Origin of the sequence: Novosphingobium naphthalenivorans NBRC 102051 (assembly GCF_001590985.1) — a bacterium.
Lineage (GTDB): Bacteria > Pseudomonadota > Alphaproteobacteria > Sphingomonadales > Sphingomonadaceae > Novosphingobium > Novosphingobium naphthalenivorans.
In genome coordinates this window covers 1-55,474 of sequence record NZ_BCTX01000017.1, presented here as the reverse complement: position 1 = coordinate 55,474, position 55,474 = coordinate 1, and the positions used below count along the sequence as shown (strand labels likewise).

54 protein-coding genes and 1 tRNA gene (1 of these 55 cut by a window edge) are annotated in these 55,474 nt (G+C 64.4%); 26 read left to right on the top strand and 29 right to left on the bottom strand.

All coding sequences use genetic code 11. The annotated features are described in order from the left end of the window. Positions 1-1,694: the 5' portion of a hydantoinase B/oxoprolinase family protein gene (locus tag NN5_RS07720; RefSeq protein WP_067733582.1), read on the bottom strand. The gene continues 1,903 nt to the left of window position 1, outside the view; the window shows 1,694 of its 3,597 coding nt (coding positions 1-1,694); the start codon lies at positions 1,692-1,694; its stop codon lies beyond the left edge, outside the window. Positions 1,695-1,889: 195 nt separating this feature from the next. On the opposite strand from NN5_RS07720, the gene NN5_RS07715 reads away from it, so the two are divergent. Beyond that, positions 1,890-2,576: a pentapeptide repeat-containing protein gene (locus tag NN5_RS07715; protein WP_067733581.1), complete on the top strand. Its 687-nt coding sequence runs from the start codon at positions 1,890-1,892 to the stop codon at positions 2,574-2,576. Between the two features lie 27 nt (positions 2,577-2,603). On the opposite strand, the gene NN5_RS07710 is transcribed toward NN5_RS07715, so the two are convergent. Both NN5_RS07710 and NN5_RS07705 read right to left on the bottom strand, forming a co-directional pair. Continuing rightward, on the bottom strand, positions 2,604-3,830 hold the full coding sequence (locus NN5_RS07710; protein ID WP_067733608.1) for a M20 metallopeptidase family protein: 1,227 nt from the start codon (positions 3,828-3,830) through the stop codon (positions 2,604-2,606). Between the two features lie 20 nt (positions 3,831-3,850). Further along, entirely contained in the window at positions 3,851-5,212 is a 1,362-nt protein-coding gene (locus NN5_RS07705) for a lipopolysaccharide biosynthesis protein (RefSeq protein WP_067733579.1), read from the bottom strand. Positions 5,213-5,364: 152 nt separating this feature from the next. Between NN5_RS07705 and NN5_RS07700 the strand changes: the two genes are divergently transcribed. Genes NN5_RS07700 through NN5_RS07685 form a run of 4 tightly spaced genes read left to right on the top strand, consistent with a single transcriptional unit; the run spans position 5,365 to position 8,880 of the window. Next, positions 5,365-6,123, top strand: a complete 759-nt coding sequence (locus NN5_RS07700; RefSeq protein WP_084384805.1) for a phosphocholine cytidylyltransferase family protein — start codon at positions 5,365-5,367, stop codon at positions 6,121-6,123. Between the two features lie 10 nt (positions 6,124-6,133). Continuing rightward, the gene (locus NN5_RS07695) at positions 6,134-7,411 is read left to right on the top strand and encodes an MFS transporter (protein ID WP_067733576.1); all 1,278 of its coding nucleotides are present in this window, start codon (positions 6,134-6,136) and stop codon (positions 7,409-7,411) included. A 15-nt stretch (positions 7,412-7,426) separates the two neighbouring features. Continuing rightward, entirely contained in the window at positions 7,427-8,230 is an 804-nt protein-coding gene (locus NN5_RS07690) for a TlpA disulfide reductase family protein (RefSeq protein WP_084384804.1), read from the top strand. Next, a complete protein-coding gene (locus NN5_RS07685) occupies positions 8,227-8,880 on the top strand; it encodes a DsbA family protein (RefSeq protein ID WP_067733573.1) in 654 nt (217 codons plus the stop codon). Before NN5_RS07690 ends, NN5_RS07685 begins: the two co-directional genes overlap by 4 nt. A 1-nt stretch (position 8,881) precedes the next feature. Here NN5_RS07685 and NN5_RS07680 read toward each other — a convergent pair whose 3' ends face one another. Next, on the bottom strand, positions 8,882-9,310 hold the full coding sequence (locus tag NN5_RS07680; RefSeq protein WP_067733572.1) for an HIT family protein: 429 nt from the start codon (positions 9,308-9,310) through the stop codon (positions 8,882-8,884). Positions 9,311-9,341: 31 nt separating this feature from the next. After that, entirely contained in the window at positions 9,342-10,490 is a 1,149-nt protein-coding gene (locus tag NN5_RS07675) for a CDP-alcohol phosphatidyltransferase family protein (RefSeq protein WP_067733570.1), read from the bottom strand. A 159-nt stretch (positions 10,491-10,649) separates the two neighbouring features. On the opposite strand from NN5_RS07675, the gene NN5_RS07670 reads away from it, so the two are divergent. The 4 genes from NN5_RS07670 to NN5_RS07655 all read left to right on the top strand — a co-directional run bounded on the left by NN5_RS07670 (position 10,650) and on the right by NN5_RS07655 (position 14,543). Next, positions 10,650-11,702: a diacylglycerol kinase family protein gene (locus NN5_RS07670; protein ID WP_067733568.1), complete on the top strand. Its 1,053-nt coding sequence runs from the start codon at positions 10,650-10,652 to the stop codon at positions 11,700-11,702. 63 nt (positions 11,703-11,765) lie between these two features. Continuing rightward, a complete protein-coding gene (locus NN5_RS07665; RefSeq protein ID WP_373280329.1) occupies positions 11,766-12,713 on the top strand; it encodes a hypothetical protein in 948 nt (315 codons plus the stop codon). Further along, positions 12,710-13,501 carry a nucleotidyltransferase family protein gene (locus NN5_RS07660; RefSeq protein ID WP_373280328.1) on the top strand — a complete coding sequence of 264 codons (792 nt, stop codon included), beginning with the start codon at positions 12,710-12,712 and terminating at the stop codon, positions 13,499-13,501. The genes NN5_RS07665 and NN5_RS07660 overlap by 4 nt, the downstream gene beginning before the upstream one ends. 115 nt (positions 13,502-13,616) lie before the next feature. Then, on the top strand, positions 13,617-14,543 hold the full coding sequence (locus NN5_RS07655; protein WP_067733566.1) for a carbon-nitrogen hydrolase family protein: 927 nt from the start codon (positions 13,617-13,619) through the stop codon (positions 14,541-14,543). Positions 14,544-14,610: 67 nt separating this feature from the next. On the opposite strand, the gene NN5_RS07650 is transcribed toward NN5_RS07655, so the two are convergent. Then, complete coding sequence (locus tag NN5_RS07650) at positions 14,611-15,150, bottom strand: DUF2141 domain-containing protein (RefSeq protein ID WP_067733564.1); 540 nt, start codon at positions 15,148-15,150, stop codon at positions 14,611-14,613. A 310-nt stretch (positions 15,151-15,460) separates the two neighbouring features. Here NN5_RS07650 and rpe point away from each other — a divergent pair, with 310 nt between their 5' ends. The 5 genes from rpe (at position 15,461) to NN5_RS07625 (ending at position 20,524) form a co-directional block, all read left to right on the top strand. Beyond that, positions 15,461-16,123 carry a ribulose-phosphate 3-epimerase gene (gene rpe, locus NN5_RS07645; RefSeq protein ID WP_067733562.1) on the top strand — a complete coding sequence of 221 codons (663 nt, stop codon included), beginning with the start codon at positions 15,461-15,463 and terminating at the stop codon, positions 16,121-16,123. A gap of 99 nt (positions 16,124-16,222) precedes the next feature. Further along, positions 16,223-17,995: a heparinase II/III family protein gene (locus NN5_RS07640; protein WP_245656329.1), complete on the top strand. Its 1,773-nt coding sequence runs from the start codon at positions 16,223-16,225 to the stop codon at positions 17,993-17,995. A gap of 116 nt (positions 17,996-18,111) precedes the next feature. After that, entirely contained in the window at positions 18,112-19,704 is a 1,593-nt protein-coding gene (purH, locus tag NN5_RS07635; protein ID WP_067733558.1) for a bifunctional phosphoribosylaminoimidazolecarboxamide formyltransferase/IMP cyclohydrolase, read from the top strand. Positions 19,705-19,866: 162 nt separating this feature from the next. Next, on the top strand, positions 19,867-20,016 hold the full coding sequence (locus tag NN5_RS07630) for a hypothetical protein (protein WP_174523881.1): 150 nt from the start codon (positions 19,867-19,869) through the stop codon (positions 20,014-20,016). Between the two features lie 37 nt (positions 20,017-20,053). Continuing rightward, complete coding sequence (locus NN5_RS07625; RefSeq protein WP_084384803.1) at positions 20,054-20,524, top strand: Fur family transcriptional regulator; 471 nt, start codon at positions 20,054-20,056, stop codon at positions 20,522-20,524. Between the two features lie 7 nt (positions 20,525-20,531). Here the strand turns inward: NN5_RS07625 and NN5_RS07620 are convergent, their stop codons facing one another. Then, the gene (locus NN5_RS07620) at positions 20,532-21,005 is read right to left on the bottom strand and encodes a GNAT family N-acetyltransferase (protein WP_067733601.1); all 474 of its coding nucleotides are present in this window, start codon (positions 21,003-21,005) and stop codon (positions 20,532-20,534) included. 175 nt (positions 21,006-21,180) lie between these two features. Between NN5_RS07620 and dxs the strand changes: the two genes are divergently transcribed. After that, positions 21,181-23,103, top strand: coding sequence for a 1-deoxy-D-xylulose-5-phosphate synthase (gene dxs / locus NN5_RS07615; protein WP_067733554.1), 1,923 nt, complete (start codon positions 21,181-21,183; stop codon positions 23,101-23,103). Here the strand turns inward: dxs and NN5_RS07610 are convergent. The 6 genes from NN5_RS07610 to NN5_RS07585 all read right to left on the bottom strand — a co-directional run bounded on the left by NN5_RS07610 (position 23,100) and on the right by NN5_RS07585 (position 29,181). Beyond that, complete coding sequence (locus tag NN5_RS07610; RefSeq protein ID WP_067733552.1) at positions 23,100-23,690, bottom strand: PIN domain-containing protein; 591 nt, start codon at positions 23,688-23,690, stop codon at positions 23,100-23,102. The genes dxs and NN5_RS07610 overlap by 4 nt on opposite strands. A gap of 13 nt (positions 23,691-23,703) precedes the next feature. Continuing rightward, positions 23,704-24,156, bottom strand: a complete 453-nt coding sequence (locus tag NN5_RS07605) for a helix-turn-helix domain-containing protein (RefSeq protein WP_067733549.1) — start codon at positions 24,154-24,156, stop codon at positions 23,704-23,706. 116 nt (positions 24,157-24,272) lie between these two features. Continuing rightward, entirely contained in the window at positions 24,273-24,755 is a 483-nt protein-coding gene (locus NN5_RS07600) for a GNAT family N-acetyltransferase (RefSeq protein ID WP_067733547.1), read from the bottom strand. Between the two features lie 41 nt (positions 24,756-24,796). Beyond that, entirely contained in the window at positions 24,797-26,110 is a 1,314-nt protein-coding gene (locus tag NN5_RS07595) for an amidohydrolase family protein (RefSeq protein ID WP_067733545.1), read from the bottom strand. Then, complete coding sequence (locus tag NN5_RS07590) at positions 26,107-27,438, bottom strand: amidohydrolase (RefSeq protein ID WP_373280330.1); 1,332 nt, start codon at positions 27,436-27,438, stop codon at positions 26,107-26,109. Before NN5_RS07590 ends, NN5_RS07595 begins: the two co-directional genes overlap by 4 nt. Before the next feature lie 90 nt (positions 27,439-27,528). Beyond that, entirely contained in the window at positions 27,529-29,181 is a 1,653-nt protein-coding gene (locus NN5_RS07585; RefSeq protein WP_067733541.1) for a peptide MFS transporter, read from the bottom strand. Positions 29,182-29,439: 258 nt separating this feature from the next. Here NN5_RS07585 and NN5_RS07580 point away from each other — a divergent pair, with 258 nt between their 5' ends. The 3 genes from NN5_RS07580 to NN5_RS07570 all read left to right on the top strand — a co-directional run bounded on the left by NN5_RS07580 (position 29,440) and on the right by NN5_RS07570 (position 31,300). Next, positions 29,440-29,721: an integration host factor subunit beta gene (locus tag NN5_RS07580; RefSeq protein ID WP_067733539.1), complete on the top strand. Its 282-nt coding sequence runs from the start codon at positions 29,440-29,442 to the stop codon at positions 29,719-29,721. Between the two features lie 95 nt (positions 29,722-29,816). After that, positions 29,817-29,901: transfer RNA gene (locus tag NN5_RS07575), tRNA-Leu, on the top strand. A 166-nt stretch (positions 29,902-30,067) separates the two neighbouring features. Continuing rightward, positions 30,068-31,300 (top strand): tyrosine-type recombinase/integrase, encoded by a 1,233-nt coding sequence (locus NN5_RS07570; protein WP_067733537.1) that lies wholly within the window; start codon positions 30,068-30,070, stop codon positions 31,298-31,300. A 311-nt stretch (positions 31,301-31,611) separates the two neighbouring features. Here the strand turns inward: NN5_RS07570 and NN5_RS25030 are convergent, their stop codons facing one another. Further along, on the bottom strand, positions 31,612-31,836 hold the full coding sequence (locus tag NN5_RS25030) for a helix-turn-helix domain-containing protein (RefSeq protein ID WP_084384802.1): 225 nt from the start codon (positions 31,834-31,836) through the stop codon (positions 31,612-31,614). Positions 31,837-32,072: 236 nt separating this feature from the next. Between NN5_RS25030 and NN5_RS25725 the strand changes: the two genes are divergently transcribed. Further along, the gene (locus NN5_RS25725) at positions 32,073-32,684 is read left to right on the top strand and encodes a hypothetical protein (RefSeq protein WP_169800966.1); all 612 of its coding nucleotides are present in this window, start codon (positions 32,073-32,075) and stop codon (positions 32,682-32,684) included. Positions 32,685-32,728: 44 nt separating this feature from the next. On the opposite strand, the gene NN5_RS07565 is transcribed toward NN5_RS25725, so the two are convergent. From NN5_RS07565 to NN5_RS25025, 3 genes are read right to left on the bottom strand one after another with little or no spacing between them, the layout of a single operon-like run. Beyond that, complete coding sequence (locus tag NN5_RS07565) at positions 32,729-33,856, bottom strand: DNA cytosine methyltransferase (RefSeq protein WP_245656327.1); 1,128 nt, start codon at positions 33,854-33,856, stop codon at positions 32,729-32,731. A gap of 28 nt (positions 33,857-33,884) precedes the next feature. Next, complete coding sequence (locus tag NN5_RS07560) at positions 33,885-34,295, bottom strand: very short patch repair endonuclease (protein ID WP_067733533.1); 411 nt, start codon at positions 34,293-34,295, stop codon at positions 33,885-33,887. Beyond that, positions 34,292-34,462: a ribbon-helix-helix protein, CopG family gene (locus NN5_RS25025; protein ID WP_084384801.1), complete on the bottom strand. Its 171-nt coding sequence runs from the start codon at positions 34,460-34,462 to the stop codon at positions 34,292-34,294. The genes NN5_RS07560 and NN5_RS25025 overlap by 4 nt, the downstream gene beginning before the upstream one ends. A gap of 139 nt (positions 34,463-34,601) precedes the next feature. On the opposite strand from NN5_RS25025, the gene NN5_RS07555 reads away from it, so the two are divergent. Beyond that, on the top strand, positions 34,602-36,983 hold the full coding sequence (locus NN5_RS07555) for a hypothetical protein (RefSeq protein ID WP_067733532.1): 2,382 nt from the start codon (positions 34,602-34,604) through the stop codon (positions 36,981-36,983). Between the two features lie 73 nt (positions 36,984-37,056). Here the strand turns inward: NN5_RS07555 and NN5_RS25020 are convergent, their stop codons facing one another. From NN5_RS25020 to NN5_RS25720, 4 genes are all read right to left on the bottom strand, one after another. Next, on the bottom strand, positions 37,057-38,559 hold the full coding sequence (locus NN5_RS25020; protein ID WP_169800965.1) for a YfjI family protein: 1,503 nt from the start codon (positions 38,557-38,559) through the stop codon (positions 37,057-37,059). Further along, positions 38,552-39,523: a DUF7146 domain-containing protein gene (locus tag NN5_RS07540; protein WP_067733527.1), complete on the bottom strand. Its 972-nt coding sequence runs from the start codon at positions 39,521-39,523 to the stop codon at positions 38,552-38,554. Before NN5_RS07540 ends, NN5_RS25020 begins: the two co-directional genes overlap by 8 nt. Further along, the gene (locus tag NN5_RS07535) at positions 39,520-39,687 is read right to left on the bottom strand and encodes a helix-turn-helix domain-containing protein (RefSeq protein WP_245656325.1); all 168 of its coding nucleotides are present in this window, start codon (positions 39,685-39,687) and stop codon (positions 39,520-39,522) included. The genes NN5_RS07540 and NN5_RS07535 overlap by 4 nt, the downstream gene beginning before the upstream one ends. A gap of 110 nt (positions 39,688-39,797) precedes the next feature. Beyond that, a complete protein-coding gene (locus NN5_RS25720) occupies positions 39,798-40,547 on the bottom strand; it encodes a hypothetical protein (protein WP_157081054.1) in 750 nt (249 codons plus the stop codon). A gap of 152 nt (positions 40,548-40,699) precedes the next feature. On the opposite strand from NN5_RS25720, the gene NN5_RS25715 reads away from it, so the two are divergent. Beyond that, entirely contained in the window at positions 40,700-41,029 is a 330-nt protein-coding gene (locus NN5_RS25715) for a hypothetical protein (protein ID WP_157081053.1), read from the top strand. On the opposite strand, the gene msrB is transcribed toward NN5_RS25715, so the two are convergent. From msrB to NN5_RS07520, 3 genes are all read right to left on the bottom strand, one after another. Then, a complete protein-coding gene (msrB, locus tag NN5_RS07530; protein WP_067733525.1) occupies positions 40,987-41,493 on the bottom strand; it encodes a peptide-methionine (R)-S-oxide reductase MsrB in 507 nt (168 codons plus the stop codon). The genes NN5_RS25715 and msrB overlap by 43 nt on opposite strands. A 93-nt stretch (positions 41,494-41,586) precedes the next feature. Further along, positions 41,587-42,870: an ABC transporter permease gene (locus tag NN5_RS07525; protein ID WP_067733523.1), complete on the bottom strand. Its 1,284-nt coding sequence runs from the start codon at positions 42,868-42,870 to the stop codon at positions 41,587-41,589. Next, positions 42,867-43,901 (bottom strand): ABC transporter ATP-binding protein, encoded by a 1,035-nt coding sequence (locus NN5_RS07520; RefSeq protein WP_067733521.1) that lies wholly within the window; start codon positions 43,899-43,901, stop codon positions 42,867-42,869. Before NN5_RS07520 ends, NN5_RS07525 begins: the two co-directional genes overlap by 4 nt. Between NN5_RS07520 and queG the strand changes: the two genes are divergently transcribed. Continuing rightward, positions 43,900-45,057, top strand: a complete 1,158-nt coding sequence (queG, locus tag NN5_RS07515) for a tRNA epoxyqueuosine(34) reductase QueG (protein WP_084384799.1) — start codon at positions 43,900-43,902, stop codon at positions 45,055-45,057. The genes NN5_RS07520 and queG overlap by 2 nt on opposite strands. 79 nt (positions 45,058-45,136) lie before the next feature. Here the strand turns inward: queG and NN5_RS07510 are convergent, their stop codons facing one another. From NN5_RS07510 to NN5_RS07495, 4 genes are all read right to left on the bottom strand, one after another. Then, positions 45,137-46,363, bottom strand: coding sequence for an NAD(P)/FAD-dependent oxidoreductase (locus tag NN5_RS07510; protein WP_067733519.1), 1,227 nt, complete (start codon positions 46,361-46,363; stop codon positions 45,137-45,139). Between the two features lie 75 nt (positions 46,364-46,438). Next, complete coding sequence (locus NN5_RS07505; protein ID WP_067733517.1) at positions 46,439-47,431, bottom strand: LLM class flavin-dependent oxidoreductase; 993 nt, start codon at positions 47,429-47,431, stop codon at positions 46,439-46,441. After that, the gene (locus NN5_RS07500; protein WP_067733515.1) at positions 47,428-48,303 is read right to left on the bottom strand and encodes a tetratricopeptide repeat protein; all 876 of its coding nucleotides are present in this window, start codon (positions 48,301-48,303) and stop codon (positions 47,428-47,430) included. Before NN5_RS07500 ends, NN5_RS07505 begins: the two co-directional genes overlap by 4 nt. Before the next feature lie 16 nt (positions 48,304-48,319). Beyond that, on the bottom strand, positions 48,320-49,087 hold the full coding sequence (locus tag NN5_RS07495) for an alpha/beta hydrolase (RefSeq protein ID WP_067733514.1): 768 nt from the start codon (positions 49,085-49,087) through the stop codon (positions 48,320-48,322). A gap of 98 nt (positions 49,088-49,185) precedes the next feature. Between NN5_RS07495 and NN5_RS07490 the strand changes: the two genes are divergently transcribed. Further along, on the top strand, positions 49,186-50,523 hold the full coding sequence (locus NN5_RS07490; protein WP_067733512.1) for an ArnT family glycosyltransferase: 1,338 nt from the start codon (positions 49,186-49,188) through the stop codon (positions 50,521-50,523). Between the two features lie 89 nt (positions 50,524-50,612). Here the strand turns inward: NN5_RS07490 and NN5_RS25710 are convergent, their stop codons facing one another. After that, on the bottom strand, positions 50,613-51,041 hold the full coding sequence (locus NN5_RS25710) for a hypothetical protein (protein WP_157081052.1): 429 nt from the start codon (positions 51,039-51,041) through the stop codon (positions 50,613-50,615). Positions 51,042-51,701: 660 nt separating this feature from the next. Here NN5_RS25710 and thrS point away from each other — a divergent pair. The 3 genes from thrS to NN5_RS07470 all read left to right on the top strand — a co-directional run bounded on the left by thrS (position 51,702) and on the right by NN5_RS07470 (position 55,166). Continuing rightward, complete coding sequence (thrS, locus tag NN5_RS07480) at positions 51,702-53,699, top strand: threonine--tRNA ligase (protein WP_067733508.1); 1,998 nt, start codon at positions 51,702-51,704, stop codon at positions 53,697-53,699. A 124-nt stretch (positions 53,700-53,823) separates the two neighbouring features. Further along, a complete protein-coding gene (locus NN5_RS07475) occupies positions 53,824-54,495 on the top strand; it encodes a spermine/spermidine synthase domain-containing protein (RefSeq protein ID WP_067733506.1) in 672 nt (223 codons plus the stop codon). A gap of 68 nt (positions 54,496-54,563) precedes the next feature. Continuing rightward, on the top strand, positions 54,564-55,166 hold the full coding sequence (locus NN5_RS07470; protein ID WP_067733504.1) for a cation diffusion facilitator family transporter: 603 nt from the start codon (positions 54,564-54,566) through the stop codon (positions 55,164-55,166). Positions 55,167-55,474 lie beyond the last annotated feature (308 nt).

The window sequence follows — 55,474 nt, the reverse complement described above, 5'->3', positions numbered from 1 at the left end:
CGGAAGCCCTCGCGCATCTCTTCCAGTGACCCCACCGGCACTTCGACAGCATTGCCGCTGCCTTTCGGGCGGATCGCCAAAGTGGCCTCGGTGCGGATCGCGCCAGCGGCCAGACCTTGTGCTTCCAGCCCGGCCCGCGCCGCCGCGCCGAGAGCGGCCACGGCCGCTTCGATCGCCGCCATGCCGTCCGCATCGAGCGGCACGGCCAGTGTCTGCTGCTGGAGCAGCCGCCGGTCCGCCAGCCCCATGCCATAGGCCGAGAGCACCGAGGCCAGCGGATGGCACAGTACTGTCGTCACTCCCAGCGCATCGGCGACCTTGCAGGCATGTTGCCCGCCCGCCCCGCCGAACGTGACCAGCGCAGCGCGGGTGACGTCATGGCCCCGGCGCAGCGAGACGGTCTTGATCGCATTGGCCATGTTGGCGACGGCGATTTCGAGGAAACCCTCGGCGGCTTCCTCGCGCGACAGGGCGCGGCCCGTGCTTTCGCGCACATCGGCCAGCACCGCATCCATCCGCTCGCACGCGGCATCGAGCGAAAGCGGCTCGTCGCCCGCCGGGCCGAAGACATGCGGGAAATGCGCCGGGCGCAGCTTGCCCAGCAGCAGGTTGCAGTCGGTCACGGCCAGCGGCCCGCCGCGCCGGTAGCAGGCGGGGCCGGGCACCGCGCCGGCGCTTTCCGGACCGACAAGGAAGCGCGCGCCATCGAACCGGCAGATCGAACCGCCGCCCGCCGCCACCGTCTCGATCCGCATCATCGGCGTGCGCACCCGCGTTCCGGCCACCCGTGTCTCGCTGTCGCGCTCGTACTGCCCGGCGTAGTGCGACACATCGGTGGAGGTGCCGCCCATGTCGAAGCCGATCACATGATCGAACCCGGCCTCCTTCGCCACGGCCGCCATGCCGACAATGCCGCCCGCCGGACCGGAGAGGATCGCGTCCTTGCCGCGAAACGCCGCGCCGGTGGTCAGCCCCCCGTTCGACTGCATGTAGAGCGCATCGACATGCGGCCCCAGCCCGGCTTCCAGCCCGGAAACATAGCGGTGCAGCACGGGCGAGAGGTGCGCGTCGACCACCGTGGTATCCCCGCGCGCGATCAGCTTGATGAGCGGGGCGACTTCGTGGCTGACCGAAACCTGGGTGAAGCCCACCTCACGCGCGATCTGCGCCAGCCGCGCCTCGTGGGCGGTGTAGCGATAGCCATGCATCAGCACCACCGCGACCGCGCGCAGGCCGCGCTCGAAGGCCTGCCGCAGCCCTTCCCGCGCCGCCGTCTCGTCGAGCGGGACATGCACCGTGCCGTCCGCCCCCAGCCGCTCGGCCACTTCCAGCACTTCGGCATGGAGCGGCTCGGGCAGCACGATATGGCGCGCGAAAATGTCGGGCCGCTCCTGCGTGCCGATGCGCAGCGCATCGCCGAAACCCCGGGTGATCGCCAGCAGCACCGGCTCACCCTTGCCTTCGAGCAGGGCATTGGTGGCGACGGTCGTGCCCAGCCGCAGTTCGGCGGGTGGAAGATCCCCGCCCCGCACGCCGGTCAACCGGCGCATCGCCTCGACCGCCGCGTCATCGTAGCGGCCGGGGTCTTCGCTCAAGAGCTTGAGCCGCTCGAACCGACCATCGGGCGCCCGCGCCACGATGTCCGTGAAAGTGCCGCCGCGGTCGACCCAGAATTGCCAGCGCTGATCCGTCATAGGCCGCCCTCATGCCAAGAGCGCGAGGCCATGCCTAGGGGCACGGAGGCCTTTCCGCCGGCTTTAGTTGGTAGAGCGGCGATAGAGCACCCGAGAGCACAACCGGCATCGGCGATGCAGGAAAATCGCAGGGCTCTTCATGCAGGGGAAGCGCAAGGGCTGGTTCGCGTCGTGATCGGCCGCTAACAGCAGGCCATGAACGACCTGCCTTCCCGTCGCACGGTGCGTGATCAGACGCTGACGCGGCGCGATCTGGAGATGATGCTGGCATCTCCCCAGACCCTGATCGACTGCTGCCTCGATGAAGCGGACCTGTCAGAGCTCGATTTGTCCCGCTGGCAATTCGAACGATGCAGCCTGCGGCATACGGATCTCAGCCGCGCAAGGCTGGAAGGCACCCACTGGCAATCCTGCCGCGGCGCCTTCGCCAGCTTCATGGCCAGCGACCTGACCGAAGCCGTCTTCATCGCCAGCGATTTCAACAATGCGTCGTTCCGGCGTGCCGGCCTCCAGTCGGTGAAATTCACCCGGTGCAAACTGACCGGGGCCAATCTGTGCGAGATAAAGGGGCTTGGCCTGGAGTTCGAGGAAACGCTGCTCGTCAATGCCAGCCTGATAGGCCACTCATTCCGCAAGGCGGACCTGACCCGGATCGATTTTTCCCAGGCCGACCTTCGCAAATGCGACTTCCGGCAAACCGCCTTCACGGCGTGCAGCCTGCGCGAGGCGAATATGGAGGGAGCGCGGTTTGCCGGTGCCGACTTGCGCGGCGCCGACCTTGGGGGCGTGCGCCTGGTCGACGCCAGCCTTTTCCGCGGCACGATAATATCGCGCGAGCAGGCAGGCCAGCTTTTGGGCGAACTTGGCCTTATCGTGCAATAAGCCGGCGCGAAAAACGGCCAGGACAGATCAGCCCCAGCCGCGCTCCAGGAACGCGGTGGCCAGCCCCGCCAGATAGGCAGAGCCCTGCGGCATCACGCTTTCATCGACCATCATCCGGGTCGAGTGGATGCCGCAGCAGTGCTGCCAGTCGTCGCCTGCGTGGCTGACGCCCAGGAAGAACATCGCGCCCGGCACCTTTTCCAGCACATAGGCAAAATCCTCCGCACCCATGATCGGATCGGCAAGGCGCAGGAAGGCCTGCGCGCCGAACAAGTCCCGCGCCACCTGCTCGCCGAAATCGACCGCGCCTGTATCGCACATCGTGACTGGAAAACCTTCGAGGATCGTCACTTCGGCGCTCAGCCCATGGGCGCCGGCAATGCCTGCCGCCAGCACCGGCAGTTCTTCCTTGAGCCGCGCCCGGCTTGCCGCCGAGAGCGTACGCATGGTGCCGGTCATCCGTGCGGCATCGGGCACCACGTTGTGCGCGGTGCCGACCTCGATCTTAGAGATCGAGACGACCACCGGATCGAACACGCTGTAGCGGCGCGCCACCATCGTCTGGATCGCGCTCACGATCTCGCAGGCGACCGGCACCGGGTCGAGCGTGTCGTGCGGCATCGAGGCATGACCGCCGCGCCCCGTCACAGTGATGTCCAGCTGGTCCGCCGCCGCCAGCAGCGCCCCGGCGCGCCCGCCGACAAGGCCGTGCGGAGCATTGGGCATGACATGCAGGGCAAAGGCCGCATCGGGCAGCGGGCGGGTGCAGCCCTCACCGCCCAGCAAGCCGTCTTCCAGCATGAAGCGGGCGCCGTGATAGCCCTCCTCTCCCGGCTGGAACATGAAGCGGACCTCGCCCTTGAGGCTCCCTGCCTGCCGCGTGAGAATCTCCGCCGCGCCCACCAGCATCGCGGTGTGGGCATCGTGCCCGCAGGCGTGCATCGTGCCCGGAACTTGCGAGGCGAACGGCAGGCCGGTTTCCTCCGGCATCGGCAGCGCGTCCATGTCGCCGCGCAGAAGCACGCACCGGCCCTCTCCCCCGCCGCCTTTCAGTGTGGCGACAAGGCCCGTGGTGGACGGCCCTTCCTGCCATTCGAGCGGCAGATGGGCGAGCGCCGCGCGCACCTTGTCACGCGTCTTGGGCGTGTGCAGCCCGATTTCGGGCTCGGCATGGATGGCCCGGCGCAGCGCGACAATGCGGCCGGACAGGGACGCGGCTTCGGCGAGCAAAGCCTTCGGGAGAGTCTGGGACATGCCGGCCATGATAGACAGGCTCAGGCGTCTGTCGAGCCGGGTTCCTCGACAAGCGGGACGATCTCTTCGTGCTCGATCTTTTCCAGCGTGCGCCAGGCCATCACACCCATAGCGAGATACGAGACGGCCCCCGCCAGCGCCACGGCCCAGGCCGCGCCGCTCGGGCCGATGGGGATGAACAGCACCAGCCCCACGCCGAGCGCGGCCACCGCCAGCAAGCGCGCGGTCAGCGAAAGCCGGGCCCGCCCGGTCGAATGGAGCACCGGCTCGAAAGCCACGCTGGCAAGGTCGAAGCTGGCAGCAATGGCCAGCGGCACTAGGATCGCCGCGCCGCCTTCGAAGGCCGCGCCGCCGATCAGCGCGAGAAGCTGCTTGCCCGCCACCAGCGCCACGCCGACCACGGCCAGCCCGGCCAGCCCGGCGATCAGGCTGGTCTGCTGCGCCAGCTTGCGGAACTCGGCCGCTTCCGAGGACACGCGCACGCGCGCCACTTCGGCATAGACCGAGCGGGTCAGCAGCGTGGAAAGCTTGCTCATCGCCTGCGATAGCTGCGAGGCGAGGCGGTAGAGGCCCGCCGCGCGGGTGCCGACCCAGCCGCCGACGACCAGCAGCGGCCCGTTCTTTATTGTCGCATCGATGGTGGCGCCGGCATACGTGATCCAGAAGAAATGGCCGACGCCGGGGTTCTCCTTGAGCGCGAGGCGCCACTTGCCGAAGTTCGCGAGGCGGACCGCCTGCGGGCACAAGCGCCGGGCCATGACCCAGTAGAGCACGGATTCGAGAATATCGATCGCCGCCCAGGCGAACAGGAAACGGCCGACCGTCGGCCCGGTCATCCAGATCACGACAGCGGCGATCAGGCGCCCGGTCGGCACCACCGCCTCGACATAGACCGCCATGTCGAAACGGTGCAGCGCGCGCACGATCCCGGTCGGCGCCGAAACCAGCGCCCAGAGCGAGGCACAGCTGAACCAGAAGGCGATGTCGATATAGTTGGGATTGAGATCCAGCACATGGGCAAAGCCATAGATGACCACGGCCGCCAGTGCGCAACCGGCCAGCGCGCCGGCCGCATCGAGCACACCGCACAGCATCCCCAGCCGGCCGAACTTGTCCCAGTCCTTCGCGTGGACATGCTCGCTGCCGTAGCGCACGACGACGCGCCAGGTCTGGAAGCCGGCAATGGCGATCAGAGCCTGCGCCGTGCCGAAGATCAGCGAGAAGTGGCCGAAGTCCTTCAGCCCCAGCGTGCGCGTGAGAATCGCCAGGTAGAGCAGCCCGCAGACTGCGCCGAATCCCTTGCCGCCGAGCAGCCAGGCCGTGTTCTGAAGTATCCGCCCCAGGGGAGAAACATTCTCAAGGCGGTCGCGTTTTGCGGACATCGCGGTGCATTTGGACGAGGGAACCGGCAGTTGCAAGGATTGAGGCGATGCCTTTGCGGCAAAACGAGTGGCGACATGGCCCGGACCTTTCCCTTTCCCGCGGCAACGGCTAGAGGGCGCGGTTTCCCCCCAACGACACGTAAACCCGGATCATGATCGAACACGCCATCCTTCTCAGCGCCGGCCAGGGCTCGCGCCTGCTCCCCCTCACCGCCGAACGACCGAAATGCCTCATCGACTTTTCCGGCAAGTCCCTGATCGAATGGCAGGTGGAAATGCTGGCGCGCGGCGGCGTGAAGCGGATCGACGTCGTCACCGGCTTCATGACCGACATGCTTGAGGATCACCTCAAGGCGATTCGCGATCCCCGCGTCGAAATCACCGTGCGCTTCAATCCCTTCTACAAGGTGGCCGACAATCTCGGCTCGTGCTGGATCGCGCGCGAGGCGATGCGCGGCGATTTCCTGATCCTCAACGGCGACACGCTCATCTCCGAGGAGATCGTGCGCAAGGTGCAGCAAGGCGGTGCGGACGCGCAGGGCAATCCCTGGCCCATCGCCGTCACCGTCGACGTCAAGCCGGACGGCTACGACAGCGACGACATGAAAGTCGAGCGCGAGGCCGGTGGCCGCCTCGTCCACATCGGCAAGACGCTGACCGCGCAGCAGTCGAACGCCGAATCGATCGGCTTCCTCGCCTTCCGCGGCGAAGGGGCGGACCTGTTCCGCGAAACCGTGCGGCAGGCGATGCGCACGCCCGAAGGCGTGCAGCACTGGTATCTCAAGGTCATCGATTCGATCGCCCCCACCGGCAAGGTCGGCACCGTCTCGATCGAGGGGCTGGACTGGGCCGAAGTCGATTTCCTCAACGATATCGAGATCGCGACGAAGCTGACCGACACCTGGGCATGAAGCCGGTGACATGACGTCCGGGACAGGCCAGCAAGCGACAGCACGGGGGACAGCGCGGGCGGCCTGGACCGCCGCTTGGACCGCCTTCGTCATCGGCTCCAGCTTCTTCCTGTTCGAATTCGTCGCCCGCATCGAGCCCAGCCTCGATACGGCCACGATCGCGGCCTTCTTCGGCCTGACGAAGTCCGGGTTCGGCACGCTTTCCAGCCTGTTCTTCTGGATCTATGCGCCGATGCAGATCGTCGTCGGGCTGGTGCTGGACCGCTTCGGCGCCCGCAGGTTCATTGTCGGCGGAAGCCTGATCTGCGCAGCAGGCGTGCTCCTGTTCGCGGCGACCAACGTGGTCGGCGTGGCTGCGGCCGGCCGGGTGCTGACCGGATTCGGCGCCTCCTTCGCCTTCGTCTCGGCGCTCTGGCTGGTGAACCACTGGTTCGCGCCCGAGCGCTTCGCGATGCTGTCCGGCGCGGTCAACGCCACGGGCATGGTCGGTGCCGCGATCGGCGCCGTGCTGCTTTCGGACCTTGTCGAAACGGCGGGCTGGCGGCTCGTCTTCACGGCGTCCGGTCTTGTCGGGCTGGGCATTTTCGCAGCGGCCGCCCTGTTCCTGCGCGAGCCACAGTCCCCCGCCAGCGAAGCCGGTACGGGGCCGGTCGAAGATGTCCGGCAAAGCCTTGCGGCAGTGATGGGCAATGGCCGCATCTGGGCCATCGCCGTTACCGGAATGCTCTTCTACATGCCGGTCAATGTCTATGCCGGGCTCTGGGGCACCAGCGAACTGGTGGCCGATCACCACCGTTCGCAGATCGCCGCCGAAACGATCGTCTCGATGGTGTTCTGGGGCATGGCGCTGGGCAGCGTGTTCGGGGGCTGGCTTTCGGACCGGCTGGGCCACCGCAAGTATCTCGTGCTGGGCGGGGCGATACTGACGGGGCTGGCCTACCTCGCCGTGCTCTACCTGCCGCTCCCCGCCTTTGCCGAAGGCGCGCTGCTGCTCGCGGCCGGTTTCTTCGGCGGCTTCCAGATGCTGACCTTCGCCATGGCCAAGGAAGGCATGGCGAACGATCTGACCGGCACGGCCGTCGCCTTCGTCAACATGATCGGCATTGCCGGCGCGCTGATCTTCCAGCCGCTGGTGGGCTATCTGGCCGATGCAGCCGGCGGCAATTTCGCGCTGGCGCTGGCAACCGTGCCGGCCTGCACGGCCCTTGCCGCCCTGATCGTGCTGTTCGTGCCCGAATACCGGCACCCGGATCACATCTCGCCGAAACGCACGCCAGGCGCCGAATAGGACCCGCAGCACTCCATGTCCTCGATTCCCCTCGGCCCGCTAATGCTCGCAAGCGAAAGGCTGGCGGCGATCGTCTGTATCGCCGCGTTCCTCTTCCTGGCCGGGCGCATTGCCCGGCGGACGCAGACGCGTGCGGACACCGTGGCCTGGCGTGCCCTGCTGACCGGCGCCGTGGCGGCGCGCGCAGCCTATGTCCTGCTCCATTTCGACGCCTACCGGGCCGAGCCCTCATCGGTCTTCGCGATCTGGCAGGGCGGCTTTGCGCTCTGGCCGGGGCTTGCGGCGGCGCTTGCCGTAATCGCTCTCATGCTGCGCCGCTCGCGCGCGACACTGGCGCTCGGCGGCACGGCGGTCGCGCTGACGCTCATCATGACCCTTGCCGTGCCGATGCTGCGCCCGGCCCCGCGCCCGCTCCCGGCAGGACTGACACTGACCACGCTGGACGGCCGCGCCGTCGCGCTCGACAGCCTGCGCGGCAAGCCTTTCGTGCTCAATGTCTGGGCCACCTGGTGCGGCCCCTGCCGCCGCGAAATGCCGATGGTGACGGATGTTGCGCGCAATGCCGCCATGCCGGTGTTCCTCGCCAATGCCGGGGAAGACACCGCCACGATCCGGCGCTACCTTTCCGAACAGGGCCTTCCGGCCGATCGCGTACTCACCGACCCCGCGCATGAGGCGATTCCCGCCCTTGAGACGCAGGCCCTGCCCACCACCTTGTTCATCGACAGTTCGGGCACGATCGTGTCCAGCCAGGTCGGCGAAATGTCCCGCGCCGGACTGACGGCGCAGATCGAATCCCTGGAAAGGACCCAGCCATGACGTTCCCCGCCCTGCGCGCCTTCCTGATCGCGGGCCTTGGCCTGGCGGCAACGCTGATGCCCGCCGCGGCCTCGGCGCAAAAGCCCGGGAACGAAGCCCAATCGGCGCAGGCCCGGCAATTGCGCGCGCAGATCCGCACCGACCCGCTGGCGCCCACGGCCGGGGCCCGGAACGGCGATGTCACGGTCGTGATCTTCTCTGACTACCAGTGCCCCTATTGCCGCCGGTTCAACGCCACGCTCGACGCGCTGATCGCGGCCGATCCCAAAGTGCGCGTCGTCTATCGCGACTGGCCGCTGCAGGGGCCCGGCTCGATGCTGGCCGCGCGCGCCGCGATTGCCGCGCAATACCAGAACAAGCACGCCGCCTTCCACGCCGCGCTGATGAAAGTGCCGGTGCGGCTCGACGAGCCGACGATCCGGGAGGCAGCCCGCATGGCCCGCGTCGACTGGAACCGGCTGCAGAACGACATGAAAACGCACAAGGCCGAGATCGATGCCCTGCTCGTGCGCAATTTCCGCTATGCGAACATGATGGGGCTGGAAGGGACGCCCGGCCTGATGATCGGCGCCTACCTGATACCGGGCCTCGTCGACCTCGCCACGCTGCAACAGACCGTGGCGCGGGTCCGCAAGGACGGCGGGGAGTGACTTAAGCGAAGGAACTCTTCAGCCAGGCTACCAATGCGGCCAGATCCTCGCCCTCCAGCGCCACGGCATGGCCGAGATCGGGAACCTTGGGCCAGCCCACGTCGACGAATTCGCGCCCCTGCCATTCGCGCGCGCCTTCGTAGCGCGGAATGACGTGGAAGTGGACATTGGGGTCCACCATCATCAGCATCAGGTAGTTGAGTTTCGCATAGTCCACCGCCTTGCCCAGCGCGCGCTCGATCGCGGTCGTGACCTGCTTGAGCTCGGCATGGGCTTCGGCGGACAGGTCCGAAAAAGCCGTCGCATCGGACTTCGCCGCCAGCACCAGCGAACCGAGCGTCGGCTGCGCCGGGCGGGCAAGGACCACCCAATGCGCGAATTCGGCCACCAGCGTGGCCGGGTATCCGAATTTCTCCATGGTCACGTTCATGCGCCTATCCTTTGCTCAGGTTTCGGAATTCTCAGGCTTCCGACAGCCACGAAGTGATCGTACCGCCGCGTGACCGCACGATCCATGCCTGCACCAGCCGCACGGCGTGGACCAGGCACGACAGCGCCGTCCACCAGGCCACCGCGATCAGGCCCAGATCGGGCCGCGCGAACAGCATCGCGGCGAACAGGATCACCATGTTCGGATTGCGCCGCGCGGTAATCAGGCGGAACCGGCTGTCGAACTTGCGCCAGACGTGGATGTGCATCATCCCGTTCTGGCGCATGAACACACCCTCGATCACGCGCTGGACCACATAGCCGCCCTGGATCGCACCCTGCACCCACCAGAACGTGGCGGTGTCGTAGCCCAGCCCCCAGAACGCAAGGCCCGTCGCCCAGAAATACCACCAGAACGGCGGATGGACGAGGTCCATGCCATGGTCGAAGATATTGCCCCAGTGCGAGGACGTGATCGTGCAGCGGGCAAGCTTGCCGTCCACGGTATCGAGCACCATGAACACCAGGCCGGTCGCCATGCCCGCCCAGTAATGGCCATAGGCGAACAGCACGGTCGCGATCACGCAGAACACCGCGCCCACAGCCGTCACCATGTTGGGCGTGACGTGCAGCTTCGCGCAGATGCGCGTGAGCACCAGCGCCCATTCGGGCCAGAGGTACTTGGTGAGCAGGTCGGTCACGCCCTTGTAGGCGCCGAAATAGCTCGCCCGCTCGATCGCGCGCACCGAGCCCGGCGTCAGCGCCATCAGGAACGGGGTCTCGCGCTTGCGCAGCTGCTTGTTCTCGATCGTCGGCCCGCTCTCGAACGCAACCACGATCAGGCCGGTGCTGTCGGTGAGCGGCGTGCCGGCCGTCATCGCCTGCGCGATTCGGGCGGCCTGCCCGGCATCGGCGGCATGGGCCAGCGCGGGAACGCCCGCCAATGTCAGCACCATGCCCGGCTGAGTCACGATGTGGCGGAACCACGCCGGGTCCCAGGCATGAGCGGCATTGGAAAGGATCGCAGGGCCCTGGGGCACCGCCGATACGGGCGTGAGGTTCGCTGCCAGGGCAATGCGGCCGACACGTTCGGCCATCGTAAGGCCCCAGAGTTTGACGGAATTTTCGCCCAGAGTGACGACCGCCAGAGCCTGGGCCGGGGCTTGGGAAGTGCTGTTCATGGGCGCGCCGTAATCCAGCCGGGCAGCACTGGCAATCGCACGCCGCCGAACGTGACCGTTCGTGGCAGGAACATCACAAGCGCCACATAACTGTAACATTATTGTGTCAGGTATGATTTCTTGGTGATTTTGCGGGCGGCCAACACTACATAGGCGCCCGTGCACGGATCTATCTACGAATTTGAAACGCTGCCGACCTTCGGCAAGTCCAGCCGGTCTGGCAAAACAGGTTCAGCCCATCCCGCGCGTCGCGGGCGGGCGGTTCCGCTGGTGGGCATCATCCGCAATCCGCGCAGCCACCGTAACAAGGGGCTGGCGCCGGAAATGGCGGAATGCTCCAACATCCTGACGGAAACCCCGCGCACCCGCGAAGAACTCTATCTCACGCTCGACGGCTTTGCCCGCCGCGGCATCGATTATCTGGTGATCGACGGCGGCGACGGCACGGTGCGCGATGCCCTGTCCTGCGGCGCCGACATCTTCGGTGAGGACTGGCCCACGCTCATCGTCCTGCCCAAGGGCAAGACCAATGCGCTGACAGTCGATCTCGGCCTGCCCAACCACTGGTCGCTGGCCGAAGCGCTGTCTGCCGCACACCGCGGCAACACGCAAACCCGCCGCCCCTTGCGCATCGCACCTGCCGAGGGCGACACCGAGGGCCGCTGCGTGCAGGGCTTCATCCTCGGCACCGGCGCTTTCGCCGTCGCGACCGAGGCCGGGCAGGAAGCGCACCGCCGCGGCGCCTTCAACAGCTTCGCCGTGGGGCTGACAGTGCTGTGGGGCATTCTCCAGACCCTGTTCGGCGGCACCGGCAATCCCTGGCGCAAGTGCACGCCGACGCGCATCGCCGACCGGGCGACCGGCCGCAACCTGCCGCATCCCGGCCGCGGCCGCGCGAACGAACGGTTCATGACCGTCGCCACCACGTTCGAGAAGTTCCCGCTCGGCGCCCGCCCGTTCGGCCGCGATCCGGCGCCGGGTCTCAAGATGGCCGTGATCGACTGGCCCGTGCGCTGGATCATGGCGCTGCTGCCGCTGGTGCTGTTGTTCGGCCTCTATGGCCGTTTCATGGCCCGCAACGGCACGCAGCGGTTCTATGCCAATGAACTCGAACTCGACATCGGCGGCCCGTTCATCCTCGACGGCGAAGCTTTCCCGGCCGGGCGCTATGTGCTCGACGAAGGACCGCAGCTCACTTTCGTCGTCCCCTGATTTCGCCCTCGTTATCGACGCGGGCCGCTTGATTTCGGCGCGCCCCTGCGGGAGCATCGCGGCATGAGCGAGGATCTCGACACTTCCGGAGCCTTGGGCGGAACCTTGGCCGGCACTCTGGCCACGCGGATTGCCGCCGCGCTCGAACGCCCGGTAGAGCACGCCGTGCGCGCCTTTGCCGAGCGGCTGGCCCCGGTCGATGCACTAGGCGTGCTGTTCTACGGCTCCAACCTGCGCACCGGCTCGCTCGACGGCGTGCTCGATTTCTACGTCCTCACGCAAGGACCGCAGGTCGAGAAGATCTGGCCGCGCGTGAGCTATCACGAATGGACCTGCGACGGCGTGCCCCTGCGCGCCAAAGTCGCGACGATGGCGCTGGAGACGTTCCGCGCCGCCGCCGCCGGGGACCTGCTCGACACCACGATCTGGGCCCGCTTCGTCCAGCCCTGCGCGCTGGCCTGGGAACGCGATGCGGAAGCTGGCGCGGCGATCGCCGACGCCGTGGCGCAGGCGGCCTGCACGGCGGCGAGGCTCGCGGTCGCGCTCGGCCCGGCCGCCGGCACGCCCGACGATTACTGGCGGGCCTTGTTCCAAGCCACTTACGCCGCCGAATTCCGAGTGGAAAAGGCCGGCCGCGAGGATTCGATCCTGGCCGCCAACCGCGCCCATTTCGACGGACTGCTGCCGCTCGCGCTGATCGCCGGGGGCATTGGCTTCGCGCGCGGCGCCGGCAGCACGATCCGCCCCGACATGCCGCCTGCCGAACGCGCGCGCCTGCTCGGCTGGTGGAAGCGCCGCCAGCGGCTCGGCAAGCCCTACAACGTGCTGCGCCTGCTCAAGGCCTCGACCACGTTCGACGGCGCCGCACGCTATGCCGCCTGGAAGATCGAGCGCCATACCGGCGTGCCCGTGACTCTGACGCCCTGGCGCGAACGCCATCCGGTGCTCGCCGCGCCCGGCGTGCTGTGGCAGGTCTGGCGCCGGCGCAAGGCGGGAGACCGTCCGGCATGATGCCCTCCCCCCAGATGCCCTCTGCGCTGATACTGGCCGGATCGCGCCCCGGCCCGCCCGATCCCGTCGCCGCCTCCGAAGGCGTTTGGCACAAGGCGCTGGTCACGATTGAAGGACAGACCATGCTCGCCCGCGTCGCCGCTGCGCTGCGCGAAGCGGGGATCGAGCGGATCGCCGTGTCCGCGTCCGACCCGCAAGTCATGGACCTTGCCCGCGAACTGGGCTGCGAGGTCCTGCTCTCGGCCAGCGGCCCCAGCGCCAGCGTCGCCATCGGCCTCGAAAAGCTCGGTGCGCCGCTGCTGGTGACGACCGCCGACCATGCCCTGCTACGCCCCGAATGGGTGCGCGATTTCGTCGCCGACACCCCGCCGGATGCCGACGTTGCCGTGCTCCTCGCCCGGCGCGAGGCGATCGAGGCCGCCATGCCGGGCAGCCGCCGCACCTACTTGCGCTTTGCCGATGGCCAGTGGTCGGGCTGCAACCTGTTCCTGCTGGCCAGCGAACGGGCCGGCGCGGCGATCGAGACCTGGAAAATGGTCGAGGCCGACCGCAAGCGCCCCTGGCGCATCGCCGCCCGGCTCGGCCTCGGAATGCTCGCCAGCTATGCGCTGGGCCGCCTGACGCTGGCGCAGGCGATCACCGGGCTCGGCCGCCGTATCGGCATTTCCGCCCATCTGGTCGCCGCGCGCGACGGTCTCGCCGCCGTCGATGTCGACAAGCCGCAGGACCTGACGGACGCCCGCGCGATCATCGCGGCGCGGGAAGTGGCTGCCTTCAGCGCGCCCTAGCGGTGCCGTGAATGGCAGGCGAGGCCGGGGAAACCTTCCGATTATTTTCAAAATCTTATCCCAATGAAGAGAACCCACGTTCCTTCGTGATGATCCTTCGGTTATGGAACCACGCATGAGCAAGATCACTGTCGCGGCCCTGCAAATCGGGTCGGATTACGCCGGCAAACATGCAACGCTCCGCAATGTCCTTGCCTTCGAGGAGCGCATCTCCGCCTCGGGTGCGCGGCTGGTTGTCATGCCCGAAGCCCTTCTGGGCGGTTATCCGAAAGGCGAACATTTCGGCACCCGGCTCGGCTACCGTATGCCTGAGGGCCGTGAGGCGTTCGCCCGGTACTACGACAACGCCGTGGACATGGACGGGCCGGAACTGGCGGAGCTCGCCGGCCTGAGCAGCCGCACGGGCGCAACGCTGGTGCTGGGCGTCATTGAACGCGCCGGGTCTTCGCTGTTCTGCACGGCGGTGTTCATAGAGCCCGAGCGCGGTGTGGTCGCCAAACATCGCAAATTGATGCCGACCGGCACCGAGCGGTTGATCTGGTCGCAGGGCGACGGCTCAACCATGCCCGTTGTCGATAGCGAGGCGGGCAAGCTCGGCGCGGCGATCTGCTGGGAAAACCATATGCCGCTGTTCCGCACGGCCATGTACGCCAAGGGCGTCGAAATCTGGTGCGCCCCGACAGTGGACGAGCGCGACGTGTGGCGCAGTTCGATGCGCCACATCGCGCATGAGGGGCGCTGCTTCGTGATAAGTTGTTGCCAGGTTCAGCCTTCGCCTGCCGAACTCGGCGTGACGGTCGATCATTGGGACGTTGACCGGCCACTGATCGGGGGCGGCAGCATGATCGTGGGCCCGCTCGGCGATGTGCTTGCCGGCCCGATGGAGCGGGAGACCGGGCTGCTCACCACCGAGATCGACACGGACGAACTGATCCGGGCCCGCTACGACCTTGATGTGGTGGGCCACTATTCGCGCCCCGATGTGTTCAGTCTCCATGTCGATGAGCGCCCCCGCAGCAGCGCTGTCTTCACGGCGGACTAGCCTCGGTTCAGCCGGTGCTTCCGGCCCGGACGCCCGCGATGCCTGACCGGCTTCCGCCAGGCTGGCCTCACATGTACTTCATCTGCACCCGGATCGACTTGACCCCGTCCGTCACCGGCACGCCCACCTTGGTGTAGCTGGGCTTGCCGAGATTGAAGATGTTGATCGAGGGGTTGTTCGACATGGCGCCGCCATCGGACATGATATCGGTATCGCCATTGCCGTTGAGATCGTGGCGCACTGCCACGCCGTAAGTGCCCGGTCCGGGAACCGGCACGCAGAACGTCATCGTCCCGGCCTTGGCAGGCACTTCGATGCGCGCCAGCCACTTGCCCTTTTCCAGCCATTCGCCGCGCGTGGCATGATAGGTCTGGACGCGCAGCTTGCCCTGCGAGGCCTTGATACCGTCCACCGTCACCATCACCGCCGGACCGGAACCGGCCGCGCAGCGGCTCATGTCGTTGCGGATCTCGTTGCGGTACTGCGCCACCGCCGGCGAGGTCACCGCGAAGCCCATCGCCGCCGCGATCGCCGCACCGGCCGCAAAAGCCCTTTTCGGGCGCAGGAAAGTTCGGCGGACCGGCCCGCCGGAATTACGCTTGGTCATTCGCAGTCCATAATCCTTACCGAAGGGGTCTTCCATGCCGTCCAGGCCGGAATTCGCGGCGCAGGGACAAGGGAAAACCCCTAATTCTCAGACGCCAGAATGCGCCGGATGCCGTGAATGGCGACTGAATTGTCCACCGCCCGCAAAGCAGGCGAACGCGATGACAGCGCCAGACACCCCATCGGCAATCAAATAGCGTGCAAACCGGTGGCTCCAGCGCATTGTGCGTGTGGAAAACACAGCCTTGACAACTTGTCCACCAAAGACCTCGTGCCCTATTCTTGCGCGTCAAGGAGTATCGTTTCCCGACATGACTGTCCCTCTGATTTCCCCGTCGATCCTTTCTGCCGATTTCGCGCGTCTTGGCGAGGAAGTGCGCGCCATCGACGAAGCGGGCGCGGACTGGATCCATGTCGACGTGATGGACGGGCATTTCGTGCCCAACATCACCATCGGCCCGGCCGTCGTGAAGGCCCTGCGGCCGCATTCGGCCAAGACTTTCGACGTGCACCTGATGATCTCCCCGGTCGATACCTACCTCGAAGCCTTTGCCGAGGCGGGCGCGGACATCATCACGGTCCACCCCGAAGCCGGACCGCACATCCACCGCACGGTGCAGACGATCAAGGCCCTGGGCAAGAAAGCGGGCGTCTCGCTCAACCCGGCAACCCCGGCCAAGATGCTCGACTACCTGATCGATGATGTCGACCTCGTGCTGGTGATGAGCGTCAACCCCGGCTTCGGCGGCCAGAGCTTCATTTCCAGCCAGCTTCGCAAGATCGAGGCGGTGCGCAAGATGATCGAGAAATCGGGCCGCGACATCCGGCTCGAAGTCGATGGCGGCGTCGATGCGAAAACGGCGCCGCTCTGCGTTTCGGCAGGGGCCGACGTGCTGGTGGCCGGATCGGCGACCTTCCGCGGCGGTCCCTCGCAATACGCAGCGAACATCAAGACGTTGAAGGGACTGGGCTGAACCGTGAATGTCAGGACCCGCCAGCGGCCAAAGACCAGGAACCCCGAGGCGGCTCGGGCGATTCCCCTGTCGACGGTGGCTGAGGAGGGCGTCTTGAACATGAGCGCAAGCGATCCCGAGGCGGAAACGGTCGGCGCCGCACAGGCCGCGACCGGCCGCGATCTGGCGCTGGCCGACTTCTCGCCGCCGTCGGTCCATGTCGGCGAACGGCTGATCCGCATGGCCTACCGCATGGGCATCCCCGGCTCGATGCTCACGGCGCCGATGGGCAAGAAGGCGCGCACGCGGCTGCTGGCGACGGTCAGCAATACCCTGCCCGGAGACCGCGTCGCCGGAACCGCGCTGCGCGCCGGGCACTTCCTCGTCCACGGCGCCAAGACGCCGATCGCGCAAGTCGACTATGCCGGCGCCGCGCGCGTCACCCCGCCGCTGGAAAAGGTCGTCCACTCGTTCTCCTGGCTGACCGACCTCGAAGCCTGCGGCCCGCGCGAACAGGGCGCGCCAGTGGCCGAACGGATCCTGACCGCCTGGCTCCAGGCCAACCCCGAACCGCCCGCCAAGCCCGGCAAGGGCCCCGCCTGGAGCGTGGGCAACACCGGGATGCGGCTGATGAACTGGCTGGTCCACGCGCCGCTGATCCTCTCGGGCGAAAAGGCGCTGCGCTCGCGCGTGCTGGGGCACATCGGCGCAACCGCACGCTGGCTCGACCGCCACGTGACGCGCGGCGAGGACCGGCTGGCCGAAGTCGCGGGCTGGTGCGGCATTGTCGCGGCCGGTCTGCTGCTGCCCGACGGGCGCCCGCGCCGCCTCTATGGCGAGGCCGGGCTGATCAAGGCCCTGGGCGAATCGATCGGCGACGACGGCGGCGTGCTCTCGCGCAGTCCGCTGGCGCAGATGGAAGCCATCGCGCTGCTGGTGCGCCTGCGCAATTGCTACAACGCCACGCGGCGCGACCCGCCCGAGGCAATCGAGCGCGTCATCGCCATGCTGGTGCCGCCGCTGCTGGCGCTGACCCACGGCGACGGATCGCTGGGATCGTGGCAGGGCGGCTGGGCCGTCGATGGCGACGAGGTCGGCGCGCTGGTCACGGCCAGCGGCGTGCGCACCCGCCCGCTGCGCGACGTGCGCCAGTGGGGCTATCAGCGCGTTCTTGCGAACAAGACCGTGCTGCAGTTCGACACTTCGCCGCCGCCGATGCCGCAACATGCCCGCTATGGCTGCGCCTCGACGCTGGCTTTCGAGCTGTCGCACGCCGGGCACCGCGTGATCGTCAACTGCGGCGGCGCGGCGAGCGGCGGCGGGCTTGTTCCGGTACGGCTCGAACAGGGGTTGCGCGCCACCGCCGCCCATTCGACGCTCACGCTCGACGATGCCAATTCCACCGCAGTGCTGATCAACGGCATGATCGGCGGGGGCGTCAGCGAAGTCGATGTCGACCGCCGGACCCTGCCGCAGGACAACGGCTCCACCGCGACACGCACCGAGGCCAGCCACAACGGCTATGCCGCGCGCTATGGCCTCACCCACCAGCGCATCCTGATCCTGCGTGACGACGGCACCGAACTGCGCGGCGAAGACCTGCTGCTGCCGTCGGGCCGCAAGGGCAAGCGCGGCAAAGTCGGCTTCGCGATCCGCTTCCACCTCGGCCCCGATGTCGACGTGGCGCTTACCGCCGATGGCCAGGGCGCCGGGCTGGCCCTGTCCGACGGCTCCTACTGGCAGTTCCGCAGCGGCGCGGGCGAAGTGACGATCGAGGATTCGCTCTGGGTCGACGGGCAAGGCCGCCCGCAAGCAACGCAGCAACTGGTGATCCAGGGCCTCGTCTCACGCGGCGGCGGCAACTTCGGCTGGCTGCTCAAGAAGATGAGCTAGTTCCTGCCTGAGCTTGCTCAGCGAGGAATTGTCATAGCCTGTTCCCACACCCTTGCCCCCTCTCCCCGCCGGGCCTAAGGGCGCGCGCAAAGATAATTCGCGAAGGAACCCCGCCCATGACCGATTCCGTCCAGATCCGCCGCGCCCTGCTTTCCGTATCCGACAAGACCGGCCTTGCGGAGCTCGGCAAGGTGCTGGCCGAACGAGGGGTGGAACTGATCTCGACCGGCGGCACCGCCAAGGCGCTGCGCGAGGCCGGGCTGGAGGTGAAGGACATCTCCGACGTCACGAACTTCCCCGAGATGATGGACGGCCGCGTCAAGACGCTGCACCCCAAGGTCCACGGCGGCTTGCTGGCCGTGCGCGACAATCCCGAGCACGCCAAGGCCATGGCCGAGCACGAAATCGGCGCGATCGATCTGGTGGTGGTCAACCTCTACCCGTTCGAAGCGACGGTCGCGAAAGGCGCGGACCGCGACACGATCATCGAGAACATCGACATCGGCGGCCCCTCGATGGTGCGCTCGGCGGCCAAGAACCATGCCTATGTCACCATCGTCACCGATCCGAGCGACTATGAAGGCCTGATGGTCGAGCTGGAAGCCACCGGCGGCTGCACCACGCTCGGCTTCCGCAAGCTGATGGCCGCGCGCGCCTTTGCGCAGACCGCCGCTTACGATTCGATGATCAGCCAGTGGTTCGCCTTTGCCGATCAGGGCCAGGAATTCCCCGAGATGCTCGCCGTCAACGGCCGCCTCGTCACCGAACTGCGCTATGGCGAGAACCCGCACCAGAAGGCCGCGCTCTATACGCCGGTCGGCCCCTACACCCGCGGTCTGGCCCAGGCCGAGCAGGTGCAGGGCAAGGAGCTCTCCTACAACAATTACAGCGATGCTGACGCTGCGTTCGAACTGGCCGCCGAATTCAAGGGCCAGAAGCCCGCGGTCGTGATCGTCAAGCACGCCAATCCCTGCGGCGTGGCCCAGGGCGAGACGCTGCTCGACGCCTGGCAGGGCGCGCTCGCCTGTGACGACGTTTCGGCCTTCGGCGGCATCGTCGCGGTCAACCAGACGCTCGATGGCGCCACGGCCGAAGCAATCTGCCAGATCTTCACCGAAGTCGTCGTGGCCCCCGATGCCGACGAGGAAGCCCGCGCCTTCTTCGCCAGGAAGAAGAACCTGCGCCTGCTGCTGACCGGCGACCTGCCCGATCCGCGCCGCGGCGGCCTCAACGTCAAGCCTATCACCGGCGGCCTGCTGGTGCAGGGCCGCGACAATGGTGCGATCGGCTTCGACGATCTCAAGGTCGTGACCGAGCGCGAGCCGACCGACCGGGAACTGCAGGACTGCCTGTTTGCCTGGACCGTGGCCCGCCATGTGAAGTCGAACGCGATCGTCTATGCCAAGGACGGCGTGACCGCCGGTATCGGTGCGGGCCAGATGAACCGCCGCGATTCCTCGCGCATTGCCGCGATGAAGGCTGCCGAGGCCGCCGAGAAGTTCGGCTGGGAGCAGCCGCGCACGGTGGGCAGCGCCGTTGCCTCCGACGCCTTCTTCCCCTTTGCCGACGGCTTGCTGGCCGCCGCCGAAGCGGGCGCGACCGCAGTGATCCAGCCGGGCGGCTCGATCCGCGACGACGAAGTGATCAAGGCGGCGAACGAGGCGGGACTCGCCATGGTCTTCACCGGGATGCGTCACTTCCGCCACTGAGTTCACACGGAAAAGTTGTCCGGGGGCAGGCAATTCACCGCAGCCTGCCCACCGCTCATCGCAGAATGATGCACTGCAGCGCGATGTTCACTGGACGGAAAGGCCTGCATGGTCATTTGGGCGACACAAATCGCAAAACTGACCGGGATCGCAACGCAGGCCATGGGACTCTTCAAACCCGACTTCTACCGCTTCTTCGCTCTCGGCTTTGCCGGCGGGGCCTTGCTGGTGTTCGGCGTGATGGGTCTTGGCAACCACACCAGCCTTGCGGACAATATCGTTCCTCCGGCCCAGGCCGAAACGACGCAGTAACCCGCCGGCAATTGCGCCCGACGCCGGTCCGCCCCATATGGGGGGCATGTCCGGTCCTCACGTCCATCACGAACATAGCGGCCACAGCCTGGTAAAGGCGGCCCGCCTCGCCCTTCAGGAGTCGGGCGAACAGTGGACCGAAATGCGCGCCGACGTCTTCGCCGCGCTCGCCGAACGCGAACGCCCCGCATCCGCCTATGACTTGGCCGAAAGCGTGTCCGCCCTGCGCGGCAAGCGGGTGGCGCCCAACTCGGTCTATCGCATCCTCGACCTGTTCGTGCGCACCAACCTCGCGCGCCGGGTGGAAAGCGCGAACGCCTATCTTGCCAACAGCCACCCCGGCTGCCGGCACGACTGCATCTTCCTGATCTGCGATTCCTGCGGCAAGGCCATCCACCTCGACGACGACCGCCTGACCGGCGCCCTGATCGGCGCCGCGCGCGAAGCCGGTTTCGCCGACGTGCGCCCGGTGGTGGAACTGCGCGGCACGTGCGCGGACTGCAGCTAGGCCAGCTTCACAGCGCCTTGCCCATGCGCGCCAGCGGCACCGGGGCGCCGCCCCGGTCATCCTCGATCCGCTCGATCACGGCATAGCCCGCCACGGCATAGAGCGGCTCGCCCGCACGGGTGCCCATGAGTTCGACAGCCGAAAACCCCTCGGCTTGCGCCGCCGCTTCGCAATGGGCCAGCAATGCGCGGCCGACGCCGCGCCGGGCGAAGGCCGGATTGGTGTACATCGCGCGCACCCGCGCCGGCTCGCTGGCCGGATCGAGCAGGCGCGGTTCACGCAGGCCGGTGCTGTGGTCTCCGCCATAGAGCGTCGCGCGCCGGCTCCAGCCGCCGCAGCCGGCGATCGCGCCGTCCAGCTCCGCCACGAAATAGGTTCCGTCCTCGATAAGCTGCCGGTCGAGGCCCATCACCGCGCGGCTTGAGGCGATCTGTTCGGGGCTGAGGAAGCCCACCTGCAGCCCGGAGATCGATGCCTCCATGATCTGGAGCAGGTCGGGCAGGTCGGATTCGGTTGCGGGACGGATGTTCAAGGGGCCTCCGGACAGTCCGGCCTCAGGGGAAAATCCCTTGCCGGTGCATCATGTCTGCACGGTGTTCCACCATGACAGTCCCTGTCAATCGACATGCAACAAACAAGCGTGTAAGGGGCAAAAGATGAATGCCAATCCGGCCACACCTCTGCTCGATACGGTTTCGACTCCCGACGACCTCCGCAAGCTCAAGCCGGCGCAACTGCGCCAGCTTGCCGACGAATTGCGCAGCGAGACGATTGCGACTGTCGGCCAGACCGGCGGCCATCTCGGATCGGGTCTCGGGGTCGTCGAACTGACGGTGGCGATCCACTACGTCTTCAACACGCCCGACGACCGGCTGATCTGGGACGTCGGCCATCAGGCCTATCCGCACAAGATCCTGACCGGCCGGCGCGACCGCATCCGCACCGTGCGCCAGGGCGGCGGCCTTTCCGGCTTCACCAAGCGCAGCGAAAGCGAATACGATCCGTTCGGCACCGCGCACAGCTCCACGTCAATCTCGGCCGCGCTGGGCTTTGCCGTGGCCAACAAGCTGAAGAACCAGCCGGGGCGCGGCATCGCCGTGATCGGCGACGGCGCGATGAGCGCGGGCATGGCCTACGAGGCGATGAACAACGCGCGCCAGGCGGGCAACCGCCTGGTCGTGATCCTCAACGACAACGACATGTCGATTGCGCCCCCGGTAGGCGGGCTTTCCGCCTATCTGGCCAAGCTGGTATCTTCGCGCCCGTTCCTGTCGCTGCGCGAAGTGGCCCGGCGCATCTCGCGCCGTCTGCCCGAACCGCTGCACAAGGCCGCCAAGAAGACCGACGAATTCGCGCGCGGCATGGCGATGGGCGGCACTCTGTTCGAGGAACTGGGCTTCTACTACGTCGGCCCGGTCGACGGGCATAACCTCGACCAGCTGATCCCGGTGCTGGAAAACGTGCGCGATGCGGCCGAGGGCCCCTGCCTGATCCACGTGGTGACCCAGAAGGGCAAGGGCTATGCCCCGGCCGAGAACGCCGCCGACAAGTATCACGGCGTGCAGAAATTCAACGTCGTCACCGGCGAACAGGTCAAGGCGCCTGCCGGCCCGCCAAGCTATACCAGCGTCTTCGCCAAGGCGCTGATCGCCGAGGCCGAAACCGACGAGCGCATCTGCGCCATCACCGCCGCCATGCCGAGCGGCACCGGGCTCGACAAGTTCGAGGCAAAGTTCCCGGACCGCAGCTTCGACGTGGGCATTGCCGAGCAGCACGCGGTGACTTTCGCGGCAGGCCTTGCCGCGCAGGGAATGCGCCCGTTCTGCGCGATCTATTCCACCTTCCTCCAGCGCGCCTTCGACCAGGTGGTGCACGACGTGGCGATCCAGAACCTGCCCGTCCGCTTCGCCATCGACCGCGCCGGCCTCGTCGGTGCCGATGGCGCCACCCACGCGGGCTCGTTCGACGTGACTTATCTGGCGACGCTGCCCAACATGGTCGTCATGGCCGCCGCCGACGAGGCTGAACTGGTCCACATGACCCACACCGCCGCGCAATACGACGCCGGCCCGATCGCCTTCCGCTATCCGCGTGGCAACGGCGTGGGCGTGCCCCTGCCCGAGACCCCGCAGCTGCTGGAGATCGGCAAGGGCCGGATCGTGCGGGAAGGCACCAAGGTCGCGATCCTCTCGCTCGGCACCCGCCTCGCCGAAGCGCTCAAGGCCGCCGACACACTGGAAGCCAAGGGCCTCTCGACCACGGTCGCCGACTTGCGCTTCGCCAAGCCGCTCGACAGCGAACTGATCCGCAAGCTGATGCTGAGCCACGAAGTCGTGGTGACGGTGGAAGAAGGCGCCATCGGCGGCCTCGGCGCCCACGTCCTCACCATGGCGAGCGACGAAGGGCTGACCGACGCAGGCCTCAAGATCCGCACCATGCGCCTGCCCGACGTGTTCCAGGACCAGGACAAGCCCGAGGCACAGTACGACGAGGCGGGCCTCAATGCGCCGCAGATCGTCGATACGGTGCTGAAGGCCCTGCGCCACAACAGTGCGGGCGTGGAAGAGGCTAGGGCCTAGATCAGGTCCACGAACGGGCGCAATACGCTTGCAGTCGCCAGCAGGCCGTAAGCTTCGCAATCGCGCAATAAGGCGTCCGGTGTCTTTTCCGGCCGCTTCAGGCGCTGCCGCATTCTCTTGATCGCCTGGATGGACCGCCCTTCGTCCAGTGCGATGGTATCGGCGATGAATTCATCGGCCGTTCGCGCTTCCAGATTGAGAGGCATCAGGACATCTTCCGGAAAGTCCTTGATATTCTCGGTGACGATCGTCTGCGCCTGCGTTCGAACGGCGGCGGCCAGAACATGCGCGTCACCGGGATCAGGCAAGGCAATCCCCAGAGGCATCTGCGCATCATATTCGGCGACAAGCGCCTCTGGAAACGCGGTTTCCATGAAGGCTCGGGATCGCGCGGCTCTTGCCGAGGCATCGGCGATGTCCTTGCCCGTCATGATCGCCTCAACCGCGCGCTGCGTTTCGTCGAGGATTTCCGCCGACCAGCGCAGGCGGAAAAACTCCGCCTCGGCCAGTGTCAGGAGAAAATTGCGGCGGAGCGTTCCCACCAGCGAGCAGGCATCGACAAGCGCCGTATAACGGTTGGCGAACATCTCTGCACAACTCTCAGATCAAATCCGCGTCATCCGCAAACAGCTCATCCAGCGCCCGCGATCGTTCTTCCTCGCGCCTCTTCTTGTATTCGAAAACGTCCCTGGCCTTGATCCGCCGGTGCCGGCCGACCTTGTCAAACGGCATTTCGCCCGTTTCCAGAAGCTTGATGAGATGCGGGCGCGACACGTTGAGAATATCCGCGGCCTGCTGCGTCGTCAGCAATTCGTGAATCGGCACTAAAGTAACCGCGTCGCCACTGCCGATATGCCGCAACAGATCGAGCAGCAATTCGGACAGTGCGGGGCTGAGCGCGATGTTGACGGGGGAATCCGCGTCAAGCACCGTCAGTGTTGCGCCATCGTTGGCATGAGCGGCGATAATCTGGCGAAGCTGGTTGGCCGCCTGCACCTCGTCCACCGAGGGCAAGCGTTCGCTGAACGCCTCGGCATAGGCGGGGATGGTCATGAGATCTCTCCGGCAGGGTGATATCGCAATACGCCATATTCGAAATAAACGCAACGACATTTGTTTCCTATACGGAAACCGGTCAAATGCGCGGCCTGGTCAGTTACGTCACCCTGTTACAGCGCCTGATACATCACCAGCGCATCGACATAGCCATGCTCCGGATCCCGGAATGCCCCCGGCAGGCGGCCGATGAGCCCGAAGCCCAGCGATTGCCACAAGTGCACCGCGCGCGTGTTGGTGCTGACGACAAAGTTGAACTGCATGGCCCGGTATCCGCGTGACCGGGCGTGCTCCAGCGAATGCGCGCACATGCGGCGGGCAATGCCCCGCCCCATGGCCGCGGCAGCGGTCATGTACCCGCAATTGCAGACGTGATCGCCGCCGCCCGCCTGATTGGGCCGCATGTAGTAAGTGCCGAGGACGATGCCATCCTCCTCGGCCACGAAAGTCTCCTTGGCAGGGTCCATCCAGTAGCGCAGCGCCTCGGCTTCGCTCATGGCCGGATCCAGCGCGTATGTCGTGCCCTCGCGGATCACGGGCAGGATTATGGCGGCGATGGCAGATGCATCGCCAGGCAAGGCTTTGCGGATAATCATGTCTTGTTGATAGAGGCCCAGCCTCCATCAACAAGATGCAATCACCAGTCGTAGGCCTTCGGCAGCACCGACGTATCGAGATCCTTGTAGCGGTCCCGCAGCCGGGTCTGGTGGTTGTCGAGCGGCTGCTTCACGCCGTCGATCCACACCTCCTGCGGCGCCGAGGACAGTTCCAGCGGATCGCCGTCCCACAGCACCACGTCGCCCACCGCGCCGGGAGCGAGCACGCCGGCTTTCCCACCATAGCCACTGATCTCGGCCGGGATCGAGCTGATCGCGGCGAAAGCCTGCCCCCAGGTGAGACCGGCCGCGCCCGGCAGCCTGGTCAGCGCGACGAGATTGCCCGCCTGCTGCGTGGCATAACGCGGCTGGTTGCCGCCGGTGAACATGCCGATGGCGACTTTCACGCCCGCCTTGGTCATCCGCCCCACGTTGGACTGGGTGGCCGCCAACGTCTCGAAAGCATCGGGCAGATCGCGCAGCGGCATGGCAATCACCGGCACATGCGCGGCGGCGATTTCCCGCGCCACAAGCCAGCCCTCGCTGGCCCCGACGAGAACGAGGTTCAGCTTCGGGAACTCGCCCTTGAGCGCCAGAACGCTGCGGATATCCGCCGCGCGCTCGACACCGACATAAAGCGGCTCGCTGCCGTCGAGCACTTTGGCCAGGGCCAGAGCATCGGGCCGGGTGAGCATGGCATCGCTCTGCCGCTGTGATCCGGCGGGAAGCGCGGCCAGTTCCTTCGCCTCGCGCAGGGCGTTGCGCAGCGCCACATGCGCGGCGACGCGGCTGCCGCCCGCCAGCTTCGCGCCTTGCTCGCCCAGTGCGACGAACTGGAACGCGCGCGGCTTCATCAGCATCGTAGCGCCAGTCGATCCAGCCGCGGCCAGATCGATCACCGCGCCCTGCCCGGCAAAGATCGACTTGCCGTTGAACGCAGCGACGGTCGCGCGCGTCACCCCGCCCGCACGGCTGATCGCGACATGCTGGCTGGAGGGATTGAGCGCCGGGGCCACGTCGAGCGCGGCGTTGAACGGCGAATCGTCGGCTTCCAGATCGTTGCTGGTATCGACCGCCTCGACATCCCACAGGCCCAGGTCGGTCATCGGCGTGAACAGGCCGGGCGTGACCCATTTGCCCGTGCCGTCGATCGTCTGCATGTCCGCGGGCACGGCAACGCCCGCCCCGGCAGCAACCACCTTGCCCCCACGCACGACGACCGTGCCGTGCTCGATGGGCGCCCCGCCATCGCCGATGGCGAGCGTGGCATTGGTGATGGCAAGATCCTGCGCCTGCGCGGCAAACGGCAGGGCTGCGGCCGCCAGCGCGGCGGCCAGAACGGCGCGGCGGCTCATTTCACGTCTCCTTCGCCGGGCTGGCCAAGCTCGAAATCGCTCACCGGGCGCAGCTTGGGATTGTCGGCATCGAACAGCATGGCGCCGTCGATCCAGACTTTCTCGGGGCGGGTATAGACCGAGAGCGGATTGCCGTTCCACAGCACCACATCGGCCATCTTGCCCTGCTCAAGGCTGCCGGTCCTGTCACCGATGCCCATGGCCTTGGCGGCATTGTAGGTGAACCAGCCGACGACTTGCGCGTCGGGAATGTCGATGCCGATGCGCCGGCCCGCCGCCTGCGCCTTGGCGGCTTCCTGATTGAGGCGCTGGATGCCGTTCTCGTCATCCGAATGGATGATCACGCAGGCCCCGGCATGGGCGATCAGCGCAGCGTTTTCGGGGATGCCGTCATAGGCTTCCATCTTGAAGCCGTACCAGTCGGCCCAGACCGCCGAGCAGATGCCGTTCGCCTTGAGCAGATCGGCGATCTTGTAGCTTTCCACCGCGTGGTGGAAGGCCGTGACCTTGTAGCCCATCTCCTTGGCCATATCGATCACCTGCGCCATCTCGTCGGCGCGGTAGCAATGGTTCTGGACGAGAATCTCGCCCTTGAGCACGCCCGCCAGCGTATCCTTGCCGAGATCGCGGTCGGCATCGGGATCATTCATGTACTTCTTCGCATCGATCCAGGCCTGCCGGTCGACCGAAAAGTTACCCATGCGGGTCGAGGGCTTCTGGCCCTTGCTGCCGTAAACGCGCTTGGGGTTCTCACCGCAGGCCATCTTGAGCGAATAGGGCGCGCCGGGGAACTTCATCCCCTGCACGGTCAGGCTCGGCACGTTCTTGATCGTGACCGAACGGCCGCCGATCAGATTGCCCGAGCCGGGCAGGATCTGGATCGCGGTGACGCCGCCATTGGCCAGCGCGCGGGTGAAGCCGGGGTCCTGCGGCCAGACCGAATGCTCGGCCCAGACGTCCGGCGTCGTGGGGTTCGTCATCTCGTTGCCGTCGGACAGCGCATCGACGCCGGGGCTGGGATAGACGCCGAGGTGCGAGTGGATGTCGATCACACCAGGAGTGATGAACTTGCCGCGCGCATCGATGCGGTCATAGCCATCGGGGATCGCCATATCCGCGCCACCGATCGCGACCAGCTTGCCTTGCGCGAACAGTACCGTGCCGTTGTCGATCCGGCCGCCGCGCCCGTCGAAGACCGTGGCGCCGACCAGGGCGGTGGGGCGGCCCGGATAGGGTTTGTAGGTGGAAGGATACGGCACTTCCGCCGCAGCCTCGCCCTCCGCCTTCTTGCTGCTCTTCGCCTCGCCACTGGTGGCGGTGAGTGTCATCGCCAGCGCGGCGAGGACCGCCGCGCTCCATTTGCCGGTTACCGCTTTGCCCCGCATGTCGTGCCCCTGTTTCGTCCTTAGGCGTTAGGCCTAGGCGTTAGGTTTGAGTTCCGGGTGCATCCCGGCTTCCTGTGCTTCCAGCCCGACTTCGTCACGGCCGGCCAGACCGTCCGCCCCGTCGTCGAGCGTATCGAGATGCATCCAGCGCTTCACGATCGGTGAAAGCGCCAGGACGACGATGGCGACGCCGATCGTGATCCAGCCGATCTTGGTATAGATCGCCAGCGTCACTTCCTTGCTCATCTCGCCGCCTTCGCCGCCGGTCGCCTCGCCGATCTTGCCTGCGACGAAATTGCCGACCGCGGTCATGTAGAACCAGGCGCCCATGATGAAGCTGGCGAGGTGCGCCGGTGCCAGGCGCGTCATGGCCGAAAGGCCGACGGGCGAAAGGCACAGCTCGCCGGTGGTGTGCAGCAGGTAGATCAGGAACACGAAGACGACCGAGGTCATCACCGCCGGATCATGCGTGCCCGCGCCCCACACGAAGACGAGGAAACCAAGGCCCACCTGAATCAGCGCATAGCCGAACTTGGCGGGAGCAGAGGGTTCCCACCCGCGCTTGCCCAGCCACTGCCAGAGCCCGGCGAAGACCGGCCCGAACAGCACGATGTAGATCGGGTTGATCGACTGGAACAGGCTGGTCGGCACGCCGCCACGATCGACGAACTTGTCGGTATAGAGGCTGAGCGAACCGCCCGCCTGTTCGAACAGACCCCAGAAGATAGGATTGAGCGCGATCAGGAACAGGATCGCGAAGATGCGCTCACGCGGTTCCTTGGGCAGCTTGAAGGCCTCGTAGAGCGTGTAGAGCAGCATCGCGATGCCGGTGATGATGAGCAGCGTCTGGATCACGCTGACGTACTGGATCAGCAGCCAGATCACCGCGACCGAGGCCGCGCCCACGCCATAGAGCAGGAATTCGCCGTTCTTCGCGAGCGGCGCGGGCGGCTCGCCCTTGCCCTGGAGCGCGGGCTTGCCCACCATGAAGATGATGAGGCCCAGCACCATGCCGATCCCGGCCAGGCCGAAGCCCCAGGACCAGCCGATCGTCTCGCCCAGATAGCCGACGAGGATCGAGCCGAGCGCGGCGCCCGTGTTCACACCCATGTAGAAGATCGTATAGGCGGCATCACGGCGCCCGTCGCGCAGCCCGTAGAGCTGGCCGACGATCACCGAGATATTGGCCTTGAGGAAGCCCGAGCCGACGATGATCAGCGCCAGCGCCATCCAGAACACGTTGATCGCCGGGTCCGCCTGCTTGACCGCGGGATCGGTCACGCCCTGCAAGCCTTCATAGGCCATCAACAGGTGGCCGAGCGCCAGCACGAGGCCGCCGAATACCACCGCCTTGCGCTGCCCCAGCCAGCGGTCGGCGAGATAGCCGCCCAGCACCGGGGTAATGTAAACGAGGCTGGTATAGGCGCCATAGACCAGGGTGGACTGGCTGTCGCTGAACAGCCAGAACTTGACCAGATAGAGGATCAGCAGCGCCCGCATACCGTAGTAGGAGAAGCGCTCCCACATCTCGGCATAGAACAGCACGAAGAGGCCGCGGGGGTGGCCGGCGAATTCCTCGCTCTTGCGGGTGGCGATCACGCCGCCGATGGCGAGTACGGCAAACAGGGCAATGGCGGCGATCGCCGCGATCCAGTCACCCTCTGTCCAGCTTGCGATATCCTTCATGCGACGTCTTGTTATCCTTTTACGTCCCGAAGGACCGCCTGAAGGGCCCGCAAGTTACCAAGCAAAACCGGCCTGTAAATGGGGGAGCGCCGGAGCACGGGCCTGCCGAAGTCCGCGCACCGGCCCGATTCGGACGCAAAGAGCTAGGGCATTGCGCGAAGGCAGCCGGGATGGCATTTTCATGGCTGCTAATCAGGCAAACTCGTGTAATTTTATGATTCGCAGGAGTTTTGACGATTTTTTTCGGGAGACGGGGCAATGATCAGATCGGAGCTTCTCCAGATACTGGCCAAGGATAATCCGGAACTGCGGCCGGAAGACGTGGAACGCGCGGTCGATACTTTCTTCGACGAGATCGCCCAGCGCCTCGCCGATGGCGGCCGCGTCGAGCTGCGCGGCTTCGGTGCCTTCTCGACGCGCCACCGCGAAGGCCGCAAGGGCCGCAACCCGCGCACCGGCGAGACGGTGGACGTGCCCGAAAAGCGCGTGCCCTACTTCAAGCCCGGCAAGGAAATGCGCGCCAAGCTCAACGTTTCCTGACCTGCCGCCCGGTTCGCACAGCGAGCCGGGAAAATCCCTTCTGCAGAGAGTTGCCCGGCCGCCCGCGATCTGCCAGAGCGCGGCGGTCTGTCCGTGCGGGCGTGGCGGAATGGTAGACGCCGGGGACTTAAAATCCCCTGAGCTTTGCTCGTGCGGGTTCGAGTCCCGCCGCCCGCACCAATTTCTTGATCACCGAAGTCCGTCGTCGGCTTTACAAATCCAAGAAATCAGCCATATTTGAGGTGGTGTTCAACCGCCAGCGTTCGCGAAAGTCTGCTGGCAGTCACCCCGAATTGGGGGCCTTATTGGGGCCTTTTGATTCGGGGGCTTTCAAAAGGCCCCCAGAATGGCACTGACCGATACCGCCATCCGAAACGCGAAGCCCCGTGAGAAGGACTACAAGCTGGCCGATAGCGGCGGCCTGTATCTCCTGATTACGCCCTCAGGTGGCAAGCTCTGGCGCTTGAAATTCAGAATGGAAGGTCGGGAAAAGAAGCTTTCCATCGGTAGCTATCCGCAAATCAGTTTGAGCGCAGCCCGCAAGCGGCGCGACGAAGCGCGCGAACTGATGGCAGCAGGCAAAGACCCGGCGCGCGAAAAGCAGCGAGATAAAATCCGCTCCCGCTTGCAGGCCGAAAACACGTTTGCCGGGATCGCTGCAGAATACTGTGAAAAGCGTAAGCGAGACGGACAGAACGCTTGGGCACTCACCACCGCTGTTCGCAATGAGAACCTGATCGGCCTACTCAATAAGTCGATAGGGCGAATGCCGATTGGCGAAATCGAGCCCGCAGACGTCCTCTCGGCGCTCCAAAAGGTTGACGGCAAGGGCAACCACGAGAGTGCGCGCCGCATGCAGCAGTTGGCCAGCGCGGTTTTCCGGTACGCGGTTGCGACGGCGCGCATACGTTCTGATCCTACTCGCGACCTGCGCAGCGCCCTCACGGCTCCCAAGGTAACGCATTATGGGGCAATTACCGATGCGGCCCGCGTCGGCCAGTTGCTGCGGGCGATTGATGGGTATGAAGGCCAAGGCATCACAAGATTTGCATTGCAGTTTGCCCCGCATGTGTTCGTGCGTCCCGGCGAATTGCGACACGCAGAATGGTCCGAGTTTGACCTCGATGCAGGCACCTGGACTATCCCTGCTGGCAAGATGAAAATGCGGAAGGTCCACCACGTTCCGTTGTCGCGCCAAGCCGTCGGCCTACTCCGCGAGATTCACGCAATCACTGGCCCATCCGGGTACGTTTTCCCGTCAATCCGCACCCGTTTGCGCCCGATGAGCGAGAACACCCTAAATGCCGGGTTGCGACGCTTGGGGTACGCGAGCGACGAAATGACGGCGCACGGCTTTCGCGCCATGGCCAGCACCCTTCTGAATGAGTCTGGCAAGTGGTCCCCAGACGCCATCGAACGCGCCTTGGCACATGGTGATAGTGACAAAGTGCGCGCCGCATACCATCGTGGGGCGCACTGGAACGAACGTGTCGCAATGGCCCAGTGGTGGTCGGACCACTTAGATTCGCTGCGCAAGGGGGCAGACATCCTCCCCATTGCCAATCGGCCAGCAGCATAGCGGAGTTCGGTGCATCAATGCATTACTTGGCGCATGCTCCAGCCAAGCAATATAGTGCTTAAAAGGCCGGTTTGCAGAGGCGTCAAGGCCACGCTTTGCAGTAAATATAATGCTTGTTTTGAGTGACTTGATTTCAGCTTTGCTGTTCAATGGATCGTCTTTGGAACCGTTGCGGCCAAAACGCGACCGATTGTAGAGTTACCTTGGGCAAGTGGGTGCCGCTACAACCGCTAAAATGCTAATCGCTTGGGCCGTCTACAGCAATCTGAGAATTGTTGCCCGGCTCTACTCATACTGGCGCGTCCATTCCATCATGGCTTGGAAACAGATTTCGGCGAAAGCAGGCACTGCGGTTCGACCTGTAGTGCTTCTGCGAGCCGCGCGAGCGCGCGAACCGATGGATTGCGAGTCCCACGTTCAAGGTCGCTGACATAACTGCGTTCCATTTCGGCTTCTAAGGCAAGCTGCTCTTGGGTCATGCCCTTTAGCTTTCGGTAATGCCGAACATTTTCGCCAAGAAGCTGGACCACATCCATGCGCCGATGTGGCAGCAAGCCTCTGGTAACGTCTGTATACTAAACGTGTCATTTCGACTGGATGAAGCCTGATCGACAGGCGCTCGTCTCGCCATTGGAATTGGGCATGAACAAAGCCCCATGAGTGGCGCAACTCGGAGGCACAAGTGTTCTGTAGAAAGAAGAAGAATAGTACTTCAAGGTTCGTGGAGCGAGCGGTTGAATTGGACACCGCTCACCTGTTCACACATTGGCCTTTGACCGTCGCAATTAGCAAAGTCAGCACCAACATGGTTCTGCCCAACAAGGAGCAGCGAAGTGCAAGTGCCGTTGGCGTCATCCACGATGTATACGGGGGAGGCCACCCACTTTTACCGGTTGAAGTAGAGTTCGATTTTGATGGGAGTAATGAAAAATTAGGTTGGGGATATATCGAAACATGGGGCTGGCCTTCAAGTGAACCGGATGACCTTTTCCAGGCCAAAATATTTGTATTTGATCGCGATGCAAATTTCTTCAAGGCCGTACAAAAGGCGGCGGAACACGCTGCTTTATCGGGAAATCAGTTCTTGCATCTTGTGTTCCAGAGAACGCGGAAGAAACCTTACGACGCAAAGACAGATCAGCAAGAGGCCGAGGCAGAACAAGAACGGCTGAGCGCACTCATGCGTCGAATTGATTCGGGCGATAAGGGGGCAAAAATGCCCTTGATCGAATTTGACTCAATTTGGGTTGAGGACGCCATTCATACAAACGCGCCAGCTTGGAGCCATGCCTGGATTCATGACTTCACAGATCGTTCAATGTATCATTCCCGTGCTGCCGCGAAATGGCGCAGCATGCCTTGGCGGCAACAAGATAGCTTATGACAGTCCGCCTTCGGCACTGTTCGGACAGTGCGGGATATACAAGCTCAAGTGACGGGCAAGGGATCGATGATCTTCTTGACCGCCTTGCCGATTAACTCCGCCACAACCGTTGGCACGGCGTTTCCGAGCTGTCGTGTGGCCGCTTTCCAGCTTCCTGAAATATAATAGTCATCCGGCAAGCTCTGCAAACGGGCCATTTCCCTAACGGTGAAATACCTTACGTTTCCACGCGGTGAGACAAGCATATTTTCCCCCCCTGGAACGCCGTGATCGCCCGCCTTGAGCGCCTTGGCTGGTTCATCAAGGCAGCTTCCTGTGTGATTGGGATAAACACGCGCGCCGGGATGTTGCCAATGCCCTGAAGCGCTGGGGGACTTGAGGGGAGCTGGAAGATCGACGATCGAATCCCTCACCGTTACCCAAGGCTTGGTGCTGGGCTTCTCCTTGGTTTTAGCCAGCCGTGCCGCCAACCGTGTTTCGGTAGCCGACGATGGCTTGAAGCCCCGCCGCATATCGTGTGTCTGCCAGTAAGAACCGTCAATGTGCTTGGCCCACGCTAGCGCTTCTTGAGAATGAGTAGGCGCGGGAAAGCTCCATTCCTCCCCGAAGGCTCCTGCGATGCCTATGAAGATGGCTCGGTGGCGCTTTTGGGGTGCGCCGTAATCTGCTGCGTTAATTGACTGCGAGAGGACGCGATAGCTAACAGCTGCGCCCTCCCGGCTTTTCGAGTGTTGCTTCAATCTGCGGAGGTGATCTAGCCAGAACTCATCCTCTTTTGGCGCGATCTCTGGATAGGTAAGCTGTAGGGTGATGTAGTCGCGATATTCAGAAAAGTCCGGACGAAACAAGCCGCGAACGTTCTCGAAAATAAAGGCTTTGGGGCGAATGGTTCTTACTGCCCGGATGGCTTCGGGCCACATATTGCGTGGATCGCGCGGGCCTAGGTGTTTCCCACCTATCGAAAATGGCTGACAGGGTGGCCCGCCAGAAACCAGATCGGCTCCCTCGTGGCGTCCATAGTCCACCTCGCGAACGTCGGCCTCGGCTATTTCCCAATGACGGACGTGTTGAATCCTGCGGGCTTTGTTCTCCCTCAAGGTGTTCGCGGAGTCTTGATCATATTCAAGAACCAACTCGTGCTCAAATCCAGCTCGCGCGATGCCGAGGGCCAAGCCACCACATCCTGCGAACAATTCGACGCTACGCATCCAAGAAACCCTTCACGCGTCGAGCCACTTCATCCTCGTTGGCGAGTTGGCATTCCCAAATCACGAGCGACTTCCACCCATCGCGAGCCAACGTCTCGCCAACCACAGCGTCGCGTCTGACGTTGTCCTCGAATTTGCGTTGCCAAAAATCGATGCGGGACTTGGGGACGCGTCTACCCGCACGACAGTCGTGCCGGTGCCAAAAGCATCCGTGCAGGAAAATCACGCGCTTGCGCCCGATGAAAGCGAGGTCGGGTCGGCCAATGATCGATTGGCTGTTTTTTCGGTAGCGGAAGCCAAGCCCCCAAACGATCCGCCGCAGGGCGAGTTCGGGCTTCGTGTCACGAGACCGGACCCGTCGCATTCGTTCACTTCTTTCTGCGCAGCTGAGGGTGTCAGTCATGCAACACCGCTCTCGCGGTCGGCGAGATACTGCTTGATCGCCTCGCGAACTAGCCAAGCGAGACTGCGATCGGTTTTGTTGGCAAGGGTTTCCAGCTTGGCACGGTCACCCGCTTCAAGCGAAATTGTTAGCCGATCTTGGACCTTTGGCATCTTTCTTGCCGCCATCAATGCCTCCTCACCGTTATGATGTACGATGATGAACAGTTCATCAACATGAATATATCTTGCATAAATTAAATTGACAAAAATTTCCGGCCATGAATTAATGTGCGAAGAATAATTGCGAGATAGCGAAGAGGTCGCAATGGCATCGATTCATCAAGCTCGATCGGACGGAACGACCTCTGATGTCGGCATAAGAAACGTCGGCGCGCGCATTGAAGAATATGCCGCTCACCTGTCTGAGGTAGCTCGCGTCTTCAACGATCATGCGATGGCCTTGGGATTGGGCGTCACATTGGATGCGGATCGGGCGGTGCAAGCAATTAAGTCCGGTGCGAATATCAGCCGTGTCGCGCGTTTTTGTGATCGCGAGGACGATTCGGGCGTCCTGCACGATTCCCAGCTTATGACCGCGCTTGAATGCGTCGGCGAAATTCTCACGGCCCCCCAAAAGAACGGGCTTGTGCTGGGAGCGATGCAATCTGGGAAAACTACCACATCCTTGGCTCTGCAACTCGCGGGACCAATTGTGTACATGCTAACCGAGCGATGCCTCTACCCGATCTATCTGATAACCAGCCAAACGAGCCAGGAGGACCAGACGCGCATCGAGATCGCGCGGTTTCTGGATTATTATGGTGAGTTGGCAGTGGTCGTTGATGAGCAGAATCGTTGTAAGCTCATCGACTATGTGAAGCGCAATGGCATCGATCCGTTTTTCAGCTTTTCGCCAACGATCAACACCTATCGCGAACATGTCCTGAAAGGCGCACTGCCAGATACGATGATGGGACCGAAGCTTGATGATTTCATTAAGCGGCGCGTTCCAGGCGATGCAATAAGGCAGGTCGCCAAACTTTGCCGCGATGCAAATTCCAAGGGCTTTTCACCACTTTTGATCATCGACGAACCCCAATTCGGCGCCAGCGACAGATTCGTAAAAGTTGAAGATGGGGTGGAGCGCCGTCCCTGTGTCTTGCTCCGCATTTTCGATGCGATTGACGAAGCGCTGGGGGACGACGCGAGTGACCGCGTATTCATCGGCCTCTCAGCCACTCCATACGAATTGGAAGGTATCAACGGGGTTTGGAAAGTGCGTCAGTATCTGACCTCGTCGTATTTGGGTTTCAATTACTTTGGCGGCAAGGTCATTGATAGCGAGGCCAACGTTGAGCCGCCGCGGACCATGAGCTTCGACGAATTGGCTGACGAATTGGACATCCCGTTCCTTAAGGACGTGTCGTTGCAGGCTTACGAAGCGTTGCCGCACGTCTTTTCACGTTATGCTGACAAGATCGGCTTCGCGGACAACCAAGAACACTACAGACGAAAGGTGGAGGAAACACTGCGCGCAGCCATTCTCACGCTGGCCCGAAAGCGGGTGGACATTCCTACGGGAATTTGCATTCGCTTGTGCAATAATAACTTGCGATCACACCGCCTGATCGAGAATCTTGACCTTCCCGAGGACGAGATTGAAGTAGTCGAGTACTTTGGAAACGAGTACAAAGGCATGAGCGTCAAGCGTGCTCTGAAGAAGCGCGATCGTCCCGATTTGCCATTTTTGATCGCGGTTACGAGCCGCGCCCGAATGGGTGACGCGTTTCCAAACAGCGTGGAATGGTTTCTCGAGTTTTCTCGTAAGGCCGCCAATCTCAACGCGCTGCTGCAGGGCTCGTTAGGACGTGCGTGCGGGTACGGCAAGTCCTCGACGGTGGTACTGTCCGCCGATAACGCACAACTAGTCGATGACTACAAGCGCGAACAAGGCGATTACTTTTATAAGACCAGTCCACACAGTGTAATTGTTGGCCCTTATCGTCGTGGGGCGCCGACTACCCTTATTCGGCTGCGGCGAGACATGCCAGATCCTCTTGTGGCAAAGTTCTTCGATCGCTTGGACGCCGAAGTCGTTGAGCCCTATCTCATGCAAGGCAATCCGACGCTGCGAGCCAAGCGTGGATCGGCTGGAAGCGCCCGTATGGGCCCAATCTTGCGCATCGCCGAGGAAATAGGTCTCTTCGACCACATCGAGGACGTGGCAACCAGAGAACGACTCTTCCCAACTTATCCTGAAATTCAGATCGCACGTGCCGGTGACGCGGTTCCAAACTCCCGCGACCCTAACGAATTGCTGACCTACGCTATGGATGAAAGCGGAAATTGCCGATTCACATTCAGGGAATGGTCGGGCGATGGCTCAAACCATGGCGGCGTGAGAAGCCGCGGCTATGGTTCGCGCGATGCTATGAATCGAGATGACGCGGGAAACAAGCTGGAACCGCAAATCAACATGCGCAAGTTCGACCCCAACACGGGCGAAGCCATTGACGACAAGCGCATGGCCGGTCGTAATGTCCCCTCTTCGGATCGCCGCCCGGGAAACTGGCGGGCGGAAATGATCACCCTCCCTCTCGTTGCTCCCGTTCGCGAACTGCAATCTGGCCGTACCACGCATCCAGTCCCTCACAGCCCGTATTATAAATACCTTTCGCCAGAAGAAATCGAGGATGCAGCAGCTTAGTTTCAGTTTAGCTTACTAGATCTAATGGGCATGTCGGGCGGAGACATAGCTACCGCCCGACACTTTCGATAATTTAATGCTTAATAATATCCCACGCTTCCCGGTGGCGCTTGCCTTCAATTTTGGCGCCACATTCGATCTTTGCCACCCAATCATGTTGTTCCAGAATTAGCATGGCCTCCCGCGCCAGTTTGGCTTCCCGCACGGGGTTGGGGCCAAGCTGATAGACGTGTGCCAGTCCGACTCTTGCCTTTCCCCATTTGTCGTGCAGCCAGTTCAAGACCTTCTCGGCGCGGAGTATCTCAATGGATGCGCTGCCGTGTTCGAATAGCCGTAACGCTTCACTAGCGTAGTACCGAGCCAACTTTGCGGCTCTGTCGAAGGTGTTGCCGCTGATTTCGGTGGCATCGACATTGTCGACCAACTCCAATACCGCCGCGATCCGAAGCGCGTGCTCAGGCAACTTGTTGGCAAATGCACGAATCGGCTCCATGCGTTGCCCGGCGGCCATTTCGCGCTCGCAGTCATCGGCAAAGGCTTGCCACTTTTTCCGAGCGCTCGCCGACAACGATATTGGGCGCGGGTCGAGTTCGGGGTTGCTCGGTCCAACACGCTTTTGAGGCTTACGCAGGAGGGCGAGAAGCACCTTCTGGTATCTCTTCAAAGCAGGCCCGGTGTCTTTTTTCTGCACCTTCTGCATCCTTGTACCGACAAGGCTCGCAGGGGCAGAGACAAGAAGTCGGGACGGCAGCCCCTGATTTTGCAGGGTTGGGTCTGCCAGCATAGCTTCAGCAATTCCCGGTTGCGCCATAATGTGCATGGACAACCTGCGCCCTCTGAGAATGGAGACGCCATCGCCGCCCCGGACACGCTTGACTGGCGTGCCGTCCCAAAGGCTGGATAGACCCGCTCCAGTGCGAAGTCTCGACTCCTCAGACATGCCGTAGCCACCGATGAAGGTTCCACCCTCGTCGCTGAACAACCCGATCGAAGGTTCGCCCCCCGACATCAGCCTGTGCAAACCTTCAAGAGTGGGATCAGGCGCGGTCAGCAATGGCGTCAATGGCGGTGACGGCACGGCCCCTAAGGCAGCGAGTTGCTTCTTGGCCTCAGCGGGTTTGTCCCTGCAACTGCGTAATATATGTTCGCGAGCGCGCTGGTACGCGTCATACGCATCGGCATGTTTGCGCTGATCCAGACCATGCTGTTCATGGAGTTCGGCTTCCCGTAGTTTCACTGGTTCAAGCGCAAATCTGTCCGCCGCGCTCTTCCGTTCGCCGGATGCAGCAATCGTCATCATGAACAATGACAGCGGACGCTTATCGCCAGTTGCCGGATGAACAACATCGGCGTGGGCCTGTGCCGCCAACGATGCTGCAGCCAAGACCGACTGTGCGGCAATGGCATCCGGACAGGCGACCTTGTCGACGATAGCTCTGGCAGCGTCGCCGAGCACCTTACCGAGCGCATCCACCGGGAAACGCTGGGGTGGGGCTATTTCACGACGCAGCGGCAGCGGGGCGGCGCGTTCAACCTTTTCGGCTTCCTTGTACTGCTTCTTGATGTTGTCAGTCACGACGAATCCCCCGAAGCTGGTCATTGAAATCTTTGAAGGCAGGTTCGGGACGCATGATGCTGACATCCCGGTTGCCGATAGCAAACGTGTCGGCTGCTTTCAGCGCGGCGCGTTCACCCGGCTCGTCGTTGTCGGCGGCCACAGTCAATTTGCTGATTTCCGGAGGGATCATCATCAACGATAGAAAGGCCGTTCCGCCCGCGACCCAAACCGCGATTGCCCCATCCATCTGCTGGAACAAGCTAAGGCCGTCTTCCAACCCTTCGCAGATGATCAGTTCGTCGGTGGCATGGCCCAGCCGAATAGCGCCGCCCTTCACATATCCCAGCGTGCGGCGCGGGTCCGGCACGCCCAGCTTGTGACCGTGCAGTGTTAGGTATGTGCGGTGCAGGCCGATCAGGGTGCCCTCGAGGTCATCTATGGGCGCCAAAAGCGCAGGGCAGGCCCCAACACCGGGGTAATGCTGCACCGATGCCCTCAGACCGTCCCAGGCCTCGTTTGGGCGCAAGCCCCTGCTTTGCAGGTATGTGGCGGCAGGCATGCCAGATAGGCCCACGGCCTCGTCATACGCGCGCCGAACTTCGGCCAGTTTTGCGGGCAACCGCTTTAGCGGGGTAGCAACATTTGCAGGGGGTGCAGTTACCCCACTGGCAGCCAAGGCTGTGACCAATGGATCATCGAGCAGTACTTTGAAAGCAGCCCCATAGTCGTCGCCCGTAAACAGGTAGGCGTAGAGAGAAGCAGGATTGCCACCCCCAACGCCAATGGCATGGTCCCGCCATTGGCCTGTCCGGGTATTTATCTGGAACGATCCGAGGTTGCGGTCATTCCGGCGCGGATTGAGTGCAACATAGGTGTCTCCCTGTTGCTCACCGCCCGGAAGCCACTGGCGGACCAACTCTGACAAGGCGGCCAGCATAGCTGCCTTCAACTGCGCTGCGTTGCGCGTCCGCTGCGCGCTCACGAGCGGGATTCCAAAAGCTGACGGATCGATTCAACCTTGATCAGCCTGCGACGGCCAATTTTGACCGTTTCCAACCGGCCTTCGTTGATGAGTGCGTAGATAGAAGTGCGACCGAGGCCCAGCGCCTTGGTCGCTTCTGTGATTGATGTCGTGAAGTGAAGCAATTTGTCCTCCGAATGTTACCGCCAGCACGTGCTGACAATCGGAGGTGTCTCCTGTTTTGTCGTATGGGTCGGCTCAGTTGGGTCAAATGAGCCTTATGATCCGTTTGCCCTCACCCTTTGCCATCGAACAGCTTGATTGCTTTACGGGCATAACGCTTCATTGAAGAATCGCTTGGTTCTTCGTCGCTCCAATTCTCGGGCCTACGAGCATAAATCTGCTGGATTAAGTGGGTCTGCTTAAAGTTGGGCGAGATGCCTCCGCGTTCGGCCAGGATTTCCAGACCAGTATCAACACACCATTTTTCGATGCGGCTTGGTGGGCGCCCCAATGCCTTCGGCACTTTTTGTGGCATCGCAGTTCCCCGCAATACAGCAGGAAAGGCTGGATTGTTTTCACCGATTTGCCGTTCGGCCAACCATTCGAGCGCGCATTCTTCAAAGACGTATACAGTCTTCCCTAACAACTCTCCGGGGACCGACTTTCCATCGTCGAAGTGAAGCAGACTGCGCCCGACTGAAAGGCCAGCAAATTGGTCCTGCCAAAATGGGGGTTCAATCCTGCAATAAACACCGTTCGAATTTGCGGGCACAAAAGCAGTCAGTTTCCCAGCTCTCAAATCTGACAAAATTTGGGCTGAGCACCATTGCTCCGCTCGGCGAAGCATCGGATGCTGAGCACGCCGAGCCCATACAAAGCGACCGCTGAAAGGATCTCGAATTTTCTTGCGCGGCAGAATGTTGGGAATTTTGCCGTGCAAGTGCTTGGCGAGGAGCGCGCGCTTCAACTCCGACAGCTTTACGGTCTTGAATGGATGCGCGGGTGCTTCTTGCGGGAAATCGTATTTGGCTATGTCAATCACCCCCAAACGCCTCCGGCCCTCATGTTGTATGGTACCTACCTAACCGGCTGCGCTCATCGCCCAAGCCCCCCCCCCCCGCCTTAGGGGGCAGATGGTATAATGCCCCGTGCCAGCTTAAGGCATTGTTGACGGTGCGAATGGTTTGCTCACGCGTGGCGATTTTTCGCGAACATTCGCTGACAACCGCGAATTTCGGGGGCTTTATTGGGGGCCTTTCAAAAACCGCATTTGTTGTAGCCATAGGTTATCAGCCATTTTTACCGATCAATGTGGCGCACGCCGCCCCATCGTTTATTGGCCCTCAGGTGTTTGTTTTCCCTCAGGCGCCGGGCGGCCGCATCCGCGGCCTTGGCTTTCCTCGCATAAGCTCGGGCGGCCGTTCGGCCTTGCGAACCCTATCGGGTTCGGGGCTTTGCCTTTACCCGAAGGCTGCCCGTATTCAGGCAGGCTGGAACGTCATCGCCGCGCCGTTCATGCAATAGCGTTTGCCGGTGGGGGGAGGCCCGTCATCGAAGACATGACCGAGATGGCCTCCACACTGCGCGCAGTGCACTTCCGTGCGCGGGTAGCCCAGCTTGTAGTCGGTCGACATGCCGACCGCGCCGGGCAGCGGTTTCCAGAAGCTGGGCCAGCCGGTGTGGCTGTCGAACTTGGTCTTCGAGGAAAACAGCGGATGCCCGTCCGCCGCGCACAGGAACGTGCCCGCGCGGTGTTCCTTGTTGAGCGGTGAGGAATAGGGGCGCTCGGTGCCTTCTTCGCGCAGGATATGGAACTGCGCCGGCGTCAGCCGCTGGCGCCATTCGGCTTCGCTGTAATGGACCGGATAAGTCCTGGCCTCGGCATCGCCGCTGCCGCAGGCGGACAGCACCGGCAGGGCAACACCCGCGCCCAGCCAGCCGAGAACGCGGCGGCGGGTCGCCATGAGGGGAATGGCCGTGGGGGGCATGACGGCTCTCCTTGTTTCTGCCACCAAAAGGCGCGCCCCCCTCCATGCCGGGAGCACCGCCCGCGAGTCAATTCGGCCTGACCGCCCTCTTGGTTACACGTTTTGCGCAGCTGCCCCCGGCGCATCCGGCTCACGGCGCTTCATCCAGCCGCGGCGGCCCTTGCGCCTCGGCCCGGCCTGCCCGGACTTCATCACCCGCTTGCGGAAGATCGCCGCGCCCGCGCGCACCAGCAGCAGCACGCAGACCCCCTGCCCCAGCACGGCCAGGGCGTGGGGCCACAAGGCCGGGTCCTGCGCCGCGCGCGCCAGCATCGCGAAGGGCGAGCTGAAGGGAAAGAACACGGAGAACAGCTCGATCCCGCTGCCCGGCTGGGTCATCGCATAGCTGGCGAGGAAGAAGACCATGAGCTGCAGCATCGTCACCGGCATCGAGAGCGTCTGCACTTCGCGCACGGTCGTCGCCATCGAGCCGATCGAGAGGAACACCGAACCCAGCAGCAGATAGGCCATCGAGAAATAGATCACCCCCAGGACAATCAACAGCGGCCAGCCCACCGCCGGTTCCGGCAGATGCGGCACGGCGGAACCGGCCGCGAGATAGAGCGTGATCCCGATCCCGCCCCACACGGAGATCCCGACCAGCGAAACCGCCAGCATCGCGAACAACTTGCCGAGGAACACCGCCTCCATCGGAATCGCGGCGGCCAGAACCTCGATGATCTTGTTGCCCTTCTCCTCGACGAGGTTGGACAGGACCATGCCTGCCAGCATCATCGTCAGCAGGAACAGCATCATCTGCGCCGACTGCGCGGTCCGGAGCCGTCCGGTACGCTCATTGGCGTTGCTGGTCGCGGTGGTCCTGAGCGCGACGTCCGGCCAGGGGCCGAGCGGCCCGGCCACCGCCTGCGCGGCGATCATCGCCATGCCGCCGCTCCAGCCCTCGATCCGGTCCTTCGGCCCGGTCAGCACCGGAGCCTGCGGCGTGCCGGACAGAACCGCGGCGATATTGGCCTGCCGCCCGGCAAAGGCCCGCGCGGGATCGTAAGTCTCGCCCGGTTCGAGCCGTTTGAGCACGACGAGGGCGGGCAACCCCGTCCCGAGCCGGTCCGAAAGGGCATCGCGCGCGCGCACCACGGCATCGGCATCGGGGCCGGTCATGACGATCCCGACTTCGGGCTGGACGGCGGTCTGGTCGACATGACTGCCGACACTGCCCGCGAGCACGCCCACGATCACTGGAAACAGCGGTCCGAGCAGGAAGAAAAAGAACGTGCGCGAAAACAGGATCGCCACGAAATCGCGCCGGGCCACGACCCAGGCAGCGGCAAGGACGGAAAGGCGGCCCGTTTGTCCGCCAATTTGTTCAGCCGTGCTCATCGGCCCATCTCCCCGGGATTGCCCTCTTCGAGCGCGCGCGCAGCAGCCTCGCCGGCAATGGCGACAAAGGCATCGTGCAGCCCGGCCCGCTCGATCGAGAGCGAAAGGATGCCCGCCTCGCCTTCGATCAAGGCGCGCAGCAGCGGCTCGATCCCGGTTTCGGGCAGCGGGAAATACCAGAAGGCGCCCCCTTCCCCCCTGGCATCGGTCTTTGCATCACGCCTGGCATCGGCGGGCAGCGCCGCGCGCCACGGCCCGTCACCGCTGCGCGTTTCCAGCCGGACCTGTGCGGGAATACGATCCCGCGCGACATCGACCGGACCGGCAAACGGCACTTTGCCGCCCGCGATAATCGCCACGTCATCGCACAATCGCTCGGCATGGGAGATCACGTGGGTGGAGAAAATGACCGTGGTGCCCTGTTCGGCAAGGCCGCGCATCATCCGCTCCAGCTTGCCCTGGTTGAGCGCATCGAGGCCCGAGAACGGCTCGTCGAACACCACCAGCCGGGGCTTGTGCACCAGCGTGCCGAGAATCTGCACCTGCTGCGCCATGCCCTTGGAGAGCTGGCGGATCTGGCGGTCGGCCGCATAGCCAAGGCCATGCTGTTCGAGCAGTTCATACGCCCGGCGGCGGCCCTCTTTCAGCGGCAGCCCGCGCAGGGCACCGATAAAGGCAATGGCTTCGGCCGCCTTCATGGCGGGATAGAGGCCGCGCTCCTCGGGCAGGTAGCCGATGGCATGGGCGACATCGTGCGGCCGCTCCGCGCCGAGCAGGCGGCGATAGCCCGCATCGGGATCGATAATGCCCAGCAGCATCCGCAAGGTCGTGGTCTTGCCCGCGCCATTGGGGCCGAGAATGCCATAGACCGCGCCTTCGGGCACCGACAGGTCCACGCCATCAACGGCGGTGAAACCGTCGAAGCGCTTCACCAGCCCGCGGGCCTCGATCGCGAGAGGACGGTCCGGGGCCAGCCCGTGAGGCATCGCTGCATTGCCGGTCACGGGCCAATCTCCTAGTGCTGCCCTCATGCAGTCTCCTGCTCCTACCACATCCGGCCGTCCTGACGCAGGTCTGGTTAAGACCGCGCTAAGCGCCTTCGCACGCGATCTCGAAGCCGAGGCGCGGGCTCTGGGTTTCTGCGCTTTCGGCGTGGCCGGGGCAGAAGAGGACGCGGACCGCGCGGACCGGCTCGACGCATGGCTGGCGCAAGGGCTGCACGGCACCATGGAGTGGATGGAAGGGCGCGCCCACCACCGCCGTTCGCCGCAGGGCCTGTGGCCCGAAGCCAGAAGCGTGATCGCGCTGGGCATGAGCTATGCCCCCGCGCTGGATCCGCTGCGCCTTGCCGGAAGGTCCGAAACCGGGCGCATCTCGGTCTATGCGCAAGGGGCGGATTATCACGACGCCGTGAAAAAGGCGCTCAAGCACCTCGCGCGCTGGATCGTGGCGGAAGCGGACAAGCGCGGGATCGGCCCGGCGGACGTCAAGGTCTTCACCGATACCGCGCCGGTCATGGAAAAGCCGCTGGCCGCCGCGGCCGGGCTCGGCTGGCAGGGCAAGCACACCAATATGGTCAGCCGCGAGCACGGGTCCTGGCTGTTCCTGGGCGAGATCTACACGACGCTGGAGCTGCCGCTCTCCGCGCCCGCGCGCGATCGCTGCGGATCGTGCCACGCCTGCCAGGACGCCTGCCCGACCAGCGCCTTCCCGGCCCCCTACCGCCTCGATGCCCGCCGCTGCGTCAGCTACCTCACCATCGAGCACAAGGGGCCCGTGCCCGAGGACCTGCGCGAAGCCCTGGGCAACCGCATCTACGGCTGCGATGATTGCCTCGCCGTGTGCCCCTGGAACAAGTTCGCCGGAACCGCGCACACGATGAAGGCCTTCCTCCCGCGCGCCGAACTGACCGCACCGCGGCTGGCGGAGCTGCTGGCGCTCGACGATGCGGGCTTTCGCAAGCTGTTCTCCGGCAGCCCGATCAAGCGCATCGGGCGGGACCGGTTCGTCCGCAATTGCCTCTATGCGGCGGGGAACGGCGGACAGCGGGACCTGCTGGCGCAAGTGGAAGCGCTGCGGAGCGATCCCGACCCGGCAGTGACAGACGCCGCGCAATGGGCGGCGCGACGGCTCCACTCCTCCCTGTCGCGAAGCGATGGGGAGGTGGCAGGCACCGAAGGCGGCTGACGGAGGGGCCTGCTCCCCCTCCACCACCAGCTTCGCTGGCGGTCCCCCTCCCCGAGCAAGCTCGGGAAGGAATATGAGATTACATCAGCTCTTTGAGCGGCACGTCCTTGTCGGCGAGCTTCTCGATATCCGGCGCTGCGCCGGCTTCCACCAGCTTGCGGCCCTGCACATAGTCCTTGACCATGTTGACGCAGTCGACCGCGACGACCTTGCCCTGCTTCAGATAGACCACCGAGAACGTGCGATCGTCCGGATTGCCGCGGATCACCGTCTGGTCGAAGCCCAGGTTGATGCCGGCCGTCTGCAGCTTGAGGTCGTACTGGTTGGACCAGAACCACGGGAATGCCTTGTACGGCTTTTCATCGCCGCACAGCGCCTTGGCCACGCAAGTCGCCATGTCGTTGGCGTTCTGCACCGATTCGACGCGCATGACATTGCCGCCCGCATAGTCGCAGGCGAAAGCCGCGCAGTCGCCAATCGCGTAGATATCAGGCAGCGAAGTGCGGCAATATTCGTCCACATCCACGCCATTGGCGCCCGCCGCGCCCGCCGCGATCAGCGGCGCGACGGCAGGCACGATGCCGATGCCGACGATCACCGCCTCGGCCGGGATCACTTCGCCATCGGCCAGCTTGACGCCCGTAACCTTGCGGCCATCGCCCTCAAGGCTGTCGACCATGGCGCCGGTGCGCAGGTCGACACCGTGATCGGCGTGTTCCTTCTGGTAGAAGGCGGACAGCTCTTCGCCCGCGACGCGGGCCAGCACGCGCGGCAGCGCTTCGAGCAGCGTGACCTTGAGGCCCATCTTGGACAGCACCGCCGCCGCTTCGAGGCCGATGTAGCCGCCGCCGATGACGACGACGTTCTTCGTGCCCGCATCGACTTCCGCCATCAGGGTGTCGCAATCCTCGCGGGTGCGCACGGCGTGGATGCCGGCGAGGTCCGAGCCCGCGCAGGACAGGCGGCGCGGATCACCGCCGGTCGCCCAGACCAGCTTGCCGTAGCCGTAAGTCTCGCCGTTCGAGAGAGTCAGCGCGTGCGCCGCGGGATCGACCGCCGTCACTTCGGTATCGAGCTTGAAGGTGATGTCCTTCTCGGCCCAGAACGTCGGCGGGCGGATATAGAGGCGGTCGAACGTCTTCTCGCGCGCGAAATATTCCTTGGAGAGCGGCGGGCGCTCATAAGGATATTCCGGCTCGCGGCCGATGACGGTGATGGTTCCCTCGAAGCCGTTCTGGCGAAGCGCGATGGCGCACTGCGCCCCGCCATGCCCTGCTCCCACGATGACGACGTCTGCTTTGCTCATGGCCGATCCCGTTCCCGTAATTTACGCGCGCGGTCAATGCCTGAAGCGCAATTGTCTTTCCACGAGCTGCATTAGTCAGGACGAAACAGCAGCGAGTGCGTCCATCGTCAATTCGAGCGAGCGCTGCTGCGCAGCCGGATCGAAAGTGGCGCCGCCGACAATCAACTCGTCCGCCGCCGTACGCGCGACAAAGGCCTCGATATCCGCGCGCACCTGATCGGGCGTGCCGATCGCGCTGACCGAGCGGACCTGTTCCAGCATGGCGCGGGCCGCCGCGGGCAGCGATTCGCGGTAGCCGCGCACCGGCGGCTTGAGCTTGCCCGGCGTGCCCATGCGCAGCGCGACGAAGCTCTGATCGGTGGAAGAGGCAAGATAGCGCGCCTCTTCCTCGCTATCGGCGGCCATGACATTGATCGCCGCCATGAAATACGGCTTGTCCAGAACCTGCGAAGGCTGGAACCGTTCGCGGTAGGTGCGCGCCGCCTCGTCCAGCATGGCCGGGGCGAAATGCGAGGCGAAGGCATAAGGCAGCCCCAGCATCGCGGCGAGCTGGGCTCCGAACAGGCTGGAGCCGAGAATCCACATCTCGACATCCGCTCCCGAGGCCTGCGGCGAGACGACCCCGCCGACCGCCTGCCCGGCGAACCGCGCCCGCAGTTCCACCACGTCCTGCGGAAAGTGCTCGGCGGCACTCATGATGTCCTTGCGCAGTGCATTGGCGAGCCGCCCGTCCGCCCCCGGCGCACGGCCGAGACCCAGGTCGACCCGGCCCGGAAACAGCGCGGCGAGCGTGCCGAACTGCTCGGCGATCACATAGGGATTGTGATTGGGCAGCATGATCCCGCCCGCGCCGATGCGGATCGTGCTGGTGGCATGGCCGAGATGCGCCAGCACGACCGAAGTCGCGCCCCCGGCAATGCCTTCCATGCCGTGGTGTTCGGCCACCCAGTAGCGCTTGTAGCCCGCACGCTCGGCGACCTGCGCAGTTTCGGCTGCGATCGCCAGCGCCTGGGCGACTGTGCCGCCCTCGCGCACGGGGACGAGATCGAGAACGGACAGGGGTATCATGGCTTCGGCTTACTCTCCGGCCCCAACTGGGCGATATATTGCTTCGCGGTGGCCGCAGAGTCGCTTTCAGGCGCCATGGCCACCACGGAATTCCAGCTGCGCCGCGCCGCCGCATCGTTGCCCGAGAGCACGGCGATCACGCCCGCTTCCAGCCCGATCTCGGGATCGCGCGGCGCCAGCTCGGCCGCCTTTTCGATCTGCGTCTGCGCTTCGATCAGCTTGTTCTGCCGGCGCGAGAGCGTGGCCGAGAGCAGCCAGGCCTGGGCATTGTCCGGTTCCGCCGTGCGCGCCTGCGCCAGAGCCGCAGCCGCTTCGTCCGGCTGCTTCACCGCGACCAGCGCCCGCGCGCGGTCCAATGCGATCGCGGCCGTGAGCGCGGTGTCGCTGGCCGCCTGTGCATCGCTGGCGGCAGGCGCGAGCACGCTCAACGCCTGCCCGGGCTGGCCCGCCGCCAGCGCGGCATTGCCCGCCATCTCGCCCAGCCGGGCGCGGCTGACATGATCGCCCGCATCGGCCGCATCGCGCGCGGCCACGAAAGCCTCGCGCGCATCGTCCCACTGGCCAAGATCGCTGAGCGCCACGCCGAGGCACAGCCCGGCGCGCACGCGCTCGCGCCCGACCGCATCCTTCATGGCATCGCGCGCGAGCTGCGCCGAACGCTCGGGATTGGCCTCCACCGCGCCCATGCAGCCCGCATTCGAGCGTGCCGCAGGCAGGGCGACATCGTTCAGCGCCGCCTGCTCGCGCCGCTTGCGGTCCTCGTCGGCCTTCTTCTCGACGATCTCGCGCGGCAGGGCGGAAGCGTATGGGTTGTTGAGATCGATTCCGCCGGTCTGGGCCAGCATCAGGGGAAGCAGCAGGGTAAAGGGCATGAGGGGACGGCTCCGGTCAGTCTGCCGCCCCGGCGCGGGGAAGAACCAGCTCCGCCACCGTGCGCAGCAGCAGGGCAATGTCGGAGTCGCGCGAGAGGCGGTGATCGCCGTCCTTGATCAGCGTGACCTGCACATCGGCTGAACGGAGCTTTTCCGCCAGCTGCAGCGAAATGTCCCACGGCACGTCGGGATCGCACTGGCCGTGGAGCAGGCGCACCGGACAATCGAGCGCAATTTCGCCTTCGAGCTGGCGGTTGGCCTGCCCGTCGGCCCAGAAGCCGGGATGAGTCGGGGTCGGCTCGGGGCCATAGGGATTGTCCTCCCAGATCGTCTCGCCATCGGCCAGCAGGGCCTTGTCCATCTGGGGAATGCCCCATTCGGTAAAGTCCGGCGCGGCGGCAATGCCGATCAGGCCCTTGAGCTTCCCGCCCAGCGCCTGCCCCGCCAGCAGCATCAGCCAGCCGCCCATCGACGAGCCGGCCAGCACCACCTCTTCCAGCCCCAGCGCCGCGATCAGCGCGAGGATCTCTTCCTTCCAGCGCGAGAGCGTGCCGTCGGCAAAATCCCCCGGACTTTCGCCGCAGCCGGAATAGTCGAGCAGCAGGCAGGGAAAGCCGGTGGCCTGCGCCATGTCGAACACGGCCGTGGCCTTGCCTCCCGCCATGTCGGACATGTAGCCAGGCAGGAAGACGAGAGCCGGGGCCGGTATCGTCCCTTGGCCCGGCGTGAAACGATAGGCGATCTGACGCCCGTCAGGCATCGCGTGGAAACGGGTTTCGGTCATGCGCCGGATAGTGGGGACCGGGGGAGCGAAGAACAAGCCCAACCCGGCCCAACAAAGATAATGCCATCTTAAGCACAGGGCGCTATCGCTTGGCCCCCATGAGCGCCGACATCCTCCGTTTCCCCTCGCGCCCGTCGCGTCTGGCCCTGCGGCTCGAATGGTTCGGTTCGGACCGTTCGGTGCTGCTGATGATCTGGGCACTCTATTTCGCGCTGCGCGTCGCGGTGCTGATGATCGACGTGGCGCCCACTTCCGACGCCGAATGGTATTACCTCCGCGCCGTCAGCCTCGCCGCCGGGAAAGGCTATCTCGACAATGCCGGGGCGCCGACCGCGTTCTGGCCGCCGGGCTGGCCGATCGCGCTCTCGCTGGTCTTTGCCCAGTTCGGCGCCTCGCCGGTGGTGCTTGGCCTGTTCAACCTCGCCAGCGCGATGCTGACCGGGCTGCTGACACTGGCGATGGGCCGCCGCCTGTTCCGCAACGAGGCAGCCGCGCGCATGGGCCTGCTGCTGCTCGCGGTCTATCCCAACGCCATCGGTTATGTTCCGCTGGCGCTGACCGAGGTGTTCTACACCATGCTGTTGCTGGCGGGCTGCTGGACCGTGATGACCCGCACCAGCCGCTGGCAACTGGTCGCCGCCGGCCTGATCTTCGGCTTCGCCACGCTGGTGAAAGCGCAGACCATGGTCGTCATCCCGCTGCTCTTCGCCATCGAGTGGCTGAGCCGGAAGGACGTGTGGCGCAGCTTCCCCCGCCTGTTCGGCGAAGGCCTCATGGTGCTGGGCCTGGCCATGCTGACCGTCATGCCCTGGACGATCCGCAACCATGAACAGCTCGGCCACTGGGTCCTGATCTCGACCAATGGCGGCTATACCCTGCTGACCGGTAACCACGACACGGCGACCGGGGACTACACCCCGGATGCGCCGGTGGTGAAGGACCTGATGGCCCGCCCCGGCCTCGACGAAGTGGAACGCGATGCGCAAGCGAAGCGGCTGGGGCTCGACTGGATCGAACACAACCCCGGCAAGTTCCTCGCCCTGGCGCCCAAGAAGCTGATGCGGCTGTGGCTGCCCGATGGCGAGGCCGAGTGGGCCTATCAGGGCGGCGCGCCCGGATACGCACGCTTCGAGACCGCCTACCGCGCGGTGCGCTATGCCAACCAGGCCTATTACGCCTTGCTGATGCTGGCTTTCGCGGCCGCATTCGTGGTGATGCTGGTGAAACGCCACCGCAATGGCCAGCGGTGGATCGGCTGGTGGCTGCTGCCTTATGGCATCGCGCTTTATCCGACGCTGATCTGCCTGGTGTTCTCGGGCCAGTCACGCTTTCACTATCCGGTCATGCCGTTCGTCTGCATGAGCGCGGGGTGGCTGGCGATGACCCTGTGGAACAGCCTGGCCGAACGCGGCAGGCCGCGGCCTACGCTGCATTGAGCGCTTAGGCCGCCTGGGCGAATTCCCACATGTGCGAGCGACCAGCAACGGGAAGAACGACAAGCGCATCGAGCGGCGGGAAGGTCGGGTCAGCGGATGTGGGGTGTAGTTTGAAAAAGCGGGTCTATGTCGGCGGCAATAGCGACTGGATAGGCAAGCTCAACCGATTCTCCGCCGTTAGTGTGCCGAATATAAAGGGCCCATTTATCGCCGACGGAGGGCAATTTTACGCCGTCATCGCACATGCTGGATTGCCCAGTGCGTGAAATTTCAAAGTTGGCGGAGAATGTCTTGCCTCTAATCACCTTCTGGACACGAACGGTCGCCGACCAGGCCCTTTCAGGCTCTGCGGCAGATGTGAGGTATCGTGCGTTATCAACGACACCCACCACGAGCGTGTCTATCCTTGCCTTTGCCTTGTAGATTCGCTCACTTGGTGACGCATTATATCGACATGCGAGCGCGGCGCTCGTGAAGCACATCATTAGTGCGAACAACAGCAGGAACGCTGGCCTCATTCTCCCATCCTGAACTAATGAAACAACGGCAGCAATGCCGGCGCGTCCGGAAAGGCAGCTTCGGGATGAAAACCCTGAAAAGTTGCCGTGCACGTCACTCTAGTAGAGAACCGGCCCCAACACCTGAACGACAATAGTCCTCTGCCCCGGCGCCCAATTCTCGCCCTGCGCGGTGCGTTGTGGGTCCGGCCCGGAAGATTCTCCCCTGAACAGCCCCAGAGCCACGACAAGGACGATTGCCACAGCAATCCACATCCCTATCAAACGGCGCCCGAAGCCGGACATGGTCATTCACCCCTCAGGAAAATATCTTCGATCGCCATATCAAATACACCGGCGATACGAAAGGCAAGCGAGGTTTTCGCCGCACCAAACTTGGGAGATGACATTTCGCCTCCCCATCGCTACATCTCCCGTCATGCAGCAGCGTCCCGCCACGACTACCACCACCACTACCCGGTACACCCGGGGACGGTTGGTCGCGGCCTGAAGACGCAGCCACCGTCGCCCGGGGTTCGGGCGGACGTGGCGTCATCCTCCCGAACCGTATTGAATTTAACCGGCGCCAAAGCTTCACCCGCGCGCGCGCCTGTGCCATGGCGCGCGCAAGGCCCGGAAAGCCGGAAACGGCCCGACAGGAAAAACGGAAAGACGAGTTCGATGTCGCAGATGTTCAAGATCAGCCTGCCCGACGGTTCGGTTCGCGAGATGCCCGAAGGCTCGACCCCGGCGGATGTCGCCGCCGCGATCGGCCCCGGCCTTGCCAAGGCGGCGCTCGCCGCGAAGATCGACGGCGAACTGGTCGATCTGACCCGGCCCTTCAAGGGCGACGCCCAGCTCGCGCTCGTCACCAGCCGCGATGAGGCCGAGGCGCTCGAACTGGCGCGGCATGACTATGCCCACGTACTGGCCGAGGCGGTGCAGGCGCTCTGGCCGGGCACGCAGATCACGTTCGGCCCGGCGACCGACGACGGCTTCTACTACGACGTGATGGCGCCTGCCTCGCGTGAGCCCTTCGGCATGGACGATCTTCCCGTCATCGAGGAAAAGATGCGCGAGATCATCAAGGCCGACAAGCCGCTGCGCCGCGAGGCCTGGACCCGCCAGCAGCTGATCGACAAGTGGACCGCCGACGGCGAAAAGTTCAAGGCCGAATGGGCGGCCGAACTGCCGGAAGGCGAGGAGCTGACGGTCTACTGGTCGGGCAACGACTGGCTCGACATGTGCCGCGGCCCGCACCTGCCCAGCACCGGCAAGCTCGACCCGCAGGCCTTCAAGCTGATGCGCGTCGCGGGCGCCTACTGGCGCGGCGACCAGAAGAATGCGCAGCTCACGCGCATCTACGGCACCGGCTGGCTGAACAAGAAGCAGCTCAATGAACACCTGACCCGCCTTGAGGAAGCCGCCAAGCGCGACCACCGCAAGCTCGGTGGTGAGATGGACCTGTTCCATCTCCAGCACGAAGCGCACGGCTCGGTGTTCTGGCACCCGAAGGGCTATGTGATCTACCGCGCGCTGGAAGACTACATGCGCCGCGCGATCGGTGCTGCCGGCTGCAAGGAAGTGAAGACCCCGCAAGTCATGGACGCGCGCCAGTGGGAGCAGTCCGGCCACTGGGGCAAGTACCGCGAGAACATGTTCGTCATCCCCGACGAGACGCCCAACACCGAGGACGAAGGGCCGCTGGTTTCGGACGAGGCCGAGTGGATGGCGCTCAAGCCGATGAACTGCCCCGCGCACATCCTGATCTTCAAGCAGGGCATCAAGTCCTACCGCGACCTGCCGCTGCGCATTGTCGAGAACGGCTGCTGCCACCGCAACGAGCCGCACGGCGCGCTGCACGGGTTGATGCGCGTGCGCCAGTTCACGCAGGACGATGGCCACATCTTCTGCCGCGAGGACCAGATCGTTTCCGAAGTGCGCGACTTCTGCGAACTGGCGGACCGCGTCTACAAGGACTTCGGCTTCAAGTACGCGATCAAGCTCGCCCTGCGCCCGGACAACCGCATCGGCAGCGACGAGCTGTGGGACAAGGCCGAAGCCGAGCTGCGCGACGCGGTGGTCGACGCAGGCCTCGCGACCGAGGAATACGGCTGGGAGGAACTGCCCGGCGAAGGCGCGTTCTATGCGCCCAAGCTGGAATGGCACCTCACCGACGCGATCGGCCGCACCTGGCAGGTCGGCACCATCCAGTCCGACCGGATGCTGCCCGAGCGGCTCGATGCCAGCTACATCGGCGAGGATGGCGAGCGCCACCGCCCGGTCATGCTGCACCGCGCGATCTTCGGCTCCTATGAACGCTTCATCGGCATCCTGATCGAGCACTTCGCCGGCAAGCTGCCGGTCTGGCTCGCCCCGGTGCAGGCGGTGGTCGCCACCATCGTTTCGGATGCCGACGGCTATGCGGCGGAAGTGACGGAGAAGCTCAAGGCCGCCGGCGTGCGCGTCGAGACCGACCTGCGCAACGAGAAGATCAACTACAAGGTGCGCGAACACTCGCTGAAGAAAGTCCCGCACCTCCTGGTCGTCGGCAAGCGCGAGGCGGAGGAAGGCACCGTCGCCGTCCGCACCCTGGGCGCAGAGCACCAGAAGATGATGAGCCTCGACGAGGCGATCGCCATGCTCAAGGGTGAAGCGACGGCGCCGGACCTGAAATGACCTCTCGTTTCGTCATTGCGAGCGAAGCGAAGCAATCCAGGGCGGCGCCACTGCGCTCTGGATTGCCGCGCCCCTTCGGGGCGCGCAATGACGAAAATGTGTGTGAATTTAGGGCTTTCTACCGATGATCAAACGCGAACTCCTCGACACTGCCTGGGTCCCGGGCGGCGAGAAGCTTGAGCTGTTCCGGCACGACAAGGACTACATGATCGTGCTCGGCCACAACGAACTGATGTCCACGCGCAAGTGGGGATCGGAAGAAGCGCTGGCCACGATGGCGCTCGAACGCATCGGCAAGCCGGTGCGGCCGACGATGCTGATCGGCGGATACGGCATGGGCTTCACGCTGCGCGCGGCGCTGAAAGTGCTGCCGGACAACGCCGAAGTGACCGTGGTCGAACTGGTGCCCGAGATCATCGAATGGGCGCGCGGGCCAATGGCGGACCTTGCCGCCGGGTGCCTCGACGATCCGCGCGTGAAACTTGTCATGTCAGACGTCGCGCCCTTCATCGAGGGTGCGCACGGCGATTACGATGCGATCCTGCTCGATGTCGACAATGGCCCCGACGGGCTCGTGCGCGAGGACAACAATGTCCTCTATTCACTGTCCGGCCTGCGCGCCGCAAAGCGCGCGCTGACGCCGGACGGCGTGCTCGCCATCTGGTCCGCCGGCCCCGATCCGGCCTTCACCCGCCGCCTGCAGAAGGCCGGTTTCGAGGTCGATGAAGTCAAAGTCGCGTCCCGCAGCAACGGCAAGGGCCCCAAGCACGTGATCTGGTTCGCCACCAAGAAGTAGCAGCGGCCCGCCACGTGACGCGGGCCAATCGCATTGGCAGACCTCGCCGCATAGCCTAACATCGCCGCATGGCAGATTGCGGATGCACACCCACGGCAGTTGAAACCGATGCGCAGCGGCGGACGCTGTGGATCGCGCTGTGCCTGAATGCGGCGATGTTCCTGATCGAAACCACGGCGGGGCTGTTTGCCAGTTCCACCGGACTGGTTGCCGACGGGCTCGACATGCTGACCGATGCCGCCGCCTATGCTATCGCGCTGGCCGCCATCGGCCGCAGCAGCCGTTTCAAGACCAATGCAGCGAGCCTGAGCGGCACGTTGCTGCTGCTTGTCGGCCTTGGCCTGCTGGCGGACGTGACACGCCGGATACTGTGGGGCGGCGAGCCGGAAGGCGGCTGGATGATCGGCGTGGCGGGCCTTGCCCTGGCCGTGAACGTCTATGTGCTGCGGCTTCTCAGCAAGCAGCGGCGCGACGAGGTGCACCTCAAGGCGGCGTGGATCTTCACCCGCGCCGACGTGATCGCCAATGCCGCGGTCATTGCCGCAGGCGTGGCCGTGCTGCTCACGGGCCTGCGCTACTTCGACCTTGCCGTGGGCGCCGCCATCGGCCTCTACGTCGTCAGGGAAGCGCTGGAAATCCTGGGCGAAGCGCGCTCCAGCCGCACGGCATAAGGCACGATCGCGGCCTGGGCCCTTTGCCCAAAAAAATGGGGCGGCCCGTCACGAGGCGGGGCCGCCCTTTAGGTGGGGAGAAGCGGTTCACACCGGGGCCGTAAAGACGGCGGCGGTGCAAGACCGGCACACAGGTTCTCGCTCTTTTACCGCGTCGCAACATTGATCAGTGTCAATCGCGGCACCCGATGGATATTTTTTAATGCCCCCTGCTCCGGCGGCCTCTGGCAACGGAGAAATTTTCCCGAAAACGTGTCTAATATCAGCGTGCGGTGAACATGACTCATGTACTCTCTCCCCTTCAGGGG

Excerpts from the sequence above, each read along its gene's own strand:
- NN5_RS07715 (WP_067733581.1), top strand. The coding sequence starts at position 1,890 with ATGAACGACCTGCCTTCCCGTCGCACGGTGCGTGATCAGACGCTGACG.
- NN5_RS07710 (WP_067733608.1), bottom strand. The coding sequence starts at position 3,830 with ATGTCCCAGACTCTCCCGAAGGCTTTGCTCGCCGAAGCCGCGTCCCTG.
- NN5_RS07705 (WP_067733579.1), bottom strand. The coding sequence starts at position 5,212 with ATGTCCGCAAAACGCGACCGCCTTGAGAATGTTTCTCCCCTGGGGCGG.
- NN5_RS07700 (WP_084384805.1), top strand. The coding sequence starts at position 5,365 with ATGATCGAACACGCCATCCTTCTCAGCGCCGGCCAGGGCTCGCGCCTG.
- NN5_RS07695 (WP_067733576.1), top strand. The coding sequence starts at position 6,134 with ATGACGTCCGGGACAGGCCAGCAAGCGACAGCACGGGGGACAGCGCGG.
- NN5_RS07690 (WP_084384804.1), top strand. The coding sequence starts at position 7,427 with ATGTCCTCGATTCCCCTCGGCCCGCTAATGCTCGCAAGCGAAAGGCTG.
- NN5_RS07685 (WP_067733573.1), top strand. The coding sequence starts at position 8,227 with ATGACGTTCCCCGCCCTGCGCGCCTTCCTGATCGCGGGCCTTGGCCTG.
- NN5_RS07680 (WP_067733572.1), bottom strand. The coding sequence starts at position 9,310 with ATGAACGTGACCATGGAGAAATTCGGATACCCGGCCACGCTGGTGGCC.
- NN5_RS07675 (WP_067733570.1), bottom strand. The coding sequence starts at position 10,490 with ATGAACAGCACTTCCCAAGCCCCGGCCCAGGCTCTGGCGGTCGTCACT.
- NN5_RS07665 (WP_373280329.1), top strand. The coding sequence starts at position 11,766 with ATGAGCGAGGATCTCGACACTTCCGGAGCCTTGGGCGGAACCTTGGCC.
- NN5_RS07660 (WP_373280328.1), top strand. The coding sequence starts at position 12,710 with ATGATGCCCTCCCCCCAGATGCCCTCTGCGCTGATACTGGCCGGATCG.
- NN5_RS07655 (WP_067733566.1), top strand. The coding sequence starts at position 13,617 with ATGAGCAAGATCACTGTCGCGGCCCTGCAAATCGGGTCGGATTACGCC.
- NN5_RS07650 (WP_067733564.1), bottom strand. The coding sequence starts at position 15,150 with ATGACCAAGCGTAATTCCGGCGGGCCGGTCCGCCGAACTTTCCTGCGC.
- rpe (WP_067733562.1), top strand. The coding sequence starts at position 15,461 with ATGACTGTCCCTCTGATTTCCCCGTCGATCCTTTCTGCCGATTTCGCG.
- NN5_RS07640 (WP_245656329.1), top strand. The coding sequence starts at position 16,223 with ATGAGCGCAAGCGATCCCGAGGCGGAAACGGTCGGCGCCGCACAGGCC.
- purH (WP_067733558.1), top strand. The coding sequence starts at position 18,112 with ATGACCGATTCCGTCCAGATCCGCCGCGCCCTGCTTTCCGTATCCGAC.
- NN5_RS07630 (WP_174523881.1), top strand. The coding sequence starts at position 19,867 with ATGGGACTCTTCAAACCCGACTTCTACCGCTTCTTCGCTCTCGGCTTT.
- NN5_RS07625 (WP_084384803.1), top strand. The coding sequence starts at position 20,054 with ATGGGGGGCATGTCCGGTCCTCACGTCCATCACGAACATAGCGGCCAC.
- NN5_RS07620 (WP_067733601.1), bottom strand. The coding sequence starts at position 21,005 with ATGGAGGCATCGATCTCCGGGCTGCAGGTGGGCTTCCTCAGCCCCGAA.
- dxs (WP_067733554.1), top strand. The coding sequence starts at position 21,181 with ATGAATGCCAATCCGGCCACACCTCTGCTCGATACGGTTTCGACTCCC.
- NN5_RS07610 (WP_067733552.1), bottom strand. The coding sequence starts at position 23,690 with ATGTTCGCCAACCGTTATACGGCGCTTGTCGATGCCTGCTCGCTGGTG.
- NN5_RS07605 (WP_067733549.1), bottom strand. The coding sequence starts at position 24,156 with ATGACCATCCCCGCCTATGCCGAGGCGTTCAGCGAACGCTTGCCCTCG.
- NN5_RS07600 (WP_067733547.1), bottom strand. The coding sequence starts at position 24,755 with ATGATTATCCGCAAAGCCTTGCCTGGCGATGCATCTGCCATCGCCGCC.
- NN5_RS07595 (WP_067733545.1), bottom strand. The coding sequence starts at position 26,110 with ATGAGCCGCCGCGCCGTTCTGGCCGCCGCGCTGGCGGCCGCAGCCCTG.
- NN5_RS07590 (WP_373280330.1), bottom strand. The coding sequence starts at position 27,438 with ATGACACTCACCGCCACCAGTGGCGAGGCGAAGAGCAGCAAGAAGGCG.
- NN5_RS07585 (WP_067733541.1), bottom strand. The coding sequence starts at position 29,181 with ATGAAGGATATCGCAAGCTGGACAGAGGGTGACTGGATCGCGGCGATC.
- NN5_RS07580 (WP_067733539.1), top strand. The coding sequence starts at position 29,440 with ATGATCAGATCGGAGCTTCTCCAGATACTGGCCAAGGATAATCCGGAA.
- NN5_RS07570 (WP_067733537.1), top strand. The coding sequence starts at position 30,068 with ATGGCACTGACCGATACCGCCATCCGAAACGCGAAGCCCCGTGAGAAG.
- NN5_RS25030 (WP_084384802.1), bottom strand. The coding sequence starts at position 31,836 with ATGGATGTGGTCCAGCTTCTTGGCGAAAATGTTCGGCATTACCGAAAG.
- NN5_RS07560 (WP_067733533.1), bottom strand. The coding sequence starts at position 34,295 with ATGACTGACACCCTCAGCTGCGCAGAAAGAAGTGAACGAATGCGACGG.
- NN5_RS25025 (WP_084384801.1), bottom strand. The coding sequence starts at position 34,462 with ATGGCGGCAAGAAAGATGCCAAAGGTCCAAGATCGGCTAACAATTTCG.
- NN5_RS07555 (WP_067733532.1), top strand. The coding sequence starts at position 34,602 with ATGGCATCGATTCATCAAGCTCGATCGGACGGAACGACCTCTGATGTC.
- msrB (WP_067733525.1), bottom strand. The coding sequence starts at position 41,493 with ATGCCCCCCACGGCCATTCCCCTCATGGCGACCCGCCGCCGCGTTCTC.
- NN5_RS07525 (WP_067733523.1), bottom strand. The coding sequence starts at position 42,870 with ATGAGCACGGCTGAACAAATTGGCGGACAAACGGGCCGCCTTTCCGTC.
- queG (WP_084384799.1), top strand. The coding sequence starts at position 43,900 with ATGCAGTCTCCTGCTCCTACCACATCCGGCCGTCCTGACGCAGGTCTG.
- NN5_RS07520 (WP_067733521.1), bottom strand. The coding sequence starts at position 43,901 with ATGAGGGCAGCACTAGGAGATTGGCCCGTGACCGGCAATGCAGCGATG.
- NN5_RS07510 (WP_067733519.1), bottom strand. The coding sequence starts at position 46,363 with ATGAGCAAAGCAGACGTCGTCATCGTGGGAGCAGGGCATGGCGGGGCG.
- NN5_RS07505 (WP_067733517.1), bottom strand. The coding sequence starts at position 47,431 with ATGATACCCCTGTCCGTTCTCGATCTCGTCCCCGTGCGCGAGGGCGGC.
- NN5_RS07500 (WP_067733515.1), bottom strand. The coding sequence starts at position 48,303 with ATGCCCTTTACCCTGCTGCTTCCCCTGATGCTGGCCCAGACCGGCGGA.
- NN5_RS07495 (WP_067733514.1), bottom strand. The coding sequence starts at position 49,087 with ATGACCGAAACCCGTTTCCACGCGATGCCTGACGGGCGTCAGATCGCC.
- NN5_RS07490 (WP_067733512.1), top strand. The coding sequence starts at position 49,186 with ATGAGCGCCGACATCCTCCGTTTCCCCTCGCGCCCGTCGCGTCTGGCC.
- NN5_RS25710 (WP_157081052.1), bottom strand. The coding sequence starts at position 51,041 with ATGAGGCCAGCGTTCCTGCTGTTGTTCGCACTAATGATGTGCTTCACG.
- thrS (WP_067733508.1), top strand. The coding sequence starts at position 51,702 with ATGTCGCAGATGTTCAAGATCAGCCTGCCCGACGGTTCGGTTCGCGAG.
- NN5_RS07475 (WP_067733506.1), top strand. The coding sequence starts at position 53,824 with ATGATCAAACGCGAACTCCTCGACACTGCCTGGGTCCCGGGCGGCGAG.
- NN5_RS07470 (WP_067733504.1), top strand. The coding sequence starts at position 54,564 with ATGGCAGATTGCGGATGCACACCCACGGCAGTTGAAACCGATGCGCAG.